The sequence below is a fragment of the Vulcaniibacterium gelatinicum genome (genome assembly GCF_008033445.1).
Taxonomy (GTDB): domain Bacteria; phylum Pseudomonadota; class Gammaproteobacteria; order Xanthomonadales; family Xanthomonadaceae; genus Vulcaniibacterium_B; species Vulcaniibacterium_B gelatinicum.
This window is the reverse complement of the sequence record NZ_VNKO01000008.1, coordinates 1-55,894: the sequence shown is the minus strand read 5'-3', so window position 1 is coordinate 55,894 and position 55,894 is coordinate 1. Positions and strand designations below refer to the sequence as shown.

50 protein-coding genes (1 of these 50 cut by a window edge) are annotated in these 55,894 nt (G+C 73.2%); 22 read left to right on the top strand and 28 right to left on the bottom strand.

Annotated features, from left to right (window positions below; translation table 11 throughout):
• The 3 genes in view from FPV26_RS06580 to pyrC are tightly spaced (at most 10 nt apart) and all read left to right on the top strand, a layout consistent with a single transcriptional unit that may run on beyond the window.
• Positions 1 to 1,028 carry the 3' portion of a calcium/sodium antiporter gene (locus FPV26_RS06580; protein ID WP_147652922.1) on the top strand. It extends 67 nt beyond the left edge of the window, so only the last 1,028 of its 1,095 coding nucleotides appear in the window; the start codon falls outside the window, past its left edge; it ends in the stop codon at positions 1,026 to 1,028.
• Entirely contained in the window at positions 1,025 to 1,873 is an 849-nt protein-coding gene (locus FPV26_RS06575; protein WP_147652921.1) for a DUF6671 family protein, read from the top strand. The genes FPV26_RS06580 and FPV26_RS06575 overlap by 4 nt, the downstream gene beginning before the upstream one ends.
• A gap of 10 nt (positions 1,874 to 1,883) precedes the next feature.
• On the top strand, positions 1,884 to 2,927 hold the full coding sequence (pyrC, locus tag FPV26_RS06570) for a dihydroorotase (protein WP_147652920.1): 1,044 nt from the start codon (positions 1,884 to 1,886) through the stop codon (positions 2,925 to 2,927).
• A 182-nt stretch (positions 2,928 to 3,109) separates the two neighbouring features.
• Here the strand turns inward: pyrC and rpmG are convergent, their stop codons facing one another.
• The 9 genes from rpmG to FPV26_RS06525 form a co-directional block, all read right to left on the bottom strand.
• Positions 3,110 to 3,274, bottom strand: coding sequence for a 50S ribosomal protein L33 (rpmG, locus tag FPV26_RS06565; RefSeq protein WP_147652919.1), 165 nt, complete (start codon positions 3,272 to 3,274; stop codon positions 3,110 to 3,112).
• Between the two features lie 15 nt (positions 3,275 to 3,289).
• Positions 3,290 to 3,526: a 50S ribosomal protein L28 gene (gene rpmB / locus FPV26_RS06560; protein WP_147652918.1), complete on the bottom strand. Its 237-nt coding sequence runs from the start codon at positions 3,524 to 3,526 to the stop codon at positions 3,290 to 3,292.
• Positions 3,527 to 3,934: 408 nt separating this feature from the next.
• Positions 3,935 to 4,273 carry a lipid-A-disaccharide synthase N-terminal domain-containing protein gene (locus tag FPV26_RS06555; RefSeq protein ID WP_147652917.1) on the bottom strand — a complete coding sequence of 113 codons (339 nt, stop codon included), beginning with the start codon at positions 4,271 to 4,273 and terminating at the stop codon, positions 3,935 to 3,937.
• 94 nt (positions 4,274 to 4,367) lie between these two features.
• Positions 4,368 to 5,093 (bottom strand): glycosyltransferase family 2 protein, encoded by a 726-nt coding sequence (locus FPV26_RS06550; RefSeq protein ID WP_147652916.1) that lies wholly within the window; start codon positions 5,091 to 5,093, stop codon positions 4,368 to 4,370.
• Positions 5,090 to 6,055: an NAD-dependent epimerase/dehydratase family protein gene (locus FPV26_RS06545; protein WP_147652915.1), complete on the bottom strand. Its 966-nt coding sequence runs from the start codon at positions 6,053 to 6,055 to the stop codon at positions 5,090 to 5,092. Before FPV26_RS06545 ends, FPV26_RS06550 begins: the two co-directional genes overlap by 4 nt.
• Positions 6,056 to 6,089: 34 nt before the next feature.
• Complete coding sequence (locus FPV26_RS06540; protein ID WP_147652914.1) at positions 6,090 to 7,016, bottom strand: ParB/RepB/Spo0J family partition protein; 927 nt, start codon at positions 7,014 to 7,016, stop codon at positions 6,090 to 6,092.
• Positions 7,013 to 7,834, bottom strand: coding sequence for a ParA family protein (locus FPV26_RS06535; RefSeq protein ID WP_147652913.1), 822 nt, complete (start codon positions 7,832 to 7,834; stop codon positions 7,013 to 7,015). Before FPV26_RS06535 ends, FPV26_RS06540 begins: the two co-directional genes overlap by 4 nt.
• A gap of 90 nt (positions 7,835 to 7,924) precedes the next feature.
• Complete coding sequence (gene rsmG / locus FPV26_RS06530; protein ID WP_147652912.1) at positions 7,925 to 8,575, bottom strand: 16S rRNA (guanine(527)-N(7))-methyltransferase RsmG; 651 nt, start codon at positions 8,573 to 8,575, stop codon at positions 7,925 to 7,927.
• 39 nt (positions 8,576 to 8,614) lie between these two features.
• Positions 8,615 to 9,187 (bottom strand): 4'-phosphopantetheinyl transferase family protein, encoded by a 573-nt coding sequence (locus FPV26_RS06525; RefSeq protein WP_147652911.1) that lies wholly within the window; start codon positions 9,185 to 9,187, stop codon positions 8,615 to 8,617.
• 87 nt (positions 9,188 to 9,274) lie between these two features.
• Here FPV26_RS06525 and FPV26_RS06520 point away from each other — a divergent pair, with 87 nt between their 5' ends.
• Positions 9,275 to 10,639, top strand: a complete 1,365-nt coding sequence (locus FPV26_RS06520; RefSeq protein ID WP_147652910.1) for an AMP-binding protein — start codon at positions 9,275 to 9,277, stop codon at positions 10,637 to 10,639.
• 99 nt (positions 10,640 to 10,738) lie between these two features.
• Positions 10,739 to 10,996: a GlsB/YeaQ/YmgE family stress response membrane protein gene (locus FPV26_RS06515; RefSeq protein ID WP_147653021.1), complete on the top strand. Its 258-nt coding sequence runs from the start codon at positions 10,739 to 10,741 to the stop codon at positions 10,994 to 10,996.
• 16 nt (positions 10,997 to 11,012) lie between these two features.
• Here FPV26_RS06515 and xth read toward each other — a convergent pair whose 3' ends face one another.
• On the bottom strand, positions 11,013 to 11,798 hold the full coding sequence (xth, locus tag FPV26_RS06510; protein ID WP_147652909.1) for an exodeoxyribonuclease III: 786 nt from the start codon (positions 11,796 to 11,798) through the stop codon (positions 11,013 to 11,015).
• 368 nt (positions 11,799 to 12,166) lie between these two features.
• Positions 12,167 to 13,600 (bottom strand): coniferyl aldehyde dehydrogenase, encoded by a 1,434-nt coding sequence (locus tag FPV26_RS06505; RefSeq protein ID WP_147652908.1) that lies wholly within the window; start codon positions 13,598 to 13,600, stop codon positions 12,167 to 12,169.
• Between the two features lie 140 nt (positions 13,601 to 13,740).
• Here FPV26_RS06505 and FPV26_RS06500 point away from each other — a divergent pair, with 140 nt between their 5' ends.
• Entirely contained in the window at positions 13,741 to 14,283 is a 543-nt protein-coding gene (locus FPV26_RS06500; protein WP_147652907.1) for a gamma carbonic anhydrase family protein, read from the top strand.
• On the opposite strand, the gene aroE is transcribed toward FPV26_RS06500, so the two are convergent.
• Both aroE and hemB read right to left on the bottom strand, forming a co-directional pair.
• The gene (aroE, locus tag FPV26_RS06495) at positions 14,270 to 15,115 is read right to left on the bottom strand and encodes a shikimate dehydrogenase (RefSeq protein ID WP_147652906.1); all 846 of its coding nucleotides are present in this window, start codon (positions 15,113 to 15,115) and stop codon (positions 14,270 to 14,272) included. The two genes, FPV26_RS06500 and aroE, sit on opposite strands and share 14 nt — an antisense overlap.
• Before the next feature lie 28 nt (positions 15,116 to 15,143).
• Positions 15,144 to 16,136 (bottom strand): porphobilinogen synthase, encoded by a 993-nt coding sequence (gene hemB / locus FPV26_RS06490; protein WP_147652905.1) that lies wholly within the window; start codon positions 16,134 to 16,136, stop codon positions 15,144 to 15,146.
• Positions 16,137 to 16,193: 57 nt separating this feature from the next.
• On the opposite strand from hemB, the gene FPV26_RS06485 reads away from it, so the two are divergent.
• Both FPV26_RS06485 and nikE read left to right on the top strand, forming a co-directional pair.
• The gene (locus FPV26_RS06485; RefSeq protein ID WP_147652904.1) at positions 16,194 to 17,039 is read left to right on the top strand and encodes an ABC transporter permease; all 846 of its coding nucleotides are present in this window, start codon (positions 16,194 to 16,196) and stop codon (positions 17,037 to 17,039) included.
• Positions 17,036 to 18,598, top strand: coding sequence for a nickel ABC transporter ATP-binding protein NikE (gene nikE / locus FPV26_RS06480; RefSeq protein ID WP_147652903.1), 1,563 nt, complete (start codon positions 17,036 to 17,038; stop codon positions 18,596 to 18,598). The genes FPV26_RS06485 and nikE overlap by 4 nt, the downstream gene beginning before the upstream one ends.
• Here nikE and FPV26_RS06475 read toward each other — a convergent pair.
• The 3 genes from FPV26_RS06475 to FPV26_RS06465 form a co-directional block, all read right to left on the bottom strand.
• Positions 18,591 to 18,839, bottom strand: coding sequence for a hypothetical protein (locus FPV26_RS06475; RefSeq protein WP_147652902.1), 249 nt, complete (start codon positions 18,837 to 18,839; stop codon positions 18,591 to 18,593). The genes nikE and FPV26_RS06475 overlap by 8 nt on opposite strands.
• 102 nt (positions 18,840 to 18,941) lie before the next feature.
• The gene (locus FPV26_RS06470) at positions 18,942 to 19,952 is read right to left on the bottom strand and encodes a chorismate transformation FkbO/Hyg5 family protein (RefSeq protein WP_147652901.1); all 1,011 of its coding nucleotides are present in this window, start codon (positions 19,950 to 19,952) and stop codon (positions 18,942 to 18,944) included.
• Positions 19,949 to 21,301 (bottom strand): NAD(P)/FAD-dependent oxidoreductase, encoded by a 1,353-nt coding sequence (locus tag FPV26_RS06465; RefSeq protein WP_147652900.1) that lies wholly within the window; start codon positions 21,299 to 21,301, stop codon positions 19,949 to 19,951. Before FPV26_RS06465 ends, FPV26_RS06470 begins: the two co-directional genes overlap by 4 nt.
• Positions 21,302 to 21,419: 118 nt before the next feature.
• Between FPV26_RS06465 and FPV26_RS06460 the strand changes: the two genes are divergently transcribed.
• The 9 genes from FPV26_RS06460 to FPV26_RS06420 all read left to right on the top strand — a co-directional run bounded on the left by FPV26_RS06460 (position 21,420) and on the right by FPV26_RS06420 (position 28,753).
• Positions 21,420 to 21,692, top strand: a complete 273-nt coding sequence (locus FPV26_RS06460; RefSeq protein WP_147652899.1) for a phosphopantetheine-binding protein — start codon at positions 21,420 to 21,422, stop codon at positions 21,690 to 21,692.
• Between the two features lie 2 nt (positions 21,693 to 21,694).
• Complete coding sequence (locus tag FPV26_RS06455) at positions 21,695 to 22,378, top strand: COG4648 family protein (protein ID WP_147653019.1); 684 nt, start codon at positions 21,695 to 21,697, stop codon at positions 22,376 to 22,378.
• Between the two features lie 459 nt (positions 22,379 to 22,837).
• The gene (locus tag FPV26_RS06450) at positions 22,838 to 23,125 is read left to right on the top strand and encodes an ApeI family dehydratase (protein WP_147652898.1); all 288 of its coding nucleotides are present in this window, start codon (positions 22,838 to 22,840) and stop codon (positions 23,123 to 23,125) included.
• Positions 23,122 to 24,138 carry a lysophospholipid acyltransferase family protein gene (locus FPV26_RS06445; protein ID WP_147652897.1) on the top strand — a complete coding sequence of 339 codons (1,017 nt, stop codon included), beginning with the start codon at positions 23,122 to 23,124 and terminating at the stop codon, positions 24,136 to 24,138. Before FPV26_RS06450 ends, FPV26_RS06445 begins: the two co-directional genes overlap by 4 nt.
• Complete coding sequence (locus FPV26_RS06440; protein WP_220429074.1) at positions 24,077 to 24,715, top strand: LolA-related protein; 639 nt, start codon at positions 24,077 to 24,079, stop codon at positions 24,713 to 24,715. The genes FPV26_RS06445 and FPV26_RS06440 overlap by 62 nt, the downstream gene beginning before the upstream one ends.
• On the top strand, positions 24,712 to 27,060 hold the full coding sequence (locus FPV26_RS06435) for an MMPL family transporter (RefSeq protein WP_147652896.1): 2,349 nt from the start codon (positions 24,712 to 24,714) through the stop codon (positions 27,058 to 27,060). The genes FPV26_RS06440 and FPV26_RS06435 overlap by 4 nt, the downstream gene beginning before the upstream one ends.
• Positions 27,047 to 27,490: a hotdog family protein gene (locus FPV26_RS06430; protein ID WP_147652895.1), complete on the top strand. Its 444-nt coding sequence runs from the start codon at positions 27,047 to 27,049 to the stop codon at positions 27,488 to 27,490. The genes FPV26_RS06435 and FPV26_RS06430 overlap by 14 nt, the downstream gene beginning before the upstream one ends.
• Entirely contained in the window at positions 27,487 to 28,221 is a 735-nt protein-coding gene (gene fabG / locus FPV26_RS06425) for a 3-oxoacyl-ACP reductase FabG (protein WP_147652894.1), read from the top strand. The genes FPV26_RS06430 and fabG overlap by 4 nt, the downstream gene beginning before the upstream one ends.
• Before the next feature lie 40 nt (positions 28,222 to 28,261).
• The gene (locus FPV26_RS06420) at positions 28,262 to 28,753 is read left to right on the top strand and encodes a hypothetical protein (RefSeq protein ID WP_147652893.1); all 492 of its coding nucleotides are present in this window, start codon (positions 28,262 to 28,264) and stop codon (positions 28,751 to 28,753) included.
• On the opposite strand, the gene FPV26_RS06415 is transcribed toward FPV26_RS06420, so the two are convergent.
• From FPV26_RS06415 to FPV26_RS06380, 8 genes are all read right to left on the bottom strand, one after another.
• The gene (locus FPV26_RS06415) at positions 28,740 to 30,377 is read right to left on the bottom strand and encodes an NAD(P)/FAD-dependent oxidoreductase (protein ID WP_147652892.1); all 1,638 of its coding nucleotides are present in this window, start codon (positions 30,375 to 30,377) and stop codon (positions 28,740 to 28,742) included. The two genes, FPV26_RS06420 and FPV26_RS06415, sit on opposite strands and share 14 nt — an antisense overlap.
• Complete coding sequence (locus tag FPV26_RS06410; RefSeq protein WP_147652891.1) at positions 30,374 to 31,180, bottom strand: glycosyltransferase family 2 protein; 807 nt, start codon at positions 31,178 to 31,180, stop codon at positions 30,374 to 30,376. Before FPV26_RS06410 ends, FPV26_RS06415 begins: the two co-directional genes overlap by 4 nt.
• Positions 31,173 to 31,952: a beta-ketoacyl synthase chain length factor gene (locus FPV26_RS06405; RefSeq protein WP_147652890.1), complete on the bottom strand. Its 780-nt coding sequence runs from the start codon at positions 31,950 to 31,952 to the stop codon at positions 31,173 to 31,175. Before FPV26_RS06405 ends, FPV26_RS06410 begins: the two co-directional genes overlap by 8 nt.
• Positions 31,949 to 33,160 (bottom strand): beta-ketoacyl-[acyl-carrier-protein] synthase family protein, encoded by a 1,212-nt coding sequence (locus FPV26_RS06400; protein WP_147653015.1) that lies wholly within the window; start codon positions 33,158 to 33,160, stop codon positions 31,949 to 31,951. The genes FPV26_RS06405 and FPV26_RS06400 overlap by 4 nt, the downstream gene beginning before the upstream one ends.
• Before the next feature lie 208 nt (positions 33,161 to 33,368).
• A complete protein-coding gene (locus FPV26_RS06395) occupies positions 33,369 to 35,978 on the bottom strand; it encodes an EAL domain-containing protein (protein ID WP_147652889.1) in 2,610 nt (869 codons plus the stop codon).
• Positions 35,975 to 36,424: a response regulator gene (locus FPV26_RS06390; RefSeq protein ID WP_147652888.1), complete on the bottom strand. Its 450-nt coding sequence runs from the start codon at positions 36,422 to 36,424 to the stop codon at positions 35,975 to 35,977. Before FPV26_RS06390 ends, FPV26_RS06395 begins: the two co-directional genes overlap by 4 nt.
• Positions 36,421 to 37,992, bottom strand: coding sequence for a sensor histidine kinase (locus tag FPV26_RS06385; RefSeq protein ID WP_147652887.1), 1,572 nt, complete (start codon positions 37,990 to 37,992; stop codon positions 36,421 to 36,423). The genes FPV26_RS06390 and FPV26_RS06385 overlap by 4 nt, the downstream gene beginning before the upstream one ends.
• Before the next feature lie 283 nt (positions 37,993 to 38,275).
• Positions 38,276 to 40,600, bottom strand: a complete 2,325-nt coding sequence (locus tag FPV26_RS06380) for a S9 family peptidase (RefSeq protein ID WP_147652886.1) — start codon at positions 40,598 to 40,600, stop codon at positions 38,276 to 38,278.
• 130 nt (positions 40,601 to 40,730) lie between these two features.
• On the opposite strand from FPV26_RS06380, the gene FPV26_RS06375 reads away from it, so the two are divergent.
• The 4 genes from FPV26_RS06375 to uvrD are packed head-to-tail and all read left to right on the top strand — an operon-like array spanning position 40,731 to position 48,632.
• Positions 40,731 to 41,351: a TIGR00645 family protein gene (locus FPV26_RS06375; protein ID WP_147652885.1), complete on the top strand. Its 621-nt coding sequence runs from the start codon at positions 40,731 to 40,733 to the stop codon at positions 41,349 to 41,351.
• Between the two features lie 58 nt (positions 41,352 to 41,409).
• Positions 41,410 to 43,659: a putative bifunctional diguanylate cyclase/phosphodiesterase gene (locus tag FPV26_RS06370; RefSeq protein ID WP_147652884.1), complete on the top strand. Its 2,250-nt coding sequence runs from the start codon at positions 41,410 to 41,412 to the stop codon at positions 43,657 to 43,659.
• 56 nt (positions 43,660 to 43,715) lie between these two features.
• Positions 43,716 to 46,427, top strand: coding sequence for a sensor domain-containing protein (locus FPV26_RS06365; RefSeq protein ID WP_147652883.1), 2,712 nt, complete (start codon positions 43,716 to 43,718; stop codon positions 46,425 to 46,427).
• A 30-nt stretch (positions 46,428 to 46,457) separates the two neighbouring features.
• Complete coding sequence (gene uvrD / locus FPV26_RS06360) at positions 46,458 to 48,632, top strand: DNA helicase II (protein ID WP_147652882.1); 2,175 nt, start codon at positions 46,458 to 46,460, stop codon at positions 48,630 to 48,632.
• Positions 48,633 to 48,651: 19 nt separating this feature from the next.
• On the opposite strand, the gene FPV26_RS06355 is transcribed toward uvrD, so the two are convergent.
• Complete coding sequence (locus FPV26_RS06355) at positions 48,652 to 48,936, bottom strand: DUF2782 domain-containing protein (RefSeq protein WP_147652881.1); 285 nt, start codon at positions 48,934 to 48,936, stop codon at positions 48,652 to 48,654.
• Positions 48,937 to 49,019: 83 nt separating this feature from the next.
• Between FPV26_RS06355 and polA the strand changes: the two genes are divergently transcribed.
• Complete coding sequence (gene polA, locus FPV26_RS06350; RefSeq protein WP_147652880.1) at positions 49,020 to 51,800, top strand: DNA polymerase I; 2,781 nt, start codon at positions 49,020 to 49,022, stop codon at positions 51,798 to 51,800.
• 244 nt (positions 51,801 to 52,044) lie between these two features.
• Here the strand turns inward: polA and hemF are convergent, their stop codons facing one another.
• From hemF to FPV26_RS06335, 3 genes are all read right to left on the bottom strand, one after another.
• The gene (gene hemF, locus FPV26_RS06345) at positions 52,045 to 52,968 is read right to left on the bottom strand and encodes an oxygen-dependent coproporphyrinogen oxidase (protein WP_147652879.1); all 924 of its coding nucleotides are present in this window, start codon (positions 52,966 to 52,968) and stop codon (positions 52,045 to 52,047) included.
• A 40-nt stretch (positions 52,969 to 53,008) separates the two neighbouring features.
• Positions 53,009 to 53,725 carry a hypothetical protein gene (locus FPV26_RS06340; RefSeq protein ID WP_147652878.1) on the bottom strand — a complete coding sequence of 239 codons (717 nt, stop codon included), beginning with the start codon at positions 53,723 to 53,725 and terminating at the stop codon, positions 53,009 to 53,011.
• A gap of 105 nt (positions 53,726 to 53,830) precedes the next feature.
• On the bottom strand, positions 53,831 to 55,894 hold a 2,064-nt coding region (locus FPV26_RS06335), incomplete at its 5' end, for a S9 family peptidase (protein ID WP_147652877.1).

The following is a 55,894-nucleotide window of genomic DNA, read 5'->3' as shown; positions in this document are numbered from 1 at the left end:
TGGTGCGCGGCGCCGCGCGCCTCGCGGCCCGTTGCGGGATTTCGCCGCTGGTGATCGGACTCACCGTGGTCGCCTTCAGCACCAGTTCGCCGGAGCTGGCGGTCAGCGTTCAGTCCGGTCTTTCGGGACAGGCGGACATCGCCGTCGGCAACATCGTCGGCAGCAACATCTTCAACGTACTGGTGGTGCTCGGGCTTTCTGCGCTCATCGCGCCGCTGGTGGTCAAGCAGCAGCTCGTCCGCCTCGACGTGCCGCTGATGATCGGCGTGTCGGTGCTGTTTTGGGTCATGGCGCTCGATGGCCGCATCGGCCTGTTCGATGGCCTGCTGCTCACGGCCGGCATCGTGGCCTATACGGTCTTTGCCATTCGCCAGAGTCGTCTGGAAAGCCCGGACGTACAAGCTGAATATGCGCAGGAGTTCGACGGCGGCGCGAGCGCATGGATCGACCGCTTGCCGATCCAGATCGTCTTCATCGCTGCAGGCCTGGCGCTGCTCGTGCTCGGTGCCACCTGGCTGGTCGACAGCGCGGTTGCGATCGCGCATGCCCTCGGGGTCAGCGAGATCGTCATCGGCCTGACCATTGTCGCTGCCGGCACCAGCCTGCCCGAGCTGGCCACTTCCGTGGTGGCCGCGCTGCGCGGCGAGCGCGACATCGCCGTGGGCAACGTGATCGGGAGTAGCCTGTTCAATCTTCTGGCGATCGCGGGCATCGCCGCCTTGGTCACGCCTGGCGGGCTCGACGTGGCTACCGCGCTGGTCCGCTTCGACCTGCCGGTGATGATCGCGGCGGCGCTCGCATGCCTGCCGATCTTCACCACCGGCCACCGAATCGCGCGCTGGGAGGGGGCGCTGTTCTTCAGCTATTACGCCGTCTATGTGACGTACCTGATTCTTGCGGCCACGCAGCACACGGCACTGCCGGCGTACAGCGCCACCATGCTGGGCTTCGTGCTGCCGCTCACAGCCGTCACGCTGATCGTGCTGCTGGTGCGCCATCGGACGCTGCCGACCTCTGCGGCACCATGACCCGCACTGTCTACGCCGGAGCACGCATCGCCCTGCTCACCCAGCACGGCAAGGAGCGCGTGATTGCCTCGGTGCTCGACACAGCGCTCGGCTGCCAGGTGGAACGGGTCGGCGGCTACGACACCGATCTCCTCGGTACCTTCACCCGCGAGATCCCGCGCGCCGGCAAGCAGCTCGAGGCCGCGCGCAAGAAGGCGCGCCTCGGCATGGAGCTTTCCGGACTTTCGCTCGGGCTCGCCAGCGAGGGCTCGTTCGGGCCGGACCCGATGGTGGGGATGTTCCCCTGGAACGTGGAGTTCCTCATCTTCATCGACGACGAGCAGGGACTCGAGATCGTCGGCGTCGCACAGGGCAAGGCGATGCACGCGCATCTTCTGACCGGCGACTGGACGGCGGCCGAGACCTTCGCCCGGCAGGCGGCGTTTCCCGCGCACCATCTGGTCGTGCGCCCCGAGGGCGAGAACGATCCGCGCCTGCGCAAGGGGATCGCCGCCTGGGAGGAGCTTAAAGCCACGTTCGCCTGGGCGCAGGCGCAATCGGCGAGCGGCCAGGTGTTCCTGGAGACCGACCTGCGTGCCCACGCCAACCCCACGCGCATGGAGATGATCCGGCTTGCGGCCGAGGACCTGGCCGCCAAGCTCGGCTCGCCCTGTCCGGCTTGCGGCACGCCGGGGTTCTGGATCGTCGAGCGCGTCGCGGGCTTGCCTTGCGGCGACTGCGGCGCCCCGACCCGCGAGACCCGCGCCGAGGTGTACGGCTGCCTGAAGTGCGTACATCGCGAAACGCGCGAGCGCCCCGAGCCGCAGTACGCCGATCCGGAGCGCTGCGATTACTGCAATCCATGAGATCGAATCGATGGCCACAGCACGCCTGACCCTCACCCGCCCCGACGACTGGCACCTGCACCTGCGCGACGGTGATGCACTGGCCGCGGTCCTGCCCGACACCGCGCGGCGGTTCGCGCGCGCCATGGTCATGCCCAATCTCGATCCACCCGTGCGCACGGTGATTGATGCCCGTGCCTACCGCGCGCGCATCCTGGCAGCGCTGCCGGCGGGCATGGCCTTCGAGCCGTTGATGACGCTCTATCTCACCGACCACACCACGCCTGAAGAGATCCTGCGGGCCAGGGCGAGCGGTTTCGTGCACGCGGTGGGTGAAGCCTTTCTCGTTGGCGCAACAACCAACTCTTCATTTGGCGTCACCGATTTCGAGCGCTGCGACGCGGTGTTCGCGGCCATGGAGGAGACCGGCCTGCCGCTGCTGCTGCATGGCGAGGTGACCGATCCCGAGATCGACGTGTTCGACCGCGAGGCGGTGTTCATCGAGCGACATCTGCAGCGCATCGTCGAGCGTTTTCCGCGCCTCAAGGTGGTGCTCGAGCACATCACCACGCGCGAGGCGGTCGCGTTCGTCGAGCGGGCCGGCCCCAACGTGGCCGCCACCATCACCGCGCACCATTTATTGTTGAATCGCAACGCGATGTTCGCCGGCGGCATCCGCCCGCACGCCTACTGCCTGCCGGTATTGAAGCGCGAGCCGCACCGCCAGGCGCTGATTGCCGCCGCCACCAGCGGCAACCCGAAATTCTTCCTCGGCACCGACAGCGCGCCACACCCGCGCCGCGCCAAGGAGTCGGCCTGCGGTTGCGCCGGCATCTACACCGCGCACGCCGCCATCGAACTGTATGCAGAGGCCTTCGAGCAGGCTGGCGCACTCGACCGGCTGGAGGCGTTCGCCAGTTTCCACGGCCCCGATTTCTATGGGCTGCCGCGCAATACGGGGCGCATCACACTGGAGCGCCAGGACTGGACCGTGCCCGGGGAGCTGCGTTTCGGAAAGGAAGCCGGCGTGCCGCTGCGCGCCGAGGAAACGATTGCGTGGCGGTTGGCAGAGTGAACTCGTACGGCATTCGTTTACAAGATTCCACGCCCAATGTCCCCGTGAACCGCCCCGGAAGGGCGTGTTTCAACAGACTGCTGGAGGTCTTGCTTCCGGAAAAAGCGAAGCCCGCCGGGCGGCGGGCTTCGGAGGAGGCTCGGATCCCGGCTTGCGCCGGGATGCCCCGCGCTGCGCGCGGGTCACTTGATCTTGCCTTCCTTGTAGACGACGTGCTTGCGGACGACGGGATCGTACTTCTTGATCTCCATCTTGTTCGGCGTGTTCTTCTTGTTCTTGTCGGTGGTGTAGAAGTGGCCGGTGCCCGCGGAGGAGATCAGCCGGATCTTGTCGCGCTTGGATGCCATGGCTCAGGTCCTCCCTCAGATCTTCTCGCCGCGCTTGCGCAGGTCGGCGAGCACGGCGTCAATGCCGTTCTTGTCAATGGTGCGCAGGGCAGCGGTGGAAACGCGCAGCTTCACCCAGCGGTTCTCGCTGGCGACCCAGAACTTGCGCTCGTGCAGGTTCGGGAGGAAACGGCGGCGGGTCTTGTTGTTGGCGTGCGAGACGTTGTTGCCGGTCTGCACGCGCTTGCCGGTGACTTGGCAGACGCGGGACATACGCACCTCGTGGTGTCTTGGGATCCCCCTTGGCCAGGGAGACGGCGGCCCCGCCACCCGGGGTGGCGCACGATGCGGGAGGAAACCGCGCTGCGCGGACGGGGGCGGAACCGTGCTTCCGGCCCGGTCCGGGCCCGGGGGGCCAGGACGCAGCGAGCCGCGCATTATGCCGGGCGGGGGCGGGGCGGGCAAGTTATCCACACCCAGGGGTGGCGAAGGGGGCGGTCCGGGCTGGATGTTACGCTCGGTCAGGGCTTCCTGCCCTGACTCGCGCGCCGGCCATTCATGGCCGGCTTGACGCGACCCCCACCCCAGGCATACCGGCGCCCCCGCCGGAGCGATGAACCCCCACGTCGAACGCGGCGGCACCCTGCCCACGGCAAGCGGGAGGAGCTCAATGTGGGGGGGTCAGTGACTGGCCCGGTCGCGGTGCCAGCCGCGGTGCTTGATGTCGAGGTACAGGCTGTAGGCGGCGGTGAAGGTGGGGAACAGGTTCTGCAGCACGCCCACCGCGTCGTTCTTGCCGAAGATGAAGTAGCTCAGCGCCATCAGGCTGCCGGCGATGCTCATGTACCAGAATGCGCGCGGGATCACCGGTTTGCCATGGCGGCGCGAGGCGAAGAACTGCACCACCCAGCGGCCGCCGAACAGCAGCGCCCCGGTCAGGCCGATGAGCTTCCACGGTGACATGTGCACGCCGGTCCATTCCAGCCAGGCGATCGGGGTGTTCATGAAGTCGGCGGGCATGGCGGGATGGCCTGGTGCGGGCGGGCGCGGAGCGATGCGCGGAAACGGCAAGATACCGGAAGCGTGCCGGGGTCCGCGCGCCGCCGGAACCCGGTTACGCGAGTTCCTCGACCGGCGTGCGCCGGCTGCGCGCGATCAGCCACGCCACCCCGAGCAGGTCGCGGATGCCGACCAGCGCCCGCTGCAGGTTGTCGTACTTCGACACGCCGGCCGCGCGCGGGCGGTGGTGCACCGGCACGCTCAGCGTCTTCCAGCCCGCGCGCTGCATCAGCGCCGGCAGGTAGCGGTGCATGTGGTCGAAGTAGGGCAGGTCGAGGAACGCCTCGCGCTCGAACAGCTTGATCCCGCAGCCGGTGTCGGGGGTGGCGTCGCGCAGCATCCGCGCTCGGATCGCGTTGGCGATCCGCGAGGCCCAGCGCTTGCTGCCAGAATCCTTGCGCTGCACGCGCCAGCCGGCGAACAGCTTGATCTGCCCGTCGGCGGCGTCGCGCGCGACCAGCAGCTTCGGGATGTCGGCGGGGTCGTTCTGGCCGTCGCCGTCGAGGGTGGCGATCCACGGCGCGCGCGCCGCCTTCACCCCGGTGCGGATCGCGGTGCTCTGCCCGCTCTGGTGCAGGTGGCGCAGCACGCGCAGTTCCGGCACTTCCGCCTTCAGCGCGCGCAGCGCCGCCAGCGTGCCGTCGCGCGAGGCGTCGTCCACGAACACGATCTCGAACGGCAGACGCCCGCGCAAGGCGGCGACGATCTCGCGCACCAGCGGCGCGACGTTGTCCTGCTCGTTGAACACCGGCACCACGACGGACAGTTGCGGCGTGCTCACGCGTCGGCTCCGAAATAGTCGCGGCACCAGGCCACCACCTGCGGCAGGCCGGCCTCGATCGGGGTGCTGGGGGTGAAGCCGAACGCGGCGTGGGCGCGGGTGGTGTCGGCCATGGTCTCGATCATGTCGCCTGGCTGCATGTCCTGGTAGACCTTCCGCGCCGGACGCCCGGCGGCCTGTTCGATGACCGCGATGAAGCGCTCGAGTTCCACCGGGGTGTGGTTGCCGAGGTTGAACACCGCATGCGGCGGGTCCTCGTCCACCGCACGGTCCAGCGCGCCCAGCACCCCGGCCACGATGTCGCCGATGAAGGTGAAGTCGCGCCGCATCCGGCCGTGGTTGAACACCTCGATCGGGCGCCCGGCCAGCACCGCGCGCGCGAACAGCAGCGGCGCCATGTCCGGCCGCCCCCACGGCCCGTACACGGTGAAGAAGCGCAGCCCGGTGGCGCGCAGGCCGTACAGGTGCGCGTAGGTGTGGGCCATCAGCTCGTTGGCGATCTTGGTCGCCGCGTACAGCGAGCGCGGCTTGTCCACGCGCTGGTCCTCGGAGAACGGCGGCACCGCCGAGTCGCCGTACACCGAGGAGGAGCTGGCATAGACCAGGTGCTGCACGCCGCGGTGCCGGCACAGCTCCAGCAGGTTGACGAAGCCGACCAGGTTGCTGTGCACGTAGGCGTGCGGATGGTGCAGCGAGTAGCGCACCCCCGCCTGCGCGGCCAGATGGATCACGCGCGCCGGGCGCACCGCGTCGAACAGCGCCGCCAGGCCCTCGCGGTCGCCCAGGTCGAGCGCACGGATCTCCACCTCCGGGCACAGCGCCGCGACCCGGTCGCGCTTGAGCCGCGGGTCGTAGTAGTCGTTGTAGTTGTCCAGGCCCACGACCGCCTCGCCGCGCGCGTGCAGCGCGCGGCAGACGTGGGCGCCGATGAAGCCGGCCGCGCCGGTGACGAGAATGGCCATGAGCGCCATTATCCCGCCGCGGCGGGAACGCGCGCTATTCGACCCGGCCGCGCAGCCGCTCGAGCACGCCTTCGAGCGCGTCGAGATCGGCGTAGTGGATCACCAGCCGGCCCTTGCCGCCGCGGCCGTGCAGCACGTTGACCCGGGTGCCGAGGGTCTCCGACAGCTCGCGCTCGAGCGTGGCGATGTCGGCCTGCGGGCGGGTGCGCGCGGGCTTGGGCTTCTTCGCGTTGACCGCGCCGGGCACCTGGCCGGAGGTGAGCTGCTGCACCCGGTGCTCGACCTCGCGCACCGACCAGCCCTGCTCGGCGGCCTGGCGCGCGAGCGCGATCGCGGCCTGCGGGGCGAGGGTGAGCAGCGCGCGCGCGTGGCCCATCTCCAGGGTGCGCGTCTCCACCAGCGCGCGGATCTCCGGCGGCAGCTCGAGCAGGCGCAGCAGGTTCGACACCGCCGCGCGCGAGCGGCCCACCGCCTCGGCGGCCTGGGCGTGGGTCAGGTCGAACTCGTCAATCAGGCGCTGCAGCGCCTGCGCTTCCTCGAGCGGGTTGAGGTCCTCGCGCTGGATGTTCTCGATCAGCGCCATCGCGATCACGGCGTGGTCGTCCACCTCGCGCACGACCGCGGGGATCTCGGTCAGCCCGGCCTGGCGCGAGGCGCGCCAGCGGCGCTCGCCGGCGATGATCTCGTAGCGCGGCGCGGCGCCGGGTTCGTCCGGCGGCAGCTCGCGCACCACGATCGGCTGGATCACGCCCTGGGCGCGGATGGACTCGGCCAGCTCGCCGAGCTTGTGCGGGTCCATGCCGGTGCGCGGCTGGTAGCGGCCCGGCTGCAGCCGGTCTATCGGCAGCTTGCGCAGGGTTTCGCCCGGCTGCGGCTCGAGCGGCGGGACTTCCGCGGCCGCCTTCGGGCCGAGCAGGGCTTCCAGGCCTCGGCCGAGGCCGCGCTTCTTCATCGAACTCATGTGGCGATGGTCTCGGTGGGAGCGCCCGCGGGCCGTGCGTCGCGGGCGAGACGTTCGCGGTGCCGGCGCAGCACCTCGCCGGCCAGGCCCAGATAGGCCACGCCGCCGCGGCTGGCGCGGTCGTAGGCGATGATGCTCTGGCCGTGGCTGGGCGCCTCGGCCAGGCGCACGTTGCGCGGCACCACGGTGCGGAACACGCGCTCGCCGAAGTGGGCGGTCAGCTCGGCCGAGACCGCGTTGGCGAGGTTGTTGCGCACGTCGAACATGGTGCGCAGCACGCCCTCGACCTCCAGCGCCGGGTTCAGGCGCCGCTTCAGCGCCTCGATCGTCTCCAGCAGCGCGGTCAGGCCCTCCAGCGCGTAGTACTCGCACTGCATCGGCACCAGCACGCTGTCGGCGGCGGTGAGCGCGTTCAGGGTCAGCAGCGACAGCGCCGGCGGGCAGTCGATCAGGATGAAGTCGTACTGGTCGCGCAGCGGGTCGAGCGCGCGCTTGAGCCGCTGCTCGCGGCCCTCCTCGTCCATCAGCTCGATCTCGGCCGCGGTCAGGTCGATGTTGCCGGGCAGCAGGTCGTGGCCTTCCGGGGTCTTCACGATCGCGTCGCGCGCGTGGATCTCCTCCAGCAGCACGTCGGTGGTCGAGGCGCGCAGCTCGCGCTTGTCCACCCCGCTGCCCATGGTCGCGTTGCCCTGCGGATCCAGGTCCACCAGCAGCACGCGCTGCGGCGTGGCCGCGAGCGCGGCGGCCAGGTTGACCGCGGTGGTGGTCTTGCCGACGCCACCCTTCTGGTTGGCGATGGCGATGATGCGGGCCGTCACGGCTCGTCCGTCCCCTCGAAAGGAAAGCCCGGCGCGCGCGGCCGGACCGGGGATTATGCCCGCAGCCGGTCGCCGCTGCCGGAATGGGGCTCAGGCCGCGCGCGCGATCACCACCAGGTGCCGCTCGGCGTCCAGCCCGGGCACGGCCAGGGGCTGCACCCGCTCCACCCGCCAGCCCGGCGGCAGCGCCGCCAGTTCCTCGTCCGGGCGCGCGCCCTTCATCGCCAGCAGCCGGCCCTCCGGCTTCAGCAGGTGGCCGCCCAGGGCCAGGATCTGGCCGAGCGTGGCCAGGGCGCGGGCGGTGATGGCGTCGTACTGGCCGGGCCGGTCGAGCGCCTCGATCCGGGTCTCGGCCACCTCGGCGTTGGCCAGGCCCAGCCGGCGCACCGCCTCGCGCAGGAAGCGCGCCTTCTTGCCGTTGCTCTCCACCAGCGTCACCCGCAGCTGCGGGCGCACGATCGCCAGCGGGATCCCGGGCAGGCCGGGCCCGGTGCCCAGGTCGGCGAGCGTCCCGATGCCGTCCAGGTGCGGGTGCAGGGCCAGCGAGTCGAGCAGGTGCCGGGACACCATCTCGCCCACCTCGCGCACCGCGGTCAGGTTGTAGGTGCGGTTCCACTGCGCGAGCAGCGCCAGGTAGGCCAGCAGCTTCGGCGCGTGCGCGGGCTCCAGGCCGAGCGCGCGCAGGCCGGCCTCGAGTTCGGCGGCGACGGCGGGGGGCAGGGTGGGGGCGGCGATGGTCATCGCACCAGTATGCCGGGCGGCCGCGCGCCGGCCGCGGCCTCAGCCGCGCGCCCGCCAGGCCAGCGCGGCGCGGTAGCCGGGGTGCGGTTCGAACTCGTGCAGGCGCCAGGCCTCGGCCGGGCCCAGGGTCGGGTCGCAGTCGGCCAGGCGCAGGGCGCCGGCGTGTTCGGTGAAGCGCAGCCGGTGCAGGCCGAAGGCCAGGCCGCGGCCGTGGGCCTTGAGCACCGCCTCCTTCGCGCACCACAGGCGGACGAAGGCAAGGGTGCGCTCGGGCTCCGCCAGCGCGGCCAGCCAGGCCGCCTCCGCGGTGTGGAAGAAGCGCGCCGCCAGTTCCCCGGCGCGCGGGCGGGGGCGGATCCGCTCGAGGTCGGCGCCGATCCGAGCGTCCTCGCCGAGGGCGATCAGCAGGCCCTCGCCGCTGTGGCTCCAGCTGGCGTCGTGGCGCCGCAGCGGCGGCTGCAGTTGCGGGCGGCCGTGGCGGTCGCGGACGAAGGCCACGGCCTCGGCCGGGCAGCCCAGTTCGGCCGCGAGCCAGGCGCGCACGCGCGGTTCGGCGGCCTGCCCGCGGAGGTGCGGCTGCCAGGTCCAGCGTGGCGGCGGGGGCGCGGGCATGGGCGGAATGGCCTCTGCGCGGGGCGGGGAGCGCAGCGTAAAGTACGCGCCGGGCACGCGGCCAAGCCGCAGGAGACCGTTACCGGCATGTCGGCAGTCATCGGCAGCGAACGCGACGGCGCCACCGCGCCGGTGGCGCGGGGGGCGCAGGAGCGCGCGATCGCGTTCGATGCCCGCGGCGAGGTGCCGCTGGCGCGGTTCCTGGCCCAGGTGCGCGGCGTGGCGGCGGCGCTGCCGCCCGGCACCCACGCGGTCAACCTGTGCGAGGACCGGTACCGGTTCCTGGTCGCGTTCTGCGCGATCGCCGCGCGCGGCCAGGTCAACCTGCTGCCGCCCTCGCGCGCACCGGCGGTGGTGGACGAGGTGCTGGCGCAGTATCCGGGCAGCCTGTGCGTCACTGACGTCGCGCTCGCGCCCGCGCCGCCGCGCTGCTGGCAGCTGCGCGAGCGCTTGCCCGAATTGCCGGGCGAGGTGCCGCTGCTGGATCCGGCGGCGACGGTGGCGATCGGCTTCACCTCCGGCAGCACCGGGCGGCCGCAGCCGAACCCCAAGACCTGGGGTGGCTTCGCCCGCAGCACCGCGCAGAACCTGGCCGCGCTCGCCGACCTGTGGGCGCCCGCCCCGGGCGGCGTGCGCGTGGTCGCGACGGTGCCGCCGCAGCACATGTACGGGATGGAGATGTCGGTGCTGCTGCCGCTGCTGGCGGAGGCGGCGGTGCACGCCGGACGGCCGTTCTTCCCCGAGGACGTGGCCTGCGCGCTGGCCCACGCCGAGGCGCCGCGGCTGCTGGTGACCACGCCGGTGCACCTGCGCGCGCTGCTGCACTCGGGCGTGGCGCTGCCGCCGCTGGCGGGCATCGTCTCGGCCACCGCGCCGCTCGCGCCGGAGCTGGCCGCGCAGGCCGAGGCGCGCTACGGCTGCGAGGTGCGCGAGCTGTTCGGCTCCACCGAGACCTGCGTGATCGCGCGCCGCCGCACCGCCTGCGCGCAGGCCTGGACGCCGCTGCCCGGCGTGCGCCTGACGCCGCAGCCGGACGGCACCCTGGTGCAGGCGCCGCACCTGCCGGCGCCGCGCACGCTGGCGGACGTGGTCGAGCTGCTGGCCGACGGCCGCTTCCGCCTGTGCGGGCGCAACACCGACCTGATCGAGATCGCCGGCAAGCGCGGTTCGCTCGGCGACATGACCCGCAGGCTGCTGGCGATCCCGGGCGTGGAGGACGGCGTGGTGTTCCAGCTCGATGCGCCCGACGCGCACGGCGTGCGCCGTATCGCCGCGCTCGCGGTGGCGCCGACCCTGGACGAGGCCGCGATCCTGGCCGCGCTGCGGCGCGCGCTGGATCCGGTGTTCCTGCCGCGGCCGCTGCGCCTGGTGCCGCGCCTGCCGCGCAACGAGACCGGCAAGCTGCCGCGGGACCGGCTGCTGGCGCTGGTGCGGGAGGAGGCGGGCCGTTGACGCAGGGCCGCGGCCGGCGATCCTGCCCTGACGCCGTCATCACGACTTGACGCTCAGACTGGCGCCGAGTTCCAGTCGAGGAGTCTGCACATGGATTTCATGAGTCTGATCATCTGGTTGGTGGTCGGCGGCATCGTCGGCTGGCTCGCCAGCCTGATCATGAAGACCGATGCCCAGCAGGGCATCGTGCTGAACGTGGTCGTCGGCGTGCTCGGCGGGGTGATCGGCGGCTGGCTGTTGCCGAGAGTGGGTCTCAGCCTGGGCGGAGGCATGCTCGGCTTTTTCGTCACCGCCCTGATCGGCGCGATCGTGCTGCTGGCGGTGGTCAATCTGTTCCGGCGCGGCAGGCCGCGCTGACGCCCGGCGCGGCGGGTCAGGACGCGAGTTCGAGCCAGACCGGGGTGTGGTCGCTGGGCCGTTCCCAGGTGCGCGGGGCGAGGTCGATGCCCGCGGCCACGCACTGCGCGCGCAGGGCGTCGCTGACCAGGGCGAGGTCGATGCGCAGGCCCCAGCCGCGTTCGAACGCGGCCAGGCGGTAGTCCCACCAGCTGTAGTGGCCGCCGTCCTGGTGGTGCAGGCGGAAGCTGTCGTGCAGGCCGAGCGCGAGCAGGGCGCGCAGCGCCTCGCGTTCGGGGGTGGAACACAACACCTTCTCGCGCCAGCGCTTGGGGTCGTGCACGTCGCGGTCGTCGGGGGCGATGTTGAAGTCGCCCAGCACCACCAGGCGCGGGTGCGCGCGCAGTTCCTCCTGCAGCCAGTCGCGCACGGCCGCGAGCCAGCGCAGCTTGTAGGCGTACTTGTCGCTGCCGACGGCCTCGCCGTTGACCACGTACAGGTTGACGATGCGCAGCGCCTGCGGTGAGCCGGGTTCGCCGAGGGTGGCGGCGAGCACGCGTTTTTGCGGGTCCTCGAAGCCGGGGATCGCGGCGAGGATGTCCTGCGGCGGGGTGCGGGCGAGGATGGCGACGCCGTTGTAGGTCTTCTGTCCGGCGAACACGCTGCGGTAGCCGAGCGCGGCCAGGGCGTCGTCGGGGAAGCGCGCGTCCTCGAGCTTGGTCTCCTGCAGCGCGACCACGTCGGGCGCGAATTCCTGCAGCCAGCGGGTGAGGTGCGGCAGGCGCACGTTGAGCGAGTTGACGTTCCAGCTGGCGATTTTCATGGGCGGGAGTGTAGTGGGTTGGTGCGGGGTGGGCCGATGGCGATGCTGGTTCGGCGACGTTGCGGGAGGTTCTATGGAGGATGCAGCGGGCGAGACGGTCGGCCCGGGTCCGGTGCGCGGGGGGGGTCGCTTTTCGCTCGGCCAGGGCGTCGTGCCCTGACTCGCGCGCGCGCCATCCCTGGCGCGCTCGACGCGACACCCCCCGCACACCGAACCCTCGGGTGAGGTCTCGGCGCTTGCTGTGAGAGCAACGGCAACTGCACATGGGGCGCACGAAGCTTTGGCACACAGATCCCCCAGGCATACCGGCGCCCCCGCCCGAAGCAACCGACACACGCACACGCCACACGCGCGCGGCATGCCAAGCCTCAACGCGCGAGCCAGCGGATCAGGCGGTCGGTGATGCCGTGGTAGGGCGGGTGCAGCAGGTCGCCGGCGGTCCAGCGTGCCTGGCGGAAGACCGGCAGCAGCTTGCTGAAGGTGTCGAAGCCGGCCTTGCCGTGGATCGCGCCCATCCCGCTCGGGCCGACGCCGCCGAACGGCAGCGCGTGCACCGCGAAATGGAACAGCGTGTCGTTCACGCACACCCCGCCGGCGACCACGTGCGACAGGATCCGTTCCAGCGTCGGGCGTTCGTTCGTGAACGGATACAGCGCCAGCGGCCGATCGCGCGCGGCGATGTAGCCGATCGCCTCGTCCAGCGTCCGGTAACGCAGCACCGGCAGGATCGGGCCGAAGATCTCCTGCTGCATCACTTCCGCCTCGTCCGGCGGATCGAGCACCAGCGTCGGCGGGAACAACCGCTCGCGCCGCGCCCGTTCCGGCGCGACCGGGGCCAGCTCGACCACCGTGCAGCCGCGCGCCCGCGCATCCTGCACATGCCCTTCCAGGCGCGCGAACTGCGCGTCGTTGATGATCCGCGCGTAGTGCCCCGCCTCGGCCAGGTCGCCGAAGCGCCGAGCCACTTCCGCGCGCAGCGCGTCCACGAACGCGTCGTAGCGCGCCTGGTCCACCAGCGCGTAGTCCACGCCGATGCAGGTCTGCCCGGCGTTGAACCACTTGCCGCTGGCGATGCGCGATGCGGCCAGGGCGAGCGGGAAATCGGGCGCGACCAGCGCCGGGGCCTTGCCGCCGAGTTCGAGCGTGACCGGGGTGAGGTTCGGCGCCGCCGCCGCCATCACCTTGCGCCCGACGGCGGTGCTGCCGGTGAACAGCAGGTGGTCGAACGGCAGCGCCGCGAACGCGGCGCCCACGTCGGCGCCGCCGAGGGCGACCGCGACGCGTTCGGGCGGGAACACGTCGGCGAGCAGGGCGCGCAGCCATCGCGAGGTGCGCGGGGTGTGTTCGGAAGGCTTGAGGTAGACGTGGTTGCCGGCGGCGATGGCGGAGACCAGCGGCACCAGGGCGAGGTTCACGGGGTAGTTCCAGGGGCTGATGATGCCGACCACGCCCACCGGGACGGGGCGCACCTGGGCGCGCGCCGGCCACAGTTTCCAGCCCACCGCCGCGCGCCGCGGCCGCGCCCAGCGGCGCAGGTGGCGCAGGGTGTGGTCGATCTCGGCGAGGGTGACGAACGCTTCCGAGAGCAGGTTCTCGTGTTCGGGGCGATGGCCGAAGTCGGCGCGGATGGCGGCATCCATCTCCGGCACGCGGCGGGTGAAGGCCGCGCGCAGGCGTTGCAGGTCGGCACGGCGCTGCGCCAGGTCGGGCCGCTGCGCCTGCCAGGCCGCGCGCAGGCGGTCGAAGGTCGGGCGCAGTTCGGACAGCGGGGTGTCGTCGGGGCTGTGCATGTGTGCAGTCATGTGCGCAGTGTAGTGCGGGAGTTTTCGTCGGCCCGGGTCCGGTGTGCGGGGGGGGCGCATGCACGAACGATGTGGGGCGCCGGCCCGTGATGCGCTTCCCTTGCCCGATCCTGGCCACCCCCGACCGCTAGAATGCGCGGATGAACCTGCGCCCCTACCGCAACGTGCTGCCGAGCCTCGGTGCGCGCGTGTACGTGGATCCCGCCGCGAGCGTGATCGGCGACGTGGTCCTTGGCGACGACGTCTCGGTCTGGCCCGGCACCGTGATCCGCGGCGACGTCAACTTCATCCGCATCGGCGCCCGCACCAACCTCCAGGACGGCACCGTCGTCCACGTCAGCCACGACGGCCCCCATGCCAGGCTCGGCGGCTTCGCCACCCGCATCGGCGCCGACGTCACCATCGGCCACAAGGCCATCATCCACGCCTGCACCATCGAGGATGCGGTCCTGATCGGCATGGGCGCGGTCGTGCTCGACGGCGCGGTGGTGAAGAAGCACGGCTTCGTCGGCGCCGGGGCCCTGATCGCCCCCGGCAAGACCGTCGGCGAAGGCGAACTGTGGCTCGGCAACCCCGCGAAGAAGGTGCGGATGCTCTCCGACGCCGAAATCGAGGCGCTGTACTACAGCGCCCGCCACTACGTCCGCCTGAAGGACGAATACCTGGCCGTCAGTCCGCCGTGACCAGCACCGCGTCGCGCTCGCGCAGCTCCGCGTAGACCGCGTCGGTGTCCGGGCGCACCCCGTGCCAGCGGGCGAAGCTCTCGGCCGCCTGCTCGACCAGCATGCCCAGCCCGTCCACCACGTCGTGGCAGCCGGCCGCGCGCGCCCAGGCCAGGAACGGGATCGCGGCCTCGCCATAGTTCAGGTCCACCGCCGCGGTGCGGCGGCCGACCAGCGAATGCGGCAGCGCCGCCGCCAGCCCGCCCTCGCGCCCGGCCGAGGTGGCGTTGACGATCAGGTCGAACTCGCCCAGCGCGCGCAGGTCGTCCAGGTAGCGCGGATGCACCCGGCCGGGCTCGCCGAGCGCGTCGGCCAGCGCGTCGGCGCGCGCGGCGGTGCGGTTGACCACGTACAGCTCGGAGATGCCGGCGTCGAGCAGCGCCGGGGCCACCCCGCGCGCGGCGCCGCCGGCGCCGAGCAGCAGGGTGCGGCGCGCGCGCAGATCGAGCCCGTGGCGCGCGGTCAGGTCGCGCACCAGGCCCACGCCGTCGGTGTTGTCGCCGTGCCAGGCGTCGCCGTTGCGGATCAGGGTGTTGACCGCGCCGGCGCGGCGCGCGCGCTCGGTGACGTCGTCGCACAGCTCGAAGGCGATCAGCTTCAGCGGCAGGGTGACGTTGGCGCCGGCGCCGCCGTGCGCGGCGAAATCGGCCAGCGCCTGGGCGAAGTGCCCGGGCTCGACGTCCACCGCGCGGTAGTCCACCGCGATCCCGGTCTGGCGGCCGAAGGCGGCATGGATCCGCGGCGACAGCGAGTGCGCGACGGGGTGGCCGAAGACCGCGTAGTGCTTGCTCATCGCCGTTCTCCCAGGGCTGTGTATCCGGTCAACGCGCCTCGCGCAGCCAGGCGGCCGCCTCCAGCGCGAAATAGGTCAGCACAGCATCGGCGCCGGCGCGTTTGATCGCCGTCAACGCCTCCAGCGCGCAGGCGCGCCCGTCCAGCCAGCCCTGTTGCGCCGCGGCCTTGAGCATCGCGTACTCGCCGCTGACCTGGTAGACGAAGGTCGGCACGCCGAACTCGTCCTTGACCCGGCGCACGATGTCCAGGTACGGCAGGCCCGGCTTGACCATCACCATGTCCGCGCCTTCCTCCAGGTCGAGCGCGACCTCGCGCAGGGCCTCGTCGGAGTTGGCCGGATCCATCTGGTAGGTCTTCTTGTCGCCCTTGCCGAGCGCGGCGGCCGAGCCCACCGCGTCGCGGAACGGGCCGTAGAAGGCGGAGGCATACTTGGCGCTGTAGGCCAGGATCCGGGTGTGGACGAAGCCGGCCTGCTCGAACTCGCTGCGGATCGCGCCGATGCGCCCGTCCATCATGTCGCTGGGCGCGACCACGTCGGCGCCGGCCTGGGCGTGCGACAGGGCCTGCTTCACCAGCGCTTCGACCGTTTCGTCGTTGAGCACGTAGCCGCTCTCGTCCACCAGCCCGTCCTGGCCGTGCGAGGTGTACGGGTCGAGGGCGACGTCGGTGATCACCCCGAGTTCGGGGAAGCGCGCCTTGAGCGCGCGCACCGCGCGCTGCACCAGGCCGTCCTCCTGCCACGCCGCCTCGGCGGTGGCCGACTTGGCCTCCGGCGCGGTGACCGGGAACAGCGCCAGCGCCGGGATGCGCAGCGCGCAGGCCTGCTCGGCCACGCGCAGCAGCTCGTCGAGCGACAGGCGCTCGATCCCGGGCATGGACGGCACCGCGGCGCGGCCGGGCAGCTCGTGCACGAACACCGGGTAGATCAGGTCGTCGGGGGTCAGCACGGTCTCGCGCATCAGCCGGCGCGAGAACTCGTCGCGGCGCATGCGCCGCGGGCGGATGAAGGGGTGGCTCATGGGCGCATTCTACGCCCGGGGCCGGACCCGGGCCGGCCGTGCCCTAAGATCGAACGCATGTCCGCGCCACGCCTCCGTTCCCTGCCGCCGCTGGCGCGCGCCTGCCTGGCGCTGCTCGCCGCGCTGGCGCTGCTGTGCTGGCTGGGGCCGCTGGCGCTGCGCTTCGACCCGCACACGCCGGACTGGACCGCGCTGTCGGTGCCGCCGGGCACGGCCGGGCACTGGTTCGGCACCGACGCGATCGGCCGCGACGTGCTCGCGCGCACGCTCGCCGGCGGACGGCTGTCGCTGACCATCGGCCTGCTGGCGAGCGTGGTCGCGCTGGCGCTGGGGCTGACCTGGGGCGCGGTCGCGGGCCTGGCCGGCGGACGGGTCGAACGGGCGATGGTGCGCGTGCTCGACGTGGCCGGCGCGCTGCCGTTCCTGCTGCTGGTGATCCTGCTGCTGACCCTGTTCGAACGCTCGCCCGGGCTGCTGCTGGCGGCGATCGGCGGTTACGTGTGGATGGACCTGGCGCGGGTGATGCGCGCCGAGGCCGCGCGCCTGCGCGAGGCGCCGTTCCTGCTCGCCGCGCACGCCGCCGGCGCGCGCTTCGACCAGCGCCTGCGCTGGCACGTGCTGCCGAACCTGCTGCCGCTGGCGCTGGTCTCGCTCGGCCTGATCCTGCCGCAGGCGATCCTGGTCGAGAGCTTCCTCGGCTTCCTCGGGCTGTCGCTGGACGAACCTTCGGCGAGCTGGGGCACGCTGCTGGCCGAAGGCGTGCAGGAGCTCGATTCGGCGCCGTGGACGCTGCTGTTCCCGGCCGCGTTCCTGGTGGCCACGCTGGCCGCGTTCCAGTTCCTGGGCGATGCCCTGCGCGACTGGCTCGACGTGCGCGGCGGGCACGAGGAGGCCGCGGCGTGAGCGCGCTGCTGGCGATGCACGGGCTGCGGGTGGAGGCGGGATCGCGCACCCTGCTCGGCCCGCTCGACCTCGCCCTGCACCGCGGCGAATGCGTGGGTCTGGTCGGCGAGAGCGGCAGCGGCAAGAGCCTGACCGCGCTGGCGCTGCTCGGCCTGCTGCCGCCGGCGCTGCGCGCGCAGGGCACGCTGGCAACCGACGGCGGCGAATTCGCGCCGGGCGCGCGTGCGCATGCGGCGCTGCGCGGCCGCCTGCTGGCGTGGGTGCCGCAGGATCCGCTCGCCAGCCTGCATCCGCTGCGCACGGTCGGCGCGCAACTGGTCGAGACCCTGCGCGTGCGCCACGGCCTGCCGCGTGCGGCGGCGCGGCGCGAAGCCGCGGCCCTGCTCGCCCGGGTGCAGCTGCCCGAACCCGAGGCGGCGCTGGCGCGGCATCCGCACCAGTTCTCCGGCGGCCAGCGCCAGCGCATCGCGATCGCGCTGGCGCTGGCCACGCGCGCGCAGGTGCTGATCGCGGACGAACCGACCTCGGCGCTGGATGCGCGCATCGCCCGCGACCTGCTGGAGCTGCTCGACGGCTTGCGCCGCGAGCACGGCCTGGGCCTGCTGCTGATCAGCCACGACCTGCCGCTGGTGGGCGCGTACGCGCAGCGCCTGCTGGTGCTGCGGCGCGGCGAGGTGGTCGAGGCTGGCGCCACGCACGCGGTGTTCGCCGCGCCGGCGCACGCGTACACGCGCGAGTTGCTCGCCGCCGACCGGCTCGCGCCGGTGCCGGCCCCGGAACGCACGGATCCCGCGCCGGTGCTGCTGCGCGGCGAAGGCCTGCGCGTGCGCTACCCGCGCGCGCGGCGCGAGGCGCTGGCCGGCGTGGACCTGGCGCTGCGCCGCGGCGAGGGCCTGGCCCTGGTCGGCGAGAGCGGCAGCGGCAAGAGCACGCTCGGGCGCACGCTGCTGCGTCTGCTGCGCGGCGCGCAGGGGCGGGTGTGGCTGGACGGGCAGGAGCTCACCGCGCTGCCCGCGCGCGCCCTGCGCCGGTTGCGCGCGCGCATCGGCGTGGTGTTCCAGGATCCGGTGGCCTCGCTCGATCCGCGCCTGCGCGTGGCCGAACTGGTGGCCGAGCCGCTGCGCATCCACGGCCTGGGCGATGCCGCCGCGCGCCGCGCGCGGGCCGCGGCGCTGCTGCAGGCGGTGGGACTGGAGCCGGCCCTGCTCGAGCGTTACCCGCACCAGCTCAGCGGCGGCCAGTGCCAGCGGGTGGCGATCGCGCGCGCGCTGGCCACCGAACCCGCGCTGCTGCTGTGCGACGAGGCGGTGTCGGCGCTGGATGCGCACCACCGCGCCGGCGTGCTCGCGCTGCTGGCGCGCCTGAAGCGCGAACGCGGCCTGGCGCTGCTGTTCGTGACCCACGACCTGGCGGCTGCGGCGGCGGTGGCCGAGCGTATCGCGGTGCTCGAGGCCGGGCGCATCGTCGAACAGGGCGCGACCGCGGAGGTGCTGGCGCGGCCGCGCCACCCGCACACGCGCGCGCTGGTCGCCGCGCGCGCCTTGCCCGCGGTCAGATGATCCCGCCGCCCAGGTTCAGGCGCACGATCGCGACCACGATGACGATGCCGTTGAGCAGCAGGCCCGCCTTGGCGCGCGCCCGCTTGTCCGGCGCGGTGATCGCGATCCCGATCGCGGCCAGGATCGCGCCGACCGCGGCGAACGGGATCAGGAACCAGTTGCCCCAGCCGAGCAGCGGGATCAGCGCGAGCAGCATCCACAGCATCGCGACGATGCCCCAGACCAGACTGATCAGACCCATGGCGGTTCCCCCGGAAGCGAGTAGAGAAGGGCTGCGCGCGACGGCGCGGCTCGCACAGTGGGGCGCAGGCGGCGGCAGGTCAAGCGCGGCGCGGGCGTCCGCTCACGGCGCCGGGCCGTGCACGCCGTCAATCTCGACCCGCAGCTCGCGCCGGCACACCGCCGCGTGCAGCAGCAGCCGCGGCACCGCGGGGTCGAGGTGCGCCTGCAGCGCCGCGGCGACCTGCGGCAGCGCCGCGGCGTCGCGCACGTACACCTTCAGCCGGGTGCCGGCGCCGAAGCGCGGCGGCAGCTCCGGGCACCGCGCGCGCGCGGCGGCGAGCAGGCTGTCGAAGTTGGCGAAGGTCTCGGCGAGCTGCGACTCGACGCAGTCGTGGTGGCGCGACTCGTGCCCGACCACGCTCGCCGTGCCCGAGATCAGCAGCGGCATCGCCGCGCCCGCCGGCGGCAGCATCGCGCGGGCGAAGCTCGGCGGCTGCGGCCCGTACTGGCGCGGGTAGCGCCAGGCGCTGAGCTGGCGCGGGTTCTCCAGCGCGGTGCCGGGGACGCGCGCGGCCAGCCAGTACACCTGCAGCGTGCGCACGCCGTCGCGGCGCCCGATCGCGGTCGCCGCCGGCAGGGTGCCAGGATCCACCGCGCCCAGCCCGCGCGCGCGGCCGACGCAGAACCGCCGGTAGCGTTCCTGGTCGCCCTCGCCTTCGGTGATCGCGTCGAGATAGTTCCAGGTGCGCAGCAGGTGCGGGTAGCCCTGCGCGCGGCAGAACGCGCGCAGGCGCGCGTAGGCGGCCTCGGTGGCGGCCTCGATCCCGTCCTCGCCCTCGTCCGGTTCCAGCGCGCCGAACAGCAGCGCCGGATCGGCGGCCCACGCGATCCCGTCGTCGCGGCCGTGCCGCACCGGGCCCTGCGCGCGCCACACCTCCAGCGGCGCCGGGCCGTGCGGCCGCAGCGGCACGCGCAGGTAGCGCGGGTCGTACGCGCGCGGCGCGTCGGCGCCGAAGCCGAACACCGCCAGCACGTCGTCCGCGGCCAGCAGCGCCGGCAGCGGCGCGTCCACGTAGTCCACCTGCAGGCGGGGCAGGGCGGCGGTCGGCATCAGCGGCGGCACGGCGCTCATCGGGAGTCGGGTTGCAGGGTATCGCCGACCAGCGCGATCCGTGCCTGGCGGCGGCGGTGCCACCAGTCGCGCAGCGTGTGCGGCGCCATGCGCAGCGCGGTCAGGGCGTAGATCAGCCGGAACACGCGCAGGCGCCAGCGCACCGGCCGCGCCTCGAACACGTCGCCGGCCAGCAGCGAGATCAGCGCCTGCTCCACCTGCAGCAGGTTGCGCGGGTGCGCGAACAGGTGCTTCATCGGCGGCGCGGTGAAGCGGTAGATCAGCCATTTGAACTCGTCCAGGCCGCGCTCGAAGGCGCGCGCGTGGGCGGCGAGCAGCGCCGCCTCGCGCGCCGGTTCGCGCAGCGCCGCGTCCACCGCCATCGCGCCGGACTCGGCCGAATGCATGGCCAGGAACACGCCGGAGGAGAAGATCGGATCCACGAACGCGTAGGCGTCGCCCACCATCAGCCAGCCCGGGCCGTGCATGCGCGCGCAGTCGTAGGCGTAGTTGCCGGTCACGTGCACCGGGGCGACGCGTTGCGCGCCGCGCATCCGCTCGCGCGCCTCGCCGATGCCCTCCAGGGTGCGCAGCAGGAAGGCTTCGGTCTCGCCGCGGCGCTGCTTGAGGTGTTCGGGCGAGCACACCACGCCGACGCTGGTGAGGTCCCCGCGCAGCGGGATCAGCCAGGCCCAGCCGTGGGCGTGGCGGCAGACGGTGATGTTGCCGGCGTCCTCGCCCTCGCGCCGGCGCACGCCGGCGTAGTGGCTGAAGATCGCGGCCGAGGCGTGGCGGCGGTTGCGGCGCTTGAGCTTGAGCTGGGTGCCGAGCAGGGTGTCGCGGCCGCTGGCGTCGAGCAGGAAGCGGAAGCCGATCCGCAGCGCGCGGCCGGCGCGGTCGCGGGCCAGCGCGGCGCGGGCGCGGCCGCTGGCGTCGAACTCGATCCGCTCCACGGCCACGCCCTCGCGTGCGTCCGCGCCGCAGGCGCGGGCGTGTTCGAACAGGACCTGGTCGAACTCCTCGCGCTTGACCTGGAAAGCGTGGTCGGGGCCGCCCTGCAGGGCGCGGGCGAAGCGGAACACGTGGTAGGCGCCGCCCTCGACCGGGAAGTCGGCGCCGCGCTTGAGCACACCGATCGCGCGCACCTGCGCGAGCACGCCCAGGCGTTCCAGGATCGGCAGGTTCATCGGCAGCAGCGATTCGCCGATGTGGAAGCGGGGGTGGTGGTCCTTCTCCAACAGCAGCACGCGCCAGCCGCGGCGGGCGAGCAGGGCGGCCGCGGTGGCGCCAGCGGGGCCGCCGCCGACCACCAGCACGTCGGTGGCCAGCTCGGCCGCCGCCTGCTGCGGGGTGCTGCCGTCGTCCGCCATCGCCTGCCCGTCCGGAAAGGGCCCGCATCATACCGCGCACCCCCTTCTGCCCGGCCTTGCGCGCGGGCACGCGATGGCGGATCGTTGCGCTCCCGTCGTCCCCAACCCCGGAACGCCGATGTCCCCGCAGACCCCCTTCGAACGCGAACTCGCCGAGCTGCTGGTCGAGAGCCTGAACCTGGAGGAGGTGGCTGCCGCGGACATCGATCCGGAGGCGCCGCTGTTCGGTGCGGGCCTGGGCCTGGATTCGATCGACGCGCTGGAGCTGGCGTTGGCGGTGTCGAAACAGTACGGGGTGCAGCTGCGCTCGGACGGTGAGGACAACCGCTGGATCTTCGCTTCGCTGCGCAGCCTGGCGACGCACGTGCAGCAGCACCGGCAGGCGGCTTGAAGCTGTTCATCGCGCGGGCGCTGCTGGCGCTGGCGTATCCGGTCCTGGCGCATCTGGCCGGGGCCCGTGGCGACGGGACGCTGGCGGCGCTGGCGCTCGGGGATCTGGTGTTGATCGTGCTGCTCGAGCCGCTGCTGCGCGGGCGGGCCTGGGCGTGGGCGCTCGCGCTGGCGGCTGGGGCCGGGCTGTGGCGGCTGGCGGGTTCGGCGCAGGCGACGCTGCCGCTGCTGCTGGTGCCGGTGGTGGTGGTGGCGCTGGTGGCGTGGATGTTCGGGCGCACGCTGGGCGCGGGCCGGGTGCCGTTGATCACGCGGATCGTGGCCGCGCTGGAGGGCTGCGCGCCGGAGGCGCTGGCGCCGCCGCTGCGCCGTTACACGCGGGCGCTGACGGTGGGCTGGGCGGTGCTGCTGGCGGTGCTGGCGTTGGCCAACCTGGCATTGGCGGCGGTCGCGGTGCCGGGCGGGTTGCTGGACGGGCTGGGCCGGACGCCGCCGGTGGCGGTGACGCGGGCGCAGTGGTCGTGGTTCGCCAACGCGCTCGGCTACGGGGTGGTCGGCGGCGCGTTCGTCGGCGAGTACCTGCTGCGCAAGCGCCTGTTCCCCGGCCGCTACCACAGCTTCGCCGACTTCCTGCACCGCCTGGCCCGGCTCGGGCCGGCATTCTGGCGGGAGCTGTTGCGCGGGTGAGGCTGCGGCCTCAGCTGCTGGCGTGTGCAAGCGAGCGCGTCTGCGCGTGTCGGTCGCTTCGTGCGGGGCGCCCGTATGCCCGACATGGGGTTCATCGCTTCGGGCGGGGGCGCCGGTCTGCCTGGGGTGGGGTTCGCCGCGTGGGCTCCGCGTCCGGCTCCGACACGCGGCCGCAGACCATCCATGGTCTGCTCGAACCCCACCCCAGGCAGACCGACGCCTCGGGGATCTGTGTGTCAAAGCTTCGTTGGCCCCATGCGCTGTTGCCGTTGCTCGCCCATCAAGCGCCCTGATGCCACCCGAGGGTTCGGTGTGCGGGGGGTGTCGCGTCGAGCCGGCCATGGATGGCCGGCGCGCGAGTCAGGGCACGACGCCCTGACCGAGCGGAAAGCGACACCCCCCGCGCACCGAACCCGGGCCGACCAAGCCCCGCTTCGACCCGCCTGCGATAATCCCGCCATGTCCAGCTTCGCCGTCGCGCCCGACCACCCCTGCCTGCCCGGCCACTTCCCCGGCCGCCCGGTCGTGCCCGGCGTGCTCGTGCTCGAACACGTGCTCGAGGCGATCGAGGCCGAACACGGCCCCCTGCCGGACGGCCTCGCCCTCCCGCAGGTGAAGTTCCTCCAGCCGCTGCTGCCCGGCGAACCCGCCGAAGTCACGCTCGACGGCGCCGCCCCCCGCTGGCGCTTCCGCGTCCTGCGCACGGGCGACGGCGCCCTGCTCGCCAGCGGCGAGATCGCCCTGTGAGCACCCAGTGGAAACAACGCCGCGAAGGCGGCGGCTGGTTCGCCATCTGGCTGATCCGCACCATCGGCCGCTACGGCGGCCGCGGCCCTGCCCGCCTGCTGCTGTACCCCATCACCCTCTACTTCCTGATCCGCCGCGCCCCCGAACGGCGCGACTCCCGCGCCTGGCTCACCCGCGCCCTCGGCCGTCCCGCCACGCTGTGGGACGTGGCCCGCCACATCCACACTTTCGCCTCCACCATCCTCGACCGCGTGTTCCTGCTCAGCGAGGACATGCGCCGCTTCGACGTCGGCGTACACGGCCTGGACGCACTCCACGCCCAGCTCGCCCAAGGCCGCGGCGTGCTGCTGTTCGGCTCGCACCTGGGCAGCTTCGAGGTGCTGCGCGTGCTGGCGCGCAGGCAACGCGAATATCCGCTGTGGATCGTGCTCGACCGCGCCCATAACCCGGCCATGCAGACCCTGCTCGACGCGCTCAACCCCGAGCTCGCGCGCAGCATCATTGATGCCGGCCAGGACGGCCCCGCGCTGATGCTCCAGATCCAGCAGGCGCTGCAGTCCGGCGCGATGGTGGCGTTGCTGGTGGACCGCGCCCAGCCCGGCGGCCATACCCTCGCCGTGCCCTTCTTCGGCGCGCCCGCGCAGTTCCCCACCGCGCCCTGGCTGATCGCCGCCGTGCTCGGCGTGCCGATCGCGCTCGGCTTCGGTCTGTACCGCGGCGGCAACCGCTACGAACTGCATTTCGAGGCCTTCAGCGACGGCCTGGATATCCCGCGCCCGCAGCGCCGCGCCGCAGTGGCCGCGCTCATCGCCCGTTATGCCGCGCGCCTGGAGCATCATGCCCGGCGCGCACCGTACAACTGGTTCAACTTCTACGACTTGTGGATGCACGACGATGCCGAGCCGCACGCTGCCGCGCCGTCCCTTCCGTCCCAGGCCGCGCGCGCTGGCGATGCCGGTGGCGCTGGCCCTGCTGGCGCTGGCCCTGTTCGCACCGCCGGCACGCACCGCTGACGCCGCCGACCCCGACTGGATCCTGGCCAGGCTGGCGCGGCCGGCGCCGATGCGCACCGGCTTCGTCGAACTGCGCGGCTCGGCATTGCTGAAGGAACCGCTGCGGCTGGAGGGCGAATACCGCCGCCCCGACGCGGACACGCTGGTGCGCGAAGTGCACACGCCCTATGTCGAAACCACCACGATTCGCGCCGGCGAGGTCACGATCGCACGCGCCGGGCGCGCGCCGCGCCGCTTCTCGCTGGCACGTTCGCCGGAGCTGACCGGGCTGCAGGCGAGCTTCGGCGCGCTGCTGGCCGGCGATCGCGCCGGGATCGAACGCCACTACCGCCTCGCCGCGGACGGCACCCGCCGGCAGTGGCGCCTGACCCTGCGGCCGAAGGACGCCGCGCTCGCGGCGAAGCTGCGCGAGGTGGTGTTGTACGGCCGCGGCGCCGAGCTGCGCTGCATCGAGACCACGCCGGCGCAGGGCGCGCCGCAGCGCACCCTGGTGGCCGGCGCCGCGCAGGCGGCGGCGGGCGTGCGCGATCCCGCCGCGCTGGCCGCGCTGTGCCGCCACGACGGCGCGCCGGGATGAAGCCGGCCGCGCGCCTCGCGCTCGCCCTGGCCTGGCTCGCGGCGTTGCTGCTGCTGGGCGGCTATGTCGCGCGTTCGCTCGAGCTGGGCGGCGACCTGCGCCGGTTCATGCCCGCGCCGCAGACCCCGGCGCAGAAGCTGCTGATCGAGGAACTGGGCGAAGGGCCCGGTGCGCGCCTGCTGCTGCTGGAGCTGTCCGGCGCCGCGCCGGAGACGCTGGCGCGGCTGTCGCAGGCGCTGCGCGCGCGCCTGGCGGCGGATGCGCGCTTCACCTTCGTCGCCAACGGCGAGGCCACGCTCGCGGCCTTCCCCGAGCGGCTGCGGCCGTACCGCTACCTGCTCTCGCCGACCCTGGACACGCAGCGCTTCGACGCCGCGTTCCTCGCCGACGCGCTGGCGCAGCGGGTGCAGGACCTGGGCTCGCCGGCCGCCGCGCTGGTCGAGCCGCTGATCCCGTCCGATCCCACCCTCGAAACGCTGGTGCTGGCGCAGCGCTGGGAGCCGGCGCAGGCGCCGCAGCGCCAGCACGGGGTCTGGTTCGACCGCAGCGGGCAGCGCGCCCTGCTCGCGGTGCAGACCCGCGCGCCCGGCTTCGATCCGAAGGGACAACAGGCGGCGGTGGCGGCGATCGAACAGGCCTTCGCCGCGGTGCGCGGCGACGGGCCCGGCATGCTGGCGATGAGCGGCCCGGGCGCGTTCTCGGTCGAGATCAGCACCCGCACCCAGCGCGAGGCGGGCTGGATCGGCACCGTGGACACGCTCGGCCTGCTGGCGCTGCTGCTGCTGGCCTACCGGCGCTGGTCCATGCCGCTGCTCGGCGCGCTGCCGCTGGCGAGCGCGGGACTGGCCGGCCTGGCCGCGGTGGCGTGGCTGTTCGAGGGCGTGCACGGCATCACCGTCGCCTTCGGCTTCACCCTGATCGGTGTGGTCCAGGACTATCCGATCCATCTGTTCAGCCACCAGCGCGCGGGTGTCTCGCCGTGGGCCAGCGTGCGCGCGCTGTGGCCCACGCTCGCCACCGGCGTGACTGCGACCTGCCTGGCCTATCTGACCTTCTTCGCCTCCGGCGTGGACGGGCTCGAGCAGCTCGCGGTGTTCACCATCGCCGGCCTGGCCACCGCCGCGCTCGCCACCCGCGGCCTGCTGCCGGCGCTGCTGCCGCGCGACCTGGACGATCCGGCGCGGTCGCCGCGGCTGCAGCGCCTGCGCGCGCGCATCGCCGCATTGCCGCGGCCGCGCGTGGCGCTGGCGGGGCTCGCGCTGGCCGCGCTGGCGGTGACCGTGTTCGCGCCGGCGCCGTTCTGGCAGAACGACCTGTCGAAGCTGACCCCGGTGCCGGCCGAGGCGCTGGCGCGCGATGCGCGCCTGCGTGCCGAACTCGGCGCGCCCGATGTGCGCCACGTGCTGGTGCTGTCGGCCCCCGACGCGGAAGCCGCGCTGCAGGCGGGCGAGCGGCTGGAACCGGCGCTGCAGCGGCTGGTGCGCGACGGCGCGCTCGCCGGCTACGACCTGGCCGCGCGCTACCTGCCCAGCGCGCGCACCCAGCGCGCGCGCCAGGCGCGGCTGCCGGACGGCGAGGCGTTGCAGGCCGCGCTCGCGGACGCGCTGCGCGACTCGCCGCTGCGCGCCGACGTGTTCGGCCCGTTCCTGGCCGACGTCGCCGCCGCGCGCACGCTGCCGCCGCTCACCCCGCAGGCGCTGGCCGGCACTCCGCTGGAGGCGCGCGTCGGCGGCCTGCTGCTCGCCGGCGAGGGCCACGCCACCGCGCTGGTGGCGCTCACCGGCATCCGCGACCTGGACGCGATCGCGCAGGTGGCGCGCGCGCACGGCGCGCAGCTGCTCGACCTCAAGCAGGCGTCCGAGTCGCTGGTGGTCGAGTACCGCGAGCGCGTGCTGTGGGCGCTGGCGGTGGCGGCGCTGCTGCTGGTGGCGACGGTGTGGATCGCGCTGCGCCGCCCGCACCGGGTCTGGCGGGTGCTGCTGCCGATGGCGCTGGCCACGCTGCTGGTGCTGGCGGTGCTGCGCGGCGCCGGGGTCGAGCTGACCCTGTTCCACCTGGTGGCGCTGATCCTGGCCGCGGGCCTGGGCCTGGACTACGCGCTGTTCTTCGAGCACGCCGGGGACGACCGCGACGAGCAGCTGCGCACCCTGCACGCGCTGCTGGTGTGCAGCGCGATGACCCTGCTGGTGTTCAGCCTGCTGGCGCTGTCGAGCATCCCGGTGTTGCGCGCGATCGGCAGCACGGTGGCGCTCGGGGTGGTGTTCAACTTCGTGCTCGGGTTGCTGATCGCGCGGCATCCGGAACGGCCCGCGGCGGCCGGGGAGGCGGGCGATGCTCGGCCATGAAGCGATCGCGGCGCTGGTGCCGCACGCCGGCGCCATGTGCCTGTGGGACGAGGTGGTGGCGTGGGATGCGGCCACGATCCGGCTGCGCGCGCACGGCCACCGCGCCCCGACGCACCCGCTGCGGCGCCACGGCCGCCTGCACGCGGTGCACCTGTGCGAATACGGCGCGCAGGCGATGGCGGTGCACGGCGGCCTGCTCGCGCAGGCGCGCGGCGCGCGCGCCGCGCCCGGGATGCTGGTCGCGCTGCGCGGCGTGCGCCTGCACGTGGCGCGCCTGGACGCGCTGCCCGGCGCGCTCGAAGGCGAGGCCGAGGCGTTGATCGCCGGCGCGGGCGGCCAGCAATATGCCTTCCGCATCCACCATGCCGGCACGCTGCTCGCCGAGGGCCGCGCGGCGGTGATGCCTGCTCCCCAGGACTCCGGCCCATGACCGACACGACCCTCCGCCGCGCCCTCATCACCGGCGGCAGCGGCGACATCGGCGGCGCGATCTGCCGCCGCCTGGCCGCCGACGGCCTGCACGTGATCGTGCAGGCGAACACGAACCTGGCCCGCGCCGAGGCGGTGGTGGAGGCGATCCGCGCCGCCGGCGGCCGCGCCGAGGCGGTGGCCTTCGACGTCGCCGACCCCGACGCCGCGCAGGACGCGGTCGCGGCGCTGCTGCGCGACGGGCCGGTGCAGGTGCTGGTGCACAACGCCGGCATCCACGACGACGCGCCGATGGCCGGCATGAGCCGCGCGCAGTGGACCCGGGTCATCGACGTCTCGCTGCACGGCTTCTTCCACGTCGCCCAGCCGCTGCTGCTGCCGATGGCGCGCACCCGCTGGGGCCGGATCGTCAGCGTCTCCAGCATCGCCGCGGTGCTCGGCAACCGCGGCCAGACCAACTACGCCGCGGCCAAGGCCGCGCTGCACGGCGCGAGCAAATCGCTGGCGCGCGAGATGGCCTCGCGCGGGATCACCGTGAACGTGGTCGCCCCGGGCGTGATCGAAGGGCGCATGGCCCAGGCCGCGTTCCCGCCCGAGGCCGTCCGCCAGCTGGTGCCCGCCGGCCGCGCCGGCACCCCGGAGGAGGTGGCCGCGCTGGTCGCGTTCCTGTGCTCGGACGCGGCCGGCTACATCAGCGGGCAGGTGATCGGGATTGACGGCGCGATGAGCTGACGGTTCCGGCACCGCCATTGACCACGAAGGGAGGAGTCCGATGAGGTTTCGCTGCCTGGCCGCCGTCGCGGCCGCCGGTCTGTTCGTATCCACCGCGGCCGCCGAGCCGTTGCTGGTGCCGCGTCCCGTGCCTTATGCCGAGGACAACGACATCTCCGACAACATCAAGACCGAGTGCCGGATCAACGAGCAGTTGGCGGACTTCATCCGTGAATACGCCGGCGCCACGGTCGAGCTGCGTCCCGGCCCCCTCGACACCAGCCGCGGGCGCGTGCTCGAACTGGAGATCGTGGATGCGGTGAGCATGGGCAATGCCTGGCTCGGGCACCAGAAGTACACCAAGGTGCAGGGCACGCTGTGGGAGAACGGCAGCAAGGTCGCCAGCTTCCGCGCGCGGCGCAATTCGATGGGTGGCGCCTTCGCCGGCTACAAGGGCTCGTGCTCGGTGCTCGGACGCACGGTCAAGGCGATTGCGCGCGACATCGCCACCTGGCTGCAGGCGCCACGGGACGGCGCGGTCATGGGGGATTGAGCCGCGTCCGATTCCGCATTGCCGCCGCCCACGCCGCCGGCAGCAGCGGCTCGTCGGCGCCGGCGCCGGCGAGCAGCGCGGCCAGGCCGCGGTCGGGCAGCGCGGGGTGGCGCGCGCGCGCCAGCCGCAGCAGCTCGGCCGCCAGCGCGCGCAGCAGGGCGAGGTTGGCGGCGATGCGCGCGGCGAAGGCGTCGTCGTCGGCGCGCTCGCCGAGCGCGCGGTTGAGCGCGCCGAACCAGGGCAGGTCGTGCTGGTCCAGCCAGCGGCCGTCGGCGAGGGGGCGCGGCGGGTTGCGCGCGCCCCACTCGCGCAGCAGCGGCTGCATCGCCCGGTTCAGGGCGCGCGCGGCCTCGAACGTCCCGCGCAGGCGCGAGAGCATGCGCAGGTCGGCGATCCGTCCCGAGCAGTACAGCGGCGCCAGCAGGCCCCAGTACAGCGTGTAGTCCCACAGCACCTTCAGCGGCATCACCTGCGCGTCGCCGAACAGCGGGTACTGGTCGCGGTACAGCGCCAGCATGGTGTCGTAGAAGGAGAAGTACAGCTGCTGGAACAGCTCGGCGTGCGGGGCGAACGGCTGCCCGGCGCGCTCGCGCGCGACCAGTTCGCAGATGTAGGTGTTGGCGATGGCGATGAAGTCGCTGCCGGGCGAGTAGAACGGATCCAGGAACAGCCCGGCCTCGCCGGTCAGCGCCCAGCGGTGGCCGAACACCTGGCGGCAGCCGTAGGAGAAGCCGCGCAGGAAACGGAAGTCCTGCAGCGCGTGCCGCGGCCGTTCCAGCAGGCGCGCGAGCGCGGGCTGGTGCCGGTGCAGCCAGGCCATCGCCGCGGCGTGGGTGTGCATGGTCTCCAGCGGGTGCAGCCTGGCGTCGCAGACGATGCCGAGCGAATGGCTGCCGGAGGCGAGCGGGATCATCCACACCCAGTAGCCGGGCCCGCACAGGTGGTTGGTGGAGCGCCAGCGCTCGGCCGGCGTGCAGCGCGCCTGCCAGGCGGGGTCGTCGCTCCAGTCGTGCGGATCCACGATGCCCTCGACCCGCCACCACACCGCGTTGCAGTCGTGGCCGTTGGCCTGGGCCAGGCCGAGCTGGCGCTTGAGCAGGCCGGCGCGGCCGCTGGCGTCCACCACCCAGCGCGCGGACAGCGTGTGCCGCGCCCCGGCGTGGTCGAAGTGCAGCACGTGGTCGCCGTCGTCGTCGGCGAGCGCGACCCCGCGCACCACCGCGCCGTCGCGGAAGTCCACCCCGTGCGCGCGCACCTGCTCGCCGAGGAAGTTCTCGAAGCGGCCGCGGTCGAGCTGCCAGGTCGGGACGGAGAAGACCCGGCTCACGCCGAGCTCGGTGCAGCGCGCCGGGTCGTCGTGGCCGTCGCTGAAGAAGAAGCGGAAGCCGAACTTGCGCACCTGGGCCGTGTCCAGGTGCCGGCGCAGGCCGAGCTCCTCGGCGAAGTAGTGGGCGCCGATCTCGACCGTGGACTCGCCGACCTTGAACGCGGCCTCGCGCACCGGATGCGCGCGCCGCTCCAGCACCAGCACCGACAGCGCCGGGTCGCGTCGCTTCAGCTGCAGTGCCAGGCTCAGCCCCGCCAGGCCGCCGCCGAGGATCGCGACGTCGGCGCGCGCGCTCATCGCGCCTGCACCGTCGCCCGGGGCGCCGGCGCGAACTCGCCGCTGGGGTCGTGGATCAGCGGCGGGTGCGCGCGGGCGCGCCGGTATTCGCGGAGCACGTGGCCGTGGTTCCACACCTGCCGGACCACGTGCGAGGTGATCCGCCACAGGTCGCGCAGCGGACGGAAATGGCTCTTGCGGAACTGGCCGACCGCGCCCGGGCCCTGGTAGCGCGACTCGATCGGCACCGACACGCAGCGCAGGCCGAGGGTGCGCGCGGCCGAGATCAGGATCTGCGCCTCGAACACGAAATCCTCGCCGGGCACGTCGCGCAGCGCGCACGCTGCGGCCGGGTAGTAGCGCTGCCCGCTCTGGGTGTCGGCGATGCGGTAGCCGCAGCCCCAGGCGATGCCCCAGTCGCCGAACTCGTTGGCGAGCCGGCGATGCAGCGGCTGCTGCGCGCGCCGGCGCAGGCGCGCGCCGATCACGATCGCGTCGGGGTAGCGCTCGGCCGCCTCCAGCAGGCGCGGGATGTCGTCGGCCGAATGCTGGCCGTCACCGTCCATGGTCAGCACCCCGCGCACGCCGCGCGCGAGCGCGGCGCGGAAGCCGTCGCGCAGGGACGCGCCCTTGCCCATGCGCCGCTCGTGGCGCAGCACGGTCACCGGCAGGTCGGCGATGCGCTCCGCGGTGCCGTCGTCGGAGCCGTCGTCCACCACGATCACGTGCGCGCAGTGGCGCAGCGCGCCTTCCACCACCTCGCGGATGCGCAGCGCCTCGTTGAGCGCGGGGATGACGACGGCGAAGGCGCTGCGGTCAGGCATCGGCCAGCTCCAGGCGCAGGCAGCGCCCGGGCCCGGCCGGCAGGCGCACCAGGTCGCCGCCGGCGACGAGCGCGTCGAACAGCGGCAGCATCGGCGCCATCGCGTTGCCGGCGGCGTGGCGCGCGAGCGGGCCGTCGCCGGGCGCGGCGATGCCGTCGGCGAGCGTGGCGCGCAGGCGCGGTCCGGCGCCGGCGCGGGACAGCACCAGCGCGCCGCCGAGCAGCCCGGCGCTCGGCGCCATCGTCGCCAGCGGCCCGGTCGCGGCGCCGTCGTAGGCCACCAGCAGCACCGCCTCGGCGCCGTCGGCGAGCTGCGCCAGCGCCTCGAGCAGGCCCTCGGCGAAGCTGGCGCCGAGCGCGCTGAGCGCGGTCGCGGGCGCGTGGCAGCCGGCGCCGATGGTCCAGTAGCCGGCGGCGGCGTTGTGCACCGAGTTGTGGAAGCGGATCGGCGAGAGCGTGTGCGGCGCGCCGGCCAGGGTGGCGCACATGTAGTCGGTGATCGGCAGCTCGCCGTAGGTGGAGGCGAACACCGACGGCAGCGCCTGCGGCGCGCGCCCGGCGGCCTGGCAGGCGGCGAGCGCGACTTCCAGCGCCACCGCCACCGTCTCCGGCGCGCGCCGGCGTTCGTTCGGCGGCAGCAGCTGCGGCGCGGGCCGCGCCGGCGCGGCCTCCGGGCGCACGCCCTCGCGCGCGAATGCGCACGCCGCCGCCCACGACGGCAGGCCGTCGCTCCAGAAACCGATGCCTTCGATCCGGGCCTCGAGCGCGCTCATGCCGCGGCCCTGCCGAACAGCAGCGAACAGTTGTTGCCGCCGAAGCCGAACGAGTTGTTCATCGCGTAGCCGATCGCGCGCTGCGCGTTGTCGAAGCGCACCTGCGGGCCGCAGGCCGGGTCGGGCACGGTGCTGTTGAGCGTGCCCGGCAGCAGTCCGGTCTCGAGCGCGAGCAGGGCGATCGCCGACTCGACGATTCCGGCCGCGCCGAGCGTGTGTCCGGTCCAGCCCTTGGTCGAGCCGGCGTGCAGCGTGTCCGGGAACAGCGCCGCGACCGCGCGCGCCTCGACCGCGTCGTTGGCGGGCGTGGCGGTGCCGTGCAGGTTGAGGTAGCCGACCTCGGCCGGCGCCACGCCGGCGCGCGCCAGCGCCGCGCGCATCGCCAGCTGCGCGCCCAGTCCTTCCGGGTGCGGCGAGGACATGTGGTGGGCGTCGCTGGATTCGCCGTAGCCGCACAGCAGCAGCGCGGCGCCGGCGGTGTCGCGGTCGAGCAGGGCGAAACCGCCGGCCTCGCCCAGCGAGAGCCCGTCGCGCGCGGCGTCGAACGGGCGGCACGGCTGCCGCGACACCAGCGCCAGCGAATTGAAGCCGTACAGCACGCTGCCGCACAGGGTGTCCACGCCGCCGACCAGCGCGGCGTCGGCCAGCCCGGCCCGGATCAGGCGCGCGGCCTGCGCGAACACCTTGGCGCTGGACGAGCACGCGGTGGCCACGGTCGCGCACGGGCCGCGCAGGCCGGTGGCGTGGCGGACGAAATCGGCGAGCGAGTGCGGCGTGTGCACGACCGGGCGCGCCAGTTCCGGCGGGAACCGCTTGCCGCCGGCCGGATCGTCCTGCAGCCGTGCGTAGGCATCCTCGCTCTCGCCGATGCTGGCGGTGGAGGTGCCGAGCACCACCGCGATCCGGTCCGCGCCGTAGCGCGTGCGCAGCGCGGCCAGCGCCGGCAGCAGCCCGTCCTGCTGCAGCGCGCGCCAGGCCAGGCGGTTGTTGCGGCAGTCCCATTCGGCGTACGGCGCCGGCAGCGGCGCGTCCTCGAGCCCGTCCACGCGCCCGATCCAGCACGGCAGCGGTCGTCCGTCCTCGCCCGGCGGGCCGAAGTCGTTGCGGCGCAGGCCGCCGCGGCGCGCGGCGAGCGCATCGTGCAGCGCGTCGCGGCCGGCGCCGAGCGCGGTGGTGGCGGTGTAGGCGCGGATCGCCAGCGGCGGCATCGGCGGGGACGACGTCAATGCGGGCGGCACGCGCGCGTTCCGGAACGGGGTCGGGCGGCGAGTATAGCCAGACGATGAGCGCCCTCACGCATTCAGGCGGCGTGCGCCGGAACGGAGGTGCCGATGGGATGGCCTGGACGGAAGCGACGCGTTCGACGGAAGCGACGCGTTCGGATGTTCCCGGGCGCCCCCGGCGCGCGGGCGGGATTCACGTGCCTGCCGTTTCCAGACCGAGCAGCTGCGCGGCGAACTCCGCCGCCGGCAGCGGCTTGCCGAGCAGGTAGCCCTGCAGGCAGTCGCAACGCAGCAGGCGCAGGAGCTTGGCCTGCTCCTCCTCCTCCACGCCTTCGGCCACCACCTGCAGGCCGAGCGAGTGGGCCAGGCCGATGATGTGGGTGACCAGGGCCAGCGTCTCCGGGCTCTCGGTGATCTGGCGGGTGAAGGAGATGTCGATCTTGACTTCGTCGGCCGGCAGCCGGGCGAGGTAGTTGAGCGAGGAATAGCCGGTGCCGAAGTCGTCGATGGCCACCTTGCAACCCAGTCCGCGCAGGGTCTCCAGCAGCGCGATGCTGTGCTCGAGGTCCTCCACCAGCAGGCTCTCGGTGACCTCCAGGTCGAGCGGCGAGTCGCCGCCCTGCGACTGCAGCAGCGCCTGGCAGACGTCGAGGAACTCGGGGTGCTGCAGCTCACGCGCGGACAGGTTCACCGCCAGGCGCAAGCCGGGGCAGTGCTCGCGCCAGGCCAGCACGGTGCGCAGCGCCTCGCCCATCGCCCAGCGCCCGACCGGCACGATCAGGCTGCTGTCCTCGAGCACCGGGATGAACACGCCGGGCGAGACCAGGCCACGCTCGGGGTGGCGCCAGCGCAGCAGCGCCTCGGCGCCGAGCAGGCGCTGCGTGGCGGCGGAGAACTTGGGCTGGTAGAACAGCTCGAACTCGTCGCGCTCCAGGGCCAGGCGCAGCTCCTGCTCGAGCCGCAGCCGCTGCGCGGCACGGCCGCGCAGTTCCTCGTCGAAGGCGAGCAGGCGCTGGCGCCGTCGGCGCGCCTCGGCCAGCGCGGCGGTGGCGGCGTGCTCGAGCGCCTCGGGATCGTCGGCGTGGTCGGGCGCGACCGCCAGGCCGCCGCTGAACTCGATCCGCAGTTCTTCCCGGCCGAGCGCCAGCGGCATCCGCTGCAGTTCGTCGAGCAGCGATTCCAGGCGTTCGAGCTCGTGCCCGACCTCGTCCGCGGCGTCGTGCACCAGAGCGAAGGCGTCGGCTTCCAGCCGCGCCACGAACGCGCGTCCTTCGAGCAGCGCCTGCAGGCGCTCGCCGACTGCGCGCAGCAGGCGGTCGCCAGTGGCGCGGCCGCGCGACTGGTTGATCGCGCCGAAACGTTCCAGGTCCAGCACGGCCAGCGCCAGCCGTTGTTCCGGACGGCGCGATTCCAGCCGTGCCGCGAGCGAGGCCCGGTTCGGCAGCCCGGTCACCGGGTCGAAATAGGCCAGGTATTCGAGCCGCTCGCTCTTGGCGATGAAGTCGGCTGCAAAATCAATCTCGTCGGCCAGGCGCCGGTACAGCGCCAGCTCGTCGGCGTCGAACGCCTGCGGATGGTCGGAGAACAGGCCCAGCGCGCACCAGGGCGGCGAGCCGACCGGGATCACCACCTCCGCGGCGATGCCCGCACGCAACGCGATCCCGGCGGCCCAGCCCGGCACGCCGTCGCGCGCGCGGGTCAGGTCCGGCGCGATCACCCATTCGCCCTGGTACAGCGCGCGCGCGCCGGGGCTGGGCTGGCCGGGGTCCTGGCCGGCGGCGCGGGCGATCTCGGCCACCGTTCCGACCGCGCGCTCGTCGCCATGCCAGGCGGTGACGCGGACCGAATGGCCGTCGCCCGGCTCGCCGATGCAGGCGGCCAGGAATCCGCCCTGTTCCACCGCCACGCGGCAGACGGCGTCGAGCATGGCCTGGCGGCTGTCGGCGCGCAGCACCGCGTTGCCGAGCCCGCCGAGGATCGCGTGCAGGCGTGCGAGCTGGCGGATGCGCTCCTTCTGCCGCAACAGCTCGGTGATGTCGTGGTCCACGCCGCGCAGGCCGTACACGGCGCCGTCCGGCCCGCGCAGCAGCACGGCGCTGCTGTCGAAGACCCGGATGCTGCCGTCGCGGTGGATCCAGCGCGAGCGCCAGTTCCGCCAGCCGTCGCCGGCGGCGAGGATCTCCGGCAGAGCGCGCTCGACCTCGGCGCGGTCGTCGGGATGCATGTGCTCCAGGCAGTTCCTGCCGACCAGTTCCTGCGCCGGGTAGCCCAGCATGCGCTCGATCGCGGCGTTGCTGTAGGTCAGCGTCCCGTCGAGCAGGCTCTCCCAGATCCAGTCCCGGCTGCTCTCGACGATGCTGCGGAAGCGCTCCTCGCTCTCGCGCAGCGCCTGCTCGATCCGGGCCCGCTCGCGCCGCTCGCGCGCGGTCTCCAGGGCGCGCTCCACCGCCGGCACCAGCCGGCGCAGGTTGTCCTTGAGCACGTAGTCCATCGCCCCGCGCTGCAGGGCGTCGATCGCGATCTCCTCGCCGATGGTGCCGGAGACGAACACGAACGGCAGGGACGGGTCGTGGGCGCGGACGATGGCCAGCGCCTCCTGGCCGCTGAAGCCGGGCATGGAGAAGTCGCACAGCACGATGTCCGGCGCGAACTCGGCCAGCGCGCGGCGCAGCGTGTCCTCGGAGGCCACCCGCAGGTGCGTGTGCGGGCGGGAGAGCTCGCGCAGCTCGCGCAGGACGAGCTCTGCGTCGGGCAGCGAGTCCTCGATCAGCAGCACCTTCAGCGGGGGCGGGCGGTCGTTCATGCCGTCGCATCGCCCGGGGTCACGTTGGACAGCATCCAGTACATCCCCACCTGGGCCACGGTCTCGGCGAACTCGGCGAAGTCCACCGGCTTGACCACGAAGCTGTTGACCCCGAGGCGGTAGCTCTCGAGCAGGTCTGCCTCCTCGCGCGAGGAGGTCATCATCACCACCGGGATGGTGCGCGTGCGCGGATCCGCCTTCATCCGTTCCAGTACCTGCAGTCCGTCCATGCGCGGCATCTTCAGGTCCAGCAGCACCAGCCTGGGCTGTCCGTCCGGGCGCCCGGCGTGCGCGCCTTCACGGAACAGGTATTCCAGCGCCTCCACCCCGTCGCGCACCCACTCGATGTGGTTGGCGATGCCCTTTTTGCGCAACGTGCGCAGGGTCATCTCGGCGTCGGGGCGGGAATCCTCCACGAGCAGGATCTCGACCGGCTGGGCGTTCATGCGGCAGGCTCCGGTGCGGTGTCGGGCGGCAGGGGCAGTTCGAAGGTGAATTCGGCACCGCGCCCCGGTTCGGCACGCGCGGACACCGTGCCGCCGTGGCGGGCCACGATCCGCTGCACGATCGCCAGGCCCACGCCGGTGCCCTCGAACTCGTCGGCGGTGTGCAGGCGCTGGAACACGCCGAACAGCTTGTCGGCGTACTTCATGTCGAAGCCGACGCCGTTGTCGCGCACGCGGTAACGCACGCGGCCGTCCATGCGCTCGCCCTCGACCTCCACCCGCGCCTCTGCGCCGCGCGGCGCGCTGTACTTGAGCGCGTTGGACAGCAGGTTGACCCACACCTGGCGCAACAGCGCCGGGTCGGCGTGCGCCTCCGGCAGCGGCGCGATCCGCACCCGTCCGCCGTCGTCCAGTTCGGCGGCCACCTGCGCGGCGAGCGCGGCCATGTCCACCCGCGTGCGCTCGAGCGGCTTGCGGCCCAGGCGCGAGAATGCGAGCAGGTCGTCGATCAGCGCGCCCATCCGCCGCGCCGCCTCGCCGATCTCGTCGAGCCAGCGGCGGCAGTCGCCGTCGAGCCGGTCGGCGGCGTCCTCCTGCAGCATCCGCGCATAGCCGTGGATGTGCCGCAGCGGCGCGCGCAGGTCGTGGGAGATGGTGTAGCTGAACGCCTCCAGCTCGCGGTTGGCCTGGCGCAACTGCTCGGTGCTGGCCTGCAGCTCGGCGTTGAGCGCGCGCACGGCCTGGTCGGCGCGGGACAGTGCACGCGCGCCGCCGGCCATCAGCAGCACGAACAACGCGATCACGCTCGCGGTGTAGAGGGTCACGCCGGTTTCCATCCCGTAGAACCCGGCGCGTTCGCCATGCAGCCTCAGCCAGCCGGCCGCCGCCACCAGCAGCACACTGCCGACCAGCAGCCGGCGCGCGATCCGGCAGCGGGGGTGCTCGAGCAGGAACAACGCGGCCGTGCCGAGCAGCGGGCGCGCGCACAGCAGGCCCAGCGCCAGCAGCAGGAACAGCAGCGCGGTGTGGGCGGCCATCGGGATGAAGCGGCCGATGCCGTACATGCGCGGCACTTGGTAGGCGTAGCCGAGCAGCGCCACCAGCGCCGCCAGCGCCAGTGCGGCGGCCAGCCATTCCGCCGGCCGGGTCCGCTCGCGCGCGCCGCGGTCGAGCAGCAGCAGCGCCAGCCCGGTGAGCAGGAAAGCGAAGGCCGTGTTCGGCGCCATCTCGTTGCGCGGCAGGCCCGGCTCGTCGCCGAGGCGGCTTGCGAACAGCCACTGGTCGAGCCCGGGCGGCAGCCACCCCGCGTGTTCGCCGAGTTTGGCCGCGCCGACGCCGGCCACCAGTCCCGCGAGCAGGGGTGCGAGCGCAGCGGGCCGGGAACCGGCAGGGGCGAGGTTCGCCGGCCGGCGCTGCAGCCAGAGTGCGGCGGCGGCGGCCAGGAAGGTCAGCGCGGTGACCGGATTCATCGCCACCCAGGTCGGGCGGATGCGCTTGAGCGGTTCCAGGTCCAGCGCCCAGCCCGCCAGCACGGCCAGCGCGACCCCGGCCGTGGCCAGGCTGGCCACCGCCGGGGCATGGGCGGCCGGAAACCAGGGCGTCTGGCCGGCAACACCGGCAACGCCGCCCGCCGCCGGTTCCGGGCTGGGAGAGGCCCCGGGGAGAAGGGCCGGGGTGGGGGCCTGCGCTTGCTGCATCCGCAACCGGAGAGTCTCCCTGTCAGGGCCGCCGCCACTGGCAGGTGCCCGGCCCGTCATCAGACCGCAGCCCCGGGTCATGGAAATGTGAATCGAGGCCGGGGCGTTTCTGGGCCTGAACGAGGGAGCCGGGGTGTTACTTACGGCCAGGCGCTCATGGCCCGGGGCGCAGGCAGCGGGCCAGGAACGTTTCGGTGGTGCGGTAGCGGTGCAGCAGGTCGGCGCCGGTCAGGCCGTGCTTGGCGCCGGGGTAGGTCATCAGTGCGAATGGCGTGCCGCGCTGCTGCAACGCGCTCATCAGCTTCGTGGAGTGGGTGAACAGCACGTTGTCGTCGGCCATGCCGTGGACCAGCAGCAGCGCGTCCGGGCGCAGCCCGTCCAGATGGGTGAACACGCTGGCCGCGCGGTAGCCGTCGGCATTGGCCTGCGGCAGGTGCATGTAGCGCTCGGTGTAGTGGGTGTCGTACAGCGCCCAGTCGGTGACCGGGGCGCCGGCCACGCCGCAGGCGTAGTCCTGCGGCGCCTTCGCCAGCAGCAGCAGGGTCATGTAGCCGCCGTTGGACCAGCCGTGCACGCCGATCCGCTGCGGATCCACCCACGGCTGCGCGCGCAGCCAGGCCACGCCCCGGCGCTGGTCGTCCACCTCCACCGTGCCCTGGCGGCGGTACAGCGCGCCGCCGAAGGCCGCGCCGCGTCGCGGCGTGCCGCGGTTGTCGAGAGAGAACACCACGTAGCCCTGCTGCGCCAGGTACTGGTTGAAGAAGTGGTCGGCGCGGCCGGGCCAGCTGTCGGTGACGGTCTGCGCCGCGGGACCGCCGTACACGTACACCACCACCGGGTAGCGCCGGGCCGGGTCGAAGCCGGGCGGCTTGATCAGGCTGTAGTGCAGCTCGGTGCGGCCGTCGGCGGCGGGCAGGGTGCCGAACTCGACCGGCCGGTGCGCGGCACGGTAGCGCGCGTACGGATGCGCCGGATCGTCCAGGCGGTTGTCCACCAGCGGCGCGAGCAGGCTGCCGTCGGCGCGGTGCAGGGTGATCTGCGGCGGCGTGCGCGTGTTCGACCAGCTGTCCACGTAGATCGCGGCATCGCGCGAGAACGTCGCCTCGTGCATGCCCGGCTCGCGGGTGAGCCGCTCGATCGCGCCGCCGGCGAGCGGCACCCGGTACAGGTGGCGTTCGCGCGGGGAGTCCTTCGCGGCGGTGAAGTACACCCAGCCCGCGGCCTCGTCCACCGCGGCCACCGCGTCCACTGCCCAGTCGCCGGCGGTGAGCGCGCGCAGGCGGCCGTCGCGTTCGACCAGGTACAGGTGCGCGAAACCGCTGCGCTCGCTGTTCCACAGCAGGCGGCCGTCGGCGAGGAAGCGCAGGTCGTCGTGCAGCGGCACCCAGGTGGTGCTGGTTTCGCTCACCAGCGTGCGCTGCACGCCGCTGTCGAGGTCCACCTCGATCAGCTCCAGCCGCTGCTGGTCGCGCGACTGGCGCTGGAAGGTCAGGTGCCGCGGATCGCGCCAGTCCACCCGCGCCAGGTAGATGTCCGGGTCGGGGCCGAGCGGGATCTCGCGGATCGCTGCCGCGGTCATGCGCGTCTGCAGCCGCACCTCCCGCGGCCCGGTGGCGGTCTCGATGCGGTGCGGCGTGGTCGGCACCGGCGCGCCGAGGGTGGAAAGGTCCGCCACGTGCAGGCCGATCCGCACGTTCGCCTCGCCTGCGGCCGGATAGCGCTGCGCCACCACCTCGGTGCGGTCGGGATAGACCTCGTAGCGCTTGCGCACCGTGACCCCGGATTCGTCAATGCGGGCGAAGGCGATCGCCGAATCGTCCGGCGCCCACCAGTAGCCGGTGTGGCGGCCCATCTCCTCGTCGGCGACGAACTCGGCCACGCCGTTGCCGACGGTCTCGCCGCCATCGTGGGTGAGCGGGTGCTGGCGGCCGCTGGCGAGCTCCACCACCCACAGGTTGCGGCCGCGGATGAAGCTGACGTAGCGGCCCTGCGGCGAGAACTTCGGATCGGTGGCGTACCCCTCGCCGTCGGTGAGCCGGCGCACCGCCTCGCGCCCGGGCTTCGACAGGTCGTACAGGTACAGCTCGCCGCCGAGCGGGAACAGCAGCGCGCGCCCGTCCGGCGCCCAGTGGTAGTCCACGATCCCGCGCAGCGCGGCGATACGCTGGCGCTCGCGGCGCGCCTTCTCCTCGTCGCTGAGCGTCTCCTCGCCGGGCTGCAGCACGGCCGAGTCCACCAGCCGCGCGGCCCGGGCGGTGGCGACGTCGAAGGCCCACAGGTCGAGCCGGTTGCGGTCCGTGTCCTTGCCGCGCAGGAAGGTCACCCGCGTGCCGTCGGGGGCGATCTTCGGCTTGACCAGGGTCGGGCCGGACAGCGGCGCCGGGCCGGTGATCGCTTCCAGGGTGAGCTTTTCGGCGCGGGCCGGGGCGAGGGCGGTGGCGAGGGTCATCAGTGCGAGCGGCAGCAGGTGGCGGAGCATGGACGCAAGATCCCGGAGCGGGGCCCGCAGTCTAGGCGCGGCACGGAGGCATCGTCACCACCGTCGCGCTTGGCAGCGCGGCGCCGCGTGGTTACCCTGCCGCGTCCCGTTCCTTCCCTGTCGAGTCCGCATGTCGTCGCAAGCCCTCCCGACCCCGTCGCCGGCCGCGGCCGCCAACGGCGCGCCGCGCCTCGGCCCGCTGCCGCACCTGATCTTCTCCTCGCGTTGGCTGCAGCTGCCGCTGTACCTGGGCCTGATCGTGGCCCAGGGCGTGTACGTGTTCCTGTTCCTGAAGGAGCTGTGGCACCTGATCCACGACGTGGGGTCGCTGAACGAGCAGGCGATCATGCTGATCGTGCTGGGCCTGATCGATGTGGTGATGATCTCCAACCTGCTGGTGATGGTGATCGTCGGCGGCTACGAGACCTTCGTCTCGCGCCTGCGCCTGGAGGGCCACCCGGACCAGCCGGAATGGCTCAGCCACGTGAATGCGAGCGTGCTCAAGGTGAAGCTGGCGATGGCGATCATCGGCATCTCCTCGATCCACCTGCTCAAGACCTTCATCGAGGCCGGTTCCCTGGGGCTGCCGCTGTGCGGCGCGGTGCCCGCGGGCGCGCCGTGCACCAAGGCCACCGCGAGCGGGGTGATGTGGCAGACGATCATCCACTGCGTGTTCATCCTCTCCGCGATCGGCATCGCCTGGACCGACCGGCTGGTGCTGCACGCGCCGAAGCCGAAGACGGCGCACTGACGCACGCAGCGATGGCCGTCGCGGTTGCGGCGGCGAAAACCGGCTAGAGTGGCCGGCCATGGGGTCGGTCGAGCTCACGCTCGCGGTGGTGCTCGGGCTCGCCGGAGGGGGGCTCGGCGGGTGGTGCCTGCGCGCGCGGCGGCGGCAGGGCAGGAACGAGGATGCCCGCGCCGTCGCCGCCGACGGGCGCGAGGTTGGCCGCGGCGTCCGGCAGGACATGGCCGAACTGGTCGAGGCGCGCGAGAAGCTGCGCGCGGCCGAGGCCCAGTACCGGTTCCTGTTCGAGCGCAACCCGATGCCGATGTGGGTGTGCGATCGCGCGAGCCTGCGTTTCCTCGCGGTCAACGATGCGACGCTCGTCCATTACGGGTACGGGCGCGAGGAGCTGCTGCGGATGACGCTGCTCGACATCCGTCCGCCCGAGGATGCCGCGCGGCTGCAGGAAATGATGCAGCGGCCGCCGCGCGAGCGCCCGCAGGGGCAGGTGTGGACCCATCTGCACAAGAGCGGGCGGGCCATGCGCATGGCGACCTTCGGCCACGAGATCGAGTTCGACGGTCGCCCCGCGCTGCTGGTCACGGCCCAGGACGTGACCGCGCGCGAGTACAACGAGGAGCGGTTCCGGCTGGTGGCGCGCGCCACCAGCGACGCGATCTACGACTACGACATCCTCGCCGCCACGATCTGGTGGAGCGACAACTTCTACGCCACCTTCGGTTACGCGCCGGGCGATCCGGTGGACATGATCGAAGGCTGGACCGAGGCGGTGCACCCGGACGACCGTGAGCGCGTCGCGGGCAGTCTCGAGCACGCGATCGCCTCCGGGGCCGAGTCGTGGCAGGAGCAGTATCGTTTCCGTTGCGCAGACGGCAGGTATCTCACCGTCCTCGACCGCGGCTTCGTGCTGCGCGACGCCACGGGCCGCGCGATCCGCATGGTCGGCGGCATGCTCGACATCAGCGAACGCCAGCACTACGAGGAACAGCTCGCCCACCGCGCCACCCACGACGAGCTGACCGGCCTGCCGAACCGGCAACTGCTGCAGGATCGCCTGCAGCAGGCGATCCGCAACGCCGAGCGCTACGGGCGCGAGGCCGGCGTGCTGTTCATCGACCTGGACGACTTCAAGCTGGTCAACGACAGCCTCGGCCACGGCGCCGGCGACCAGGTCCTGCGCGAGGTCGCCCGGCGCCTGCAGCGGGTGGTGCGCGAAACCGACACCGTCGGCCGCTTCGGCGGCGACGAGTTCGTGGTGGTGCTGACCGAGCAGACCGGGGACGACGGCATCGCCCAGGTGATCCGGCGCATCGTCCGGGCGCTGGCGGCGCCGATCATGGCGGCAGAGACGCCGCATACGCTGACCGCGAGCATCGGCTGGTGTCGCTACCCGCAGGCCGGACGCGATGCCGAAACCCTGCTGCGCCATGCCGACCTGGCCATGTACCAGGCCAAGCGCCAGGGCCGGAACCGGGCCGTGGCCTACCGTGCCGAATTCGACGCCGGCGTCTCGCAGCGGCTGCGGCTGGTGTCGGAGCTGCGGCGCGCGCTGGAGGCGCGCCAGTTCGTGTCGCTGTTCCAGCCGCTGTTCGACACCGATGGCCGGATCGTGGCGCTGGAGGCGCTGGTGCGCTGGCGGCATCCCGAACGCGGCCTGCTGCCGCCGGCGGAGTTCGTGGGCGTGTGCGAGGAGAGCGGGCTGATCGCCGAACTCGGCCGCCAGGTGCTGCGCGAGGCCGCCCGCCACCACCGCCTGCTGGCCGAGGCCGGCCTGGGGCCTCTGCGCCTCGGCGTCAACGTCTCCGCGGCGCAATTCGGCGACGAACTGGTGGCGGACGTGGCCGCGGTGGTGCGCGAATTCGCCCTGCCGCCGGGCACGCTCGAACTCGAGCTCACCGAAACCCTGCTCATGTCGCAGGCGGAGCGTGCGATCGAGCTGATGCAGCAGATCGTGGCGCTCGGCGTCACCATCGCGGTGGACGATTTCGGCACCGGCTATTCGAGTCTGAGCTACCTCAAGCGGTTCCCGATCCACCGGCTCAAGATCGACCGCAGCTTCGTCCAGGGCCTGGGGCGCGACGCAGATGACGAAGCGATCTGCGCGGCGATCGTCGGCCTGGCCGGAACGCTGGGCATCGGCACGGTGGCCGAAGGGGTGGAGACGGCGGAACAACAGGGCTGGCTGCGCGCGCACGGCGTGGACGAGATGCAGGGCTACCTGCTCGGCCGGCCGCAGGCGTTCGACGAACTGCTGCCGGAGCTGCGGCAGCGGGAGGCGACCGCAGCGATGGGCTTCCAGGAACCGGGTTGACAGCGACACCGAAAGGGAGTCCCCTGCCGGCGGGCCCCCGTCGTGCAGTCGCCCGCGTGCCTTCCGATGATTCGAGTACCGGGTCGACCTCCGCCGGGCAGCGCCTGCCGCCCTGGGTATGGGGCGCTGCCGTCGCGGTCCTGCTGCTCGAATGCTGCGCCCTGGCCATCTGGTGGAACGGGCGCGGCGGCGAAACCGCCACGGCCTGGGTCCACGCCTTCGTCCTCGTCGTCGCCGGCGGCGGTTCGGTGGGGACCGTGCTCGGCGCCTGGCTGCTGCGGCACGCGCACCGGCAGCGGCAGGCGATCCGCCGGCTCGAGCGCGAGCGCGACCACGCCCGGGGCGTGAGCGCGGTGCGCCTGCGCCAGGTGCAGGCGGCGGCCGCGATCGGCGAGTGGGACTGGGACCTCGAGGCCGGCACGATCGCCTGGTCGGAGGAGATGTTCCGCATCTACGGCTGCGACCCGGCCACGTTCCGGCCGGACCCGGAGACGGTCTTCGCCTGCATCCACCCCGACGACCGGGACCGGGTGCGCGGCTTTGCGCGCGCGCTGACCGAGACCGGCGAGCCCTGCCATGCCGAATTCCGCATCGTCCGGCCGGACGGCAGCGTGCGGATGGTGGACGCGCGCGGCGTGCTGCAGCGCGATGCGGCCGGGCGGCCGTGCATCCGCAGTCTGCAGCAGGACATCACCGAGCGGGCGCTGGCCGAAGAGCGCTTCCGGCTGGTCGCGCGCGCCGCGAGCGAGGGCATCTGGGACTGGGATCTGGCCAGCGACCGGATCTGGCGCAGCGACGGGTTCTTCGCCCGCTTCGGCTACCGCGAGGACGAGATCACGCCGGACCATGCCGGATGGCGCCAGTGCGTGCATCCGGACGACCGCATCGAGGTCGAGTCCACGCTCGCCGCGGCCCTGCTGCCCACCGGCCCGGACCAGTGGCAGGCGCGCTACCGCTTCCGCCACGGCGACGGCAGCTGGCGCGACGTGCTCGACCACGGCTTCGTGCTGCGCGACGGCCGCCGCCGCACGGTGCGGGTGGTCGGCAGCATGCTCGACGTCACCGAGCGCAACCGCGCCGAGGCCGAGCTGCACCTGCTGCAGCGCATGGTCGAATCCTCGGTCACCGGCATCGTGATCGCCGACGCTTCGGCACCCGACCTGCCGATCGTGTACGTCAACCCCGCGTTCGAGCGCATCACCGGCTACCGCGCCGCGGAAGCGCTCGGCCGCAACTGCCGGTTCCTGCAGGACGAGCCGCGCGACGAGGCCGCGCTGGCCGCGATCCGCAGCGCGCTGCGCGAGGCGCGCCCGGCGCAGGTGGTGCTGCGCAACCGGCGCCGGGACGGCAGCCACTTCTGGAACGAGCTCACCATCTCGCCGGTGCACGACGCCGCCGGCCGGGTCACCCACTTCGTCGGCGTGCAGAACGACGTCACCGCCCGCTACCAGCTCGAGTCGCAGCTTGCCTACGCGGTCAGCCACGATCCGCTGACCGCGCTGCCGAACCGCGCCGCGCTGCACGAACACCTGACACGGCTGGCGGCCGATCCCGCGCTGGAGCCGGGCAGCGCGGCGCTGCTGTTCCTGGACCTGGACCATTTCAAGCTGATCAACGAGGGCATCGGCCATGCCGCCGGCGACATGGTGTTGCTGGAAGTGGCGCACCGCCTGCGCGCGGTGACCCGCGCCGGTGATCTGATCGCACGCTTCGGCGGCGACGAGTTCGTGGCCGTGCTGCTGCCGCGGCCGGGCGGCCACCTGGACGTGGAGGCCGTGCTGCGGCGCATCGGTGCCGCGCTGCAGCCGCCGATCATGCTCGGCGGCGGTGCGCACCAGATCACCGCCAGCATCGGCCATGTGCCGTTCCCCGACGGCAGCCGCCGCCCCGAGTCCCTGCTCACCTGCGCCGAGCTGGCGATGTACCAGGCCAAGCAGCTGGGCCGGAACCGTGCGGTCGCCTACGACCCGCGTTTCGACACCGACGTCTCGCGCCGCCTGACCTTGCTCTCGCAGATCCGCGAGGCGCTGCGGCTGGAACAGTTCGAACTCCACTTCCAGCCGGTGGTGTCGGCCGGCGACGGCGCGCTGCGCGGGCTGGAGGCGCTGCTGCGCTGGCGCCATCCCGAGCGCGGCCTGCTCGCGCCGGGCGAGTTCATCGGCGAATGCGAGCACAGCGGGCTGATCGTGCCGCTGGGGCGCTGGATCCTGCTCGAGGCCGCGCGCGTCGCGGCCGAATTGCGCCAGGACGGGCGGCTGCCGCCGGAGGTGCGCCTGTCGGTGAACGTGTCCGCGCTGCAACTGCAGCCGAGCCTGCTCGAGGACGTGGCCGAGGCGGTGCGCCAGCCCGGCTTCGCGCCGGAACAACTGGAGCTGGAACTGACCGAGAGTTCGCTGGTGGACAACCCCGAACAGGCGATCGAGGTCATGCGCGGCCTGCGCGAACTGGGCGTGCAGATCGCGATTGACGACTTCGGCACCGGCTACTCGAGCCTGGCCTACCTCAAGCGGCTGCCGATCACGCGCCTGAAGATCGACCGCAGCTTCGTCGCCGGCCTGCCGGACGAGGCGGAGGACATGGAGATCTGCCGCTCGATCCTGCGCCTGGCCGGCTCGCTCGCGCTGGGTTCGGTGGCCGAGGGCGTGGAGTCGCCGCAGCAGCGGGCATGGCTGGCCGCCGAGGGCTGCGAGGACGTGCAGGGATACCTGTTCGCGCGGCCGATGCCGCTGCAGGCGCTGGCCGCCTGGCTGGACGCGCGCCGCACCTGAACGCGGCGGCCGCCGCGTACACTTGGCGCGATGGATGTCTCGCACCTGCTCGACGCGCTGAACCCGGCCCAGCGCGAGGCCGTCAGCGCCGAACCCGGCCACTACCTCGTCCTCGCCGGCGCCGGTTCCGGCAAGACCCGCGTGCTCACCCACCGCATCGCCTGGCTGCACGAGGTGTTCGGCGTGCCCGCGCACGGGATCCTCGCGGTCACCTTCACCAACAAGGCCGCCGGCGAGATGCGCGCGCGCATCGCCGCGCAGCTCGGCCACGACGTGCGTGGGATGTGGATCGGCACCTTCCACGGCCTGGCGCACCGGCTGCTGCGCCTGCACTGGCAGGAGGCGCGGCTGCCGGAGGGCTTCCAGGTGCTCGACGCCGACGACCAGCAGCGCCTGGTCAAGCGCGTGGTGCAGCAGCTCGAGCTCGACGAGGCCCGCTTCCCGCCGCGCCAGGTGACATGGTGGATCAACGCGCAGAAGGACGAGGGCCGCGGCCCGCAGCACCTGCAGCCCGGCGACGACTGGTTCCTCGACGGCATGCGCCGCTGCTACGCCGCCTACCAGGAGCGCTGCGACCGCGCCGGGCTGGTGGACTTCGCCGAGCTGCTGCTGCGCGCGCACGAGCTGCTGCGCGACACCCCGGCGCTGCTCGCCCACTACCGGCACCGCTTCGGCGAGATCCTGGTGGACGAGTTCCAGGACACCAACGCGATCCAGTACGGCTTCGTGCGCCTGCTCGCCGGCGAGGGCGGGCACGTGTTCGTGGTCGGCGACGACGACCAGGCGATCTACGGCTGGCGCGGGGCGAAGGTCGAGAACGTGCAGCGCTTCCTCGAGGACTTCCCGGGCGCGCGCACGTTGCGGCTGGAGCAGAACTACCGTTCCACCGGCACCATCCTCGCCGCCGCCAACGCGGTGATCGCGCACAACCCCGACCGGCTCGGCAAGCGCCTGTGGACCGAGGCCGGCGAGGGCGAGCCGGTGGACCTGTACGCCGCCTACAACGAGGTGGACGAGGCCCGCTACGTGGTCGAGCGCATCGCGCAGTGGGTGCGCGAGGGCGGCAGCTACGGCGAGTGCGCGGTGCTGTACCGCAGCAACGCCCAGTCGCGGGTGTTCGAGGAGGCGCTGCTGGCCGAGCAGATCCCGTACCGGGTGTACGGCGGGGTGCGCTTCTTCGAGCGCATGGAGGTCAAGGACACGCTGGCCTACCTGCGCCTGGTCGCGTTCCGCGACGACGACGCGGCGTTCGAGCGCGCGGTCAACACGCCGGCGCGCGGGATCGGCGAGCGCACCCTGGACGAGGTGCGCCGCGCCGCGCGCCAGGACGGCAGCTCGCTGTGGGCCGCGGCGGCGCGGCTGGCCGCCGGCACCGGGCTCGCGGCGCGCGCGCGCAACGCCCTGGCCGGGTTCCTGGCGCTGGTGGACGCGCTCGCCGCCGAGACCGCGGCGCTGCCGCTGCCGGAGAAGATCGACCACGTGCTGGCCCGCTCCGGCCTGCGCGCGCACTACGAGAACGAATCGCGCGGCCAGGCCGAGGCGCGCACCGAGAACCTCGACGAACTGGTCTCGGTCGCCTCGCGCTTCGTCCGTGCCGACGCCGAGGACGAGGCCGCCGCCGGCGAGCTGGTCGCGTTCCTGAGCTACGCCGCGCTCGAGGCCGGCGAGGGCCAGGTCCAGGCCGGCGAGGAGGGCGTGCAGCTGATGACCCTGCACAGCGCCAAGGGCCTGGAGTTCCCGCTGGTGTTCCTGGCCGGGCTCGAGGAAGGCCTGTTCCCCAACGCGCGCTCGGCCGAGGAGCCGGGGCGGATGGAGGAGGAACGGCGCCTGGCCTACGTCGGCATCACCCGCGCGCGGCGCAAGCTCGTGCTCAGCTACGCCGAGACCCGCCGCATCCACGGCGCCGACATGTACGGCGTGCCCTCGCGCTTCCTGCGCGAGATCCCGGCCGCGCTGCTGCACGAGGTGCGGCCGCGGCCGCAGGCGGCGCGCCCGTACGCGCCGCAGCCGCGGCGCGGCACCGTCACCGCCGCGCTGGAGCCGCCGCCGATCCGGCTCGGCAGCAACGTCCGCCATCCCACCTTCGGCACCGGCGTGGTCACCGACGTCGAGGGCAGCGGCGCGCACGCGCGGGTGCAGGTCAACTTCGACACCGCCGGCAGCAAGTGGCTGGTGCTGGCCTACGCCCACCTGCAGCCGGCCTGACGACCCCGCGGCGCCGGCCTCACCAGCGGTAGATCTGGTAGTACACCGGCGAGACGTTGCCCTCGCCCTTGCTGCTGTCGAGGCGGCCGTCGCCGTTGCTGTCGATCAGCCAGAAGGTCGGCCCGCGCGCGGGCACCACCTTGACCATGCGCAGCAGGCCGCCGACGCGGTATTCGGTGATCACGTCGCCGTTGGCCTCGGTGCGGGTGGTGGCGACCGCATCGGCAGGCACGGCGGGCTCGCCGCCCGGGGTGGCGCAGCCGGCCAGGGCCAGGGCCAGCGCGGCGGTCAGGATCCGGATCATGGGCGATCTCCGCAGGGCACGCCGGCATTATGCGCCGCCGGCGCCGCGCGTGCCGCGCAGAGCGTGCCGCGTAGAATGGGCCGATGCGCCGCCGCGTCCTGATCGACGGATCGTCCTACCTCTACCGCGCGTTCCACGCGCTCCCGCCGCTGTCCAACGCCGCCGGCGAACCCACCGGCGCGCTGTTCGGCGTGCTCAACATGCTGCGCGCGCACCTGAAGGAGCAGCCGGAGGAGATCGCGTTCGTGGTGGACGCGCCCGGGCCCACCTTCCGCGAGGAGCTCTACCCCGCGTACAAGGCCAACCGGCCGCCGATGCCCGACGAGCTGCGCGCGCAGGTCGAGCCGATGCTGCAGCTGGTCGCGGCGCTCGGCATCCCGATCCTGCGCGTCCCGGGGGTGGAGGCCGACGACGTGATCGGCACCCTCGCGCTGCAGGCGGCGCAGGCGGGCGATGCGGTCACCATCTCCACCGGCGACAAGGATTTCGCCCAGCTCGTGCGCCGCTACGACAACGGCGGCCACATCCGCCTGGTCAACACCATGAGCGGCAGCGTGCTCGACGGCGACGCGGCGGTGCAGGAGAAGTTCGGCGTCACGCCCGACCGGTTCGTGGACTACCTGGCCTTGATGGGCGATGCGGTGGACAACGTGCCCGGGGTGGAGAAGTGCGGGCCCAAGACCGCGGCCAAGTGGCTGGCCGAGTACGGTTCGCTGGAAGGGGTGATCGCCCACGCCGGCGAGGTCAAGGGCAAGCTCGGCGAATACCTGCGCGCGGCGCTGCCGCGGCTGCCGCTCAACCGCAACCTGCTCACCATCCGCACCGACGTGCCGCTGGACCTGGCCGAGGGCGCGCTGGCGCTGCGCGAACGCGACACGCAGGCGCTGCGCGCGCTGTACACCCGCTACGGCTTCAACCAGGCGCTGCGCGAACTCGACGGCGCCGCGCCGGCCTCGCCCGAGGTCGCGCGCGAGGCGCCGCCGTCCATGCGCGGCACCGCCGCTGGCCACGCCCGCGCCGGCGCGCCGGAGCCGGCCCCGGATCCGGCGTTGGCGGCGCCGGGCGAGTACGAATGCGTGACCACCCCGGCGCAGCTCGAGGCCTGGCTCGAACGCCTGCGCGCGGCCGAACTGATCGCCTTCGACACCGAGACCGACGGCCTGGATCCGCTGCGCGCCAGCCTGGTCGGGATCAGCCTGGCGGTCGAGCCCGGCCGCGCGGCCTACCTCCCGCTCGCCCACGCCGCGCCCGGCCGGACCCAGCTGCCGCGCGAGCAGGTGCTGGCGGCGCTGCGCCCGCTGCTCGAGGACCCGGGCAAGCCCAAGCTCGGCCAGCACGGCAAGTTCGACCTGCACGTGCTGCGCCGCCATGGCGTGGCGGTGGCCGGCTACGCCCACGACACGATGCTCGAGAGCTTCGTCTGGAACGCCACCGCCACCCGCCATGACATGGACTCGCTGGCGCAGCGCTACCTCGGCTACACCACGGTCAAGTACGAGGACGTGGCCGGCAAGGGCGCCAGGCAGATCCCGTTCTCGCAGGTCGCGCTCGAGGACGCCACCCGCTACGCCGCCGAGGACGCCGACGTCACCCTGCGCCTGCACCGCGCCCTGTCCCCGCGCCTGCAGGCCGAGCCGGCGCTGCGGCGGGTGTACGAGGAGATCGAGATGCCGCTGGTGCCGGTACTGGCGCGGATGGAGGCGGCCGGCGTGCTGGTGGACGCGGCCGAGCTGCGCCGGCAGTCGGCCGACCTCGGCCGGCGCATGCTCGCCGCGCAGCAGCGCGCGCACGAGCTGGCCGGGCGCGGCTTCAACCTCGATTCGCCGAAGCAGGTGGCGGCGCTGCTGTACGACGAGCTGGGCCTGCCGGCGCTGGTGCGGACCCCGGGCGGGCAGCCGAGCGCGAACGAGGAGGCGCTGGAGGCGATCGCCGACCAGCACGAGCTGCCGCGGGTGATCCTGGAATACCGCGGCCTGGCCAAGCTGCGCAGCACCTACACCGACAAGCTGCCGGAGATGGTCAACCCCGAGACCGGCCGCGTGCACACCAGCTACCACCAGGCCGGCGCCGCCACCGGACGGCTGTCCTCGAACGATCCGAACCTGCAGAACATCCCGATCCGCACCGAGGACGGGCGCCGCATCCGCACCGCGTTCGTGGCCCCGCCCGGGCGCGTGCTGGTGGCCTGCGACTACTCGCAGATCGAGCTGCGGATCATGGCCCACCTGTCGCAGGACCCGGGCCTGCTGCGCGCGTTCGAGGCCGGCGCCGACATCCACCGCGCCACCGCCGCCGAGGTGTTCGGCAAGCCGATGGACGCGGTCACCGCCAACGAGCGCCGCGCCGCCAAGGCGATCAACTTCGGCCTGATGTACGGCATGAGCGCGTTCGGCCTGGCGCGCCAGCTCGGCATTCCGCGCGGCCAGGCGCAGGACTACATCGCCCTGTACTTTTCCCGCTACCCCGGCGTGCGCGACTACATGGAGCGCACCCGCGAGCAGGCGCGCGAACGGGGCTACGTGGAGACCGTGTTCGGCCGCCGCCTGCACCTTCCGAACATCCGCGCCCGCAACCAGGCCCTGCGCGCGGCCGCCGAGCGCGCCGCGATCAACGCGCCGATGCAGGGCACCGCGGCCGACATCATCAAGCGCGCGATGATCGCGATCGACGCCTGGCTGCAGGCGCAGGCCGGGCGCGCGGCGATGCTGCTGCAGGTGCACGACGAGCTGGTGTTCGAGTGCGAGGCCGGCTTCGCCGACACCCTGATCGCCGCCGCGCGTGAACGCATGGCCGGCGCGGCCGCGCTGCGCGTGCCGCTGGTGGTGGACTGCGGCGTGGGCGCGAACTGGGACCAGGCGCACTGAACAGGGGCCTGTGCGCAAATTTGCATGAATCGCCCCTGAATCCGGCCCGCGCGCGGGCCCGCGCCTTCACGAACTATCCATGTTCGGAATGGTCAGATTGCACGCGACAGATGCAACGTCTGTCGCACGTGATCATCTCCCTCCCCTGGAGTGATCCACCCGGAACGGAAGACTCCTCCCCAAGTCCCGTTCCCCGGCCCCGTCGGTCCCCCCCTAACCGACGGGGCTTTTTATTGCCCGCCGTTCAGCCGGCCAGCTCGTGCAGCCAGTCGCGCGGGCGCAGGTAGTCGGCCAGGCGTGCCTCGGCGCTGCCGGGCGCCGGCGCGTAGCCGTACTCCCAGCGCACCAGCGGCGGCAGGCTCATCAGGATGGACTCGGTGCGGCCGCCGGACTGCAGCCCGAACAGGGTGCCGCGGTCCCAGACCAGGTTGAACTCGACGTAGCGCCCGCGCCGGTAGAGCTGGAACTGGCGTTCGCGCTCGCCATAGGGCGCGGCCTTGCGGCGCTCCACGATCGGCAGATACGCGTCGAGGAAGCCCTCGCCGACCGCGCGCAGGTAGCCGAAGTCGCGGTCGAAGTCCTCGTGCAGGTCGTCGAAGAACAGCCCGCCCACGCCGCGGGTCTCGCCGCGGTGCCTGAGGAAGAAGTACTCGTCGCACCAGCGCTTGTGCGCGTCGTAGCGCGCCTGGCCGCCGAACGGCGCGCACACCGCGCGCGCGGTGCGGTGCCAGTGCAGGATGTCCTCGTCGAAGGGGTAGAACGGGGTGAGGTCGAACCCGCCGCCGAACCACCAGGCCACGGTCGCGCCGTCGCGCATGGCGCGGAAGTGGCGCACGTTCATGTGCGTGGTGGGCAGGTAGGGGTTGCGCGGGTGGAACACCAGCGACACGCCGGCCGCGCGCCACGAGGCGCCGGCCAGCTCCGGCCGCGCCGCGCTGGCCGAGGGCGGCAGCCGCTCGCCCGAGACGTCGGAGAAGCCGATCCCGGCCTGCTCGAACACCGCGCCCTCGCGCAGCACGCGGGTGCGCCCGCCGCCGCCCTCGGGGCGCGTCCACGGGTCCTCGATGAAGCGCGCGCCGCCGTCGGCGGCCTCGATCGCGGTGCAGATGCGGTCCTGCAGCCCGGTCAGCCAGGTGCGGACGCGGTCGAATTCGTCGTGCTCGGTCATCGCCGCATTCTAGCGGCGGGGCCTGCGCGGCCCGGAGGGCTCAGGCCGGCGGCCCGCCCTCCAGCACCAGCCGCGCCAGCGCCGCGTCGCCCTGCGCCACCAGTTGCGCATGGCTGCGCTGGAAGCCGGTCAGCACCATCGCCTCGCCGATGCACCATTCGCGCTCCTGCGGGGTGAGGGTGCGCTGGCCCTCGGCCACCGCGAGCAGGGTGGTGCGGGTGGGGGCGTAGCTGGCCTCGGCGGTGGGCGCGGGCTTGGGCAGGCCGCCGCCCTGTGAGGCGGCCTGCAGCAGCAGCTGCAGGCGCTCCTGGGCCAGGTCGGCCTCGGTGCGGCCGACGGTGTCGGGCAGCGGCACCGCGGTCGCCAGCGCGGTGCGCAGCGCGGCCAGCTCGGCAGCGGTGCGGGCCAGCGCCGCTTCGCGTTCGGCCAGGCGCGCCTGCAGGGTCTGGATCTCGTCGGCGGGATCGTCGAGCACCTCGACGTCGAGTCGCGCCAGTACCTTCTCCGACAGCTTCGCGTAGAGGTCCGGATGGGTGTGGCGCAGTTCGCGCGCCACACTCTGCCAGGCGTAGGCCACCCGCTGCGCGGTGGGCGTCTCGGCCTCGGCGGGCGGCGGCTCGGCCGCGCGCGTTCCGGCCTGGCCGAGGGCGATGATGGTGTCGTCGAGCAGCTCGCGCAGCGGGGTCTGCTCGAATTTCGGATCGGCCTTGCGCAGCGCGGCGCGGACGTCGAGCAGCAGGTTGCGGATTTCCTTCATGACGACCCCCTGTGCCTCCCCCAACGCAGTCCGGGCCCGCGGCCAGACAGGCCGCGGCAGGCACAGCATCGCTCCGGCCGGCCGCGCCGGCCAGAGCGGGCCGTCTCAATCCTGCTTCAGCGTGCGCTCGAACAGCTCGTAGATGCGCCGGTACTGGTCGTACCAGGCGTCGGCATGGGCGTAGGCGTGGCGCTCGAGCGGGTAGCCCGCCAGCTCCCACTTGTCCTTGCGCAGCTCGATCAGGCGCTGGGCCAGCACCACCGAATCGCGGAAGAACACGTTGTCGTCCATCATCCCGTGCGCGATCAGCAGGTGGTCCTGCAGGCGGTCGGCGTATTCGATCGGCGAGCTGCGCTTGTACGCCTCCGGGTCGAGCTCGGGCGTGTTGAGGATGTTGGACGTGTACTCGTGGTTGTACTGCGACCAGTCGGTGACCGGGCGCAGCGCGGCGCCGGCCTTGAACACGCCCGGCTGGCGGAACAGGGCCATGAAGGTCATGAAGCCGCCGTAGGAGCCGCCGTAGATGCCGGCGCGGTCGCGGTCGCCCTGGCGGTGCGCGACCAGCCATTCCAGGCCGTCGAGGTAATCCTCGAGCTCGGGGTGGCCCATCTGCCGGTAGATCGCCGTGCGCCAGTCGCGGCCGTAGCCCTCGGAGGCGCGGTAGTCGAGGTCGAGCACGAGGTAGCCGCGCTGCACCAGCAGGTTGTGGAACATCTGCTCGCGGAAATAGGTCGGCCAGCGGTCGTGCACGTTCTGCAGGTAGCCGGCGCCGTGCACGAACAGCACGATCGGGTATTTGCGGCCCGGTTCGAGGGTCTTCGGGCCGTAGTACTTGCCCCAGATCGTGCCGGCGCCATGCCGGCTGGGGATCTGCACATATTCGGGTTCGAGCCAGTCGAAGGCGCGGAACTCGGCGCTGCGGGTGTCGGTGAGCTCGCGCAGGCCCTCGCCGTCGGCGCCCAGCACCGCCAGCTGCGGCGGCAGGTAGCTGTCGGAGTGGCGCACCAGGAGCCTGGTGCCGTCGGGCGAGAGCACGAAGTCCTCCACGCCATCGAGCGCGGTGACCTCGCGCACCGGCCCGCCGTCGCGGTCCACGCGGCACACCTCGTAGTCGCCCGGCCAGGCGCGGTTGCACAGGAAGTAGAAGCGGCGCCCGTCGCGCGAGAGCTGCGGCGCGGACACCTCCCACTGGCCCGAGGTCAGCGCGCGCGGGGCGCGCCCGGCTTCGCTCAGGTACAGGTGCGACCAGCCGCTCTGCTCGGACAGGAACCACAGCGCGCCGTCGGGGGTCCAGCCGAAATCGTTGAAGTTCCAGTTGATCCAGGCCGGATCGGTGAGGCGGTGGCGCGGCTCCAGCTTCGCATTGGCCAGGTCCACGCTGGCGAGCCAGCGGTCCTTGTTGTCCACCGCGCGCACCAGCACCGCCACCTGGCGGGCGTCGTCGCTCCAGGCGATCGCCGGGCCGGTGCCGTCGCCGTCGGTCTCGATCCGCACCGGGCGGTTGCCCTTCAGCGGTTCCTGCTTCGCCGCCTTGCGCAATGCGGCGAGCGGGTCGTCCTGGATCCCGGGCAGCACGTCGAACTTCAGCTCGCGCGCCGAGGCGCCGGCCACGTCCACCAGCCACAGCCGGTGCGGCGGCGGCGGGTTGCGGCCCACCCGCGTGCGCACCTCCTCGAACTCCTCGTAGCCCGATTCGGTCACGTACTTGGGCATCTTGCCCTTCTGCCCGGCGTCGGCGCCCTTGGCGGTGGTCACCACCAGCAGCCAGCGCCCGTCGGGCGAGAGCGCGCTGTCGGCGATCTCCACCTCGTCGCCCAGGTACACCGGCGCCGGCGCGCGGGTCGGGTCGCTCCGCAGCCACGCCAGCTCCTGCGCGCGCGCTGCCTCGCGTTGGGCCTTGTCGTCCTGCAGCGTGCGCACCAGCCGCAGCTGGCGCTCGCGCAGGTCGTCGGGCTTGGGCGGCGCGGCCGGATCCTTCTCCGCCTTCACGTTCGCCGCCTGCATCACCTGGCGGCCGTCCCAGCGGAACCACTCGTTGCCGGCGCGCCACACCAGCCCGCCGTCGCGGCCCCACTGCGGGCGCGACTCCTGCGCCTCGGTGCGGGTGAGCTGGCTCAGCGCGCCGCTGCGCAGGTCGCGCACGAACACGTCGCCGTTGCGGACGAAGGC

Coding starts and splice junctions, on each gene's coding strand:
- aroE (WP_147652906.1), bottom strand. CDS start 15,115: ATGAGCAAGCACTACGCGGTCTTCGGCCACCCCGTCGCGCACTCGCTG.
- FPV26_RS06520 (WP_147652910.1), top strand. CDS start 9,275: ATGTCGGCAGTCATCGGCAGCGAACGCGACGGCGCCACCGCGCCGGTG.
- FPV26_RS06430 (WP_147652895.1), top strand. CDS start 27,047: ATGCTCGGCCATGAAGCGATCGCGGCGCTGGTGCCGCACGCCGGCGCC.
- xth (WP_147652909.1), bottom strand. CDS start 11,798: ATGAAAATCGCCAGCTGGAACGTCAACTCGCTCAACGTGCGCCTGCCG.
- FPV26_RS06450 (WP_147652898.1), top strand. CDS start 22,838: ATGTCCAGCTTCGCCGTCGCGCCCGACCACCCCTGCCTGCCCGGCCAC.
- FPV26_RS06525 (WP_147652911.1), bottom strand. CDS start 9,187: ATGCCCGCGCCCCCGCCGCCACGCTGGACCTGGCAGCCGCACCTCCGC.
- FPV26_RS06405 (WP_147652890.1), bottom strand. CDS start 31,952: ATGAGCGCGCTCGAGGCCCGGATCGAAGGCATCGGTTTCTGGAGCGAC.
- hemF (WP_147652879.1), bottom strand. CDS start 52,968: ATGACCGAGCACGACGAATTCGACCGCGTCCGCACCTGGCTGACCGGG.
- FPV26_RS06465 (WP_147652900.1), bottom strand. CDS start 21,301: ATGGCGGACGACGGCAGCACCCCGCAGCAGGCGGCGGCCGAGCTGGCC.
- FPV26_RS06485 (WP_147652904.1), top strand. CDS start 16,194: ATGTCCGCGCCACGCCTCCGTTCCCTGCCGCCGCTGGCGCGCGCCTGC.
- FPV26_RS06505 (WP_147652908.1), bottom strand. CDS start 13,600: ATGACTGCACACATGCACAGCCCCGACGACACCCCGCTGTCCGAACTG.
- FPV26_RS06460 (WP_147652899.1), top strand. CDS start 21,420: ATGTCCCCGCAGACCCCCTTCGAACGCGAACTCGCCGAGCTGCTGGTC.
- FPV26_RS06395 (WP_147652889.1), bottom strand. CDS start 35,978: ATGAACGACCGCCCGCCCCCGCTGAAGGTGCTGCTGATCGAGGACTCG.
- FPV26_RS06415 (WP_147652892.1), bottom strand. CDS start 30,377: ATGAGCGCGCGCGCCGACGTCGCGATCCTCGGCGGCGGCCTGGCGGGG.
- FPV26_RS06340 (WP_147652878.1), bottom strand. CDS start 53,725: ATGAAGGAAATCCGCAACCTGCTGCTCGACGTCCGCGCCGCGCTGCGC.
- FPV26_RS06545 (WP_147652915.1), bottom strand. CDS start 6,055: ATGGCCATTCTCGTCACCGGCGCGGCCGGCTTCATCGGCGCCCACGTC.
- FPV26_RS06390 (WP_147652888.1), bottom strand. CDS start 36,424: ATGAACGCCCAGCCGGTCGAGATCCTGCTCGTGGAGGATTCCCGCCCC.
- rpmB (WP_147652918.1), bottom strand. CDS start 3,526: ATGTCCCGCGTCTGCCAAGTCACCGGCAAGCGCGTGCAGACCGGCAAC.
- FPV26_RS06575 (WP_147652921.1), top strand. CDS start 1,025: ATGACCCGCACTGTCTACGCCGGAGCACGCATCGCCCTGCTCACCCAG.
- rpmG (WP_147652919.1), bottom strand. CDS start 3,274: ATGGCATCCAAGCGCGACAAGATCCGGCTGATCTCCTCCGCGGGCACC.
- FPV26_RS06375 (WP_147652885.1), top strand. CDS start 40,731: ATGTCGTCGCAAGCCCTCCCGACCCCGTCGCCGGCCGCGGCCGCCAAC.
- pyrC (WP_147652920.1), top strand. CDS start 1,884: ATGGCCACAGCACGCCTGACCCTCACCCGCCCCGACGACTGGCACCTG.
- FPV26_RS06555 (WP_147652917.1), bottom strand. CDS start 4,273: ATGCCCGCCGACTTCATGAACACCCCGATCGCCTGGCTGGAATGGACC.
- polA (WP_147652880.1), top strand. CDS start 49,020: ATGCGCCGCCGCGTCCTGATCGACGGATCGTCCTACCTCTACCGCGCG.
- FPV26_RS06475 (WP_147652902.1), bottom strand. CDS start 18,839: ATGGGTCTGATCAGTCTGGTCTGGGGCATCGTCGCGATGCTGTGGATG.
- FPV26_RS06355 (WP_147652881.1), bottom strand. CDS start 48,936: ATGATCCGGATCCTGACCGCCGCGCTGGCCCTGGCCCTGGCCGGCTGC.
- FPV26_RS06515 (WP_147653021.1), top strand. CDS start 10,739: ATGAGTCTGATCATCTGGTTGGTGGTCGGCGGCATCGTCGGCTGGCTC.
- FPV26_RS06470 (WP_147652901.1), bottom strand. CDS start 19,952: ATGAGCGCCGTGCCGCCGCTGATGCCGACCGCCGCCCTGCCCCGCCTG.
- FPV26_RS06380 (WP_147652886.1), bottom strand. CDS start 40,600: ATGCTCCGCCACCTGCTGCCGCTCGCACTGATGACCCTCGCCACCGCC.
- FPV26_RS06540 (WP_147652914.1), bottom strand. CDS start 7,016: ATGAGTTCGATGAAGAAGCGCGGCCTCGGCCGAGGCCTGGAAGCCCTG.
- FPV26_RS06370 (WP_147652884.1), top strand. CDS start 41,410: ATGGGGTCGGTCGAGCTCACGCTCGCGGTGGTGCTCGGGCTCGCCGGA.
- FPV26_RS06410 (WP_147652891.1), bottom strand. CDS start 31,180: ATGCCTGACCGCAGCGCCTTCGCCGTCGTCATCCCCGCGCTCAACGAG.
- FPV26_RS06420 (WP_147652893.1), top strand. CDS start 28,262: ATGAGGTTTCGCTGCCTGGCCGCCGTCGCGGCCGCCGGTCTGTTCGTA.
- FPV26_RS06400 (WP_147653015.1), bottom strand. CDS start 33,160: ATGCCGCCGCTGGCGATCCGCGCCTACACCGCCACCACCGCGCTCGGC.
- uvrD (WP_147652882.1), top strand. CDS start 46,458: ATGGATGTCTCGCACCTGCTCGACGCGCTGAACCCGGCCCAGCGCGAG.
- fabG (WP_147652894.1), top strand. CDS start 27,487: ATGACCGACACGACCCTCCGCCGCGCCCTCATCACCGGCGGCAGCGGC.
- hemB (WP_147652905.1), bottom strand. CDS start 16,136: ATGAGCCACCCCTTCATCCGCCCGCGGCGCATGCGCCGCGACGAGTTC.
- FPV26_RS06435 (WP_147652896.1), top strand. CDS start 24,712: ATGAAGCCGGCCGCGCGCCTCGCGCTCGCCCTGGCCTGGCTCGCGGCG.
- FPV26_RS06440 (WP_220429074.1), top strand. CDS start 24,077: ATGCCGGTGGCGCTGGCCCTGCTGGCGCTGGCCCTGTTCGCACCGCCG.
- rsmG (WP_147652912.1), bottom strand. CDS start 8,575: ATGACCATCGCCGCCCCCACCCTGCCCCCCGCCGTCGCCGCCGAACTC.
- FPV26_RS06500 (WP_147652907.1), top strand. CDS start 13,741: ATGAACCTGCGCCCCTACCGCAACGTGCTGCCGAGCCTCGGTGCGCGC.